Source organism: Streptomyces sp. NPDC032721, assembly GCF_055579625.1.
In genome coordinates this window covers 38979-95578 of record NZ_JBVIMX010000015.1, presented here as the reverse complement: position 1 = coordinate 95578, position 56600 = coordinate 38979, and the positions used below count along the sequence as shown (strand labels likewise).

49 protein-coding genes and 1 tRNA gene (1 of these 50 only partly in view) are annotated in these 56600 nt (G+C 71.8%); 37 read left to right on the top strand and 13 right to left on the bottom strand.

Features of this window, described 5'->3' with window-relative positions; all coding sequences use genetic code 11:
• Window positions 1-719: the 3' portion of a polysaccharide deacetylase family protein gene (locus ACZ5PB_RS28925; protein ID WP_468695056.1), read on the top strand. It extends 580 nt beyond the left edge of the window; only the last 719 of its 1299 coding nucleotides appear in the window; its start codon lies off the left edge, out of view; its stop codon occupies window positions 717-719.
• Here ACZ5PB_RS28925 and ACZ5PB_RS28920 read toward each other — a convergent pair.
• Entirely contained in the window at window positions 703-1689 is a 987-nt protein-coding gene (locus ACZ5PB_RS28920) for an ATP-binding protein (protein WP_468695054.1), read from the bottom strand. The two genes, ACZ5PB_RS28925 and ACZ5PB_RS28920, sit on opposite strands and share 17 nt — an antisense overlap.
• Window positions 1690-1801: 112 nt before the next feature.
• Between ACZ5PB_RS28920 and ACZ5PB_RS28915 the strand changes: the two genes are divergently transcribed.
• Window positions 1802-2629, top strand: coding sequence for a Fic family protein (locus tag ACZ5PB_RS28915; RefSeq protein ID WP_468695052.1), 828 nt, complete (start codon window positions 1802-1804; stop codon window positions 2627-2629).
• Window positions 2630-2985: 356 nt separating this feature from the next.
• On the opposite strand, the gene ACZ5PB_RS28910 is transcribed toward ACZ5PB_RS28915, so the two are convergent.
• Entirely contained in the window at window positions 2986-3864 is an 879-nt protein-coding gene (locus ACZ5PB_RS28910) for an HAD family hydrolase (RefSeq protein WP_468695050.1), read from the bottom strand.
• A gap of 475 nt (window positions 3865-4339) precedes the next feature.
• Between ACZ5PB_RS28910 and ssd the strand changes: the two genes are divergently transcribed.
• The 7 genes from ssd (at window position 4340) to ACZ5PB_RS28875 (ending at window position 9290) form a co-directional block, all read left to right on the top strand.
• A complete protein-coding gene (ssd, locus tag ACZ5PB_RS28905) occupies window positions 4340-5431 on the top strand; it encodes a septum site-determining protein Ssd (protein ID WP_468695308.1) in 1092 nt (363 codons plus the stop codon).
• A complete protein-coding gene (locus ACZ5PB_RS28900) occupies window positions 5428-6579 on the top strand; it encodes a TadA family conjugal transfer-associated ATPase (protein ID WP_468695049.1) in 1152 nt (383 codons plus the stop codon). The genes ssd and ACZ5PB_RS28900 overlap by 4 nt, the downstream gene beginning before the upstream one ends.
• Before the next feature lie 29 nt (window positions 6580-6608).
• Window positions 6609-7439: a type II secretion system F family protein gene (locus ACZ5PB_RS28895; protein ID WP_468695307.1), complete on the top strand. Its 831-nt coding sequence runs from the start codon at window positions 6609-6611 to the stop codon at window positions 7437-7439.
• A complete protein-coding gene (locus ACZ5PB_RS28890; RefSeq protein ID WP_468695048.1) occupies window positions 7436-8227 on the top strand; it encodes a type II secretion system F family protein in 792 nt (263 codons plus the stop codon). The genes ACZ5PB_RS28895 and ACZ5PB_RS28890 overlap by 4 nt, the downstream gene beginning before the upstream one ends.
• Window positions 8228-8297: 70 nt before the next feature.
• Window positions 8298-8522: a DUF4244 domain-containing protein gene (locus tag ACZ5PB_RS28885; RefSeq protein ID WP_468695047.1), complete on the top strand. Its 225-nt coding sequence runs from the start codon at window positions 8298-8300 to the stop codon at window positions 8520-8522.
• 34 nt (window positions 8523-8556) lie between these two features.
• Complete coding sequence (locus tag ACZ5PB_RS28880) at window positions 8557-8946, top strand: TadE family type IV pilus minor pilin (protein ID WP_468695306.1); 390 nt, start codon at window positions 8557-8559, stop codon at window positions 8944-8946.
• 5 nt (window positions 8947-8951) lie between these two features.
• Window positions 8952-9290, top strand: coding sequence for an Rv3654c family TadE-like protein (locus ACZ5PB_RS28875; protein ID WP_468695304.1), 339 nt, complete (start codon window positions 8952-8954; stop codon window positions 9288-9290).
• A 41-nt stretch (window positions 9291-9331) separates the two neighbouring features.
• Here ACZ5PB_RS28875 and ACZ5PB_RS28870 read toward each other — a convergent pair whose 3' ends face one another.
• On the bottom strand, window positions 9332-11833 hold the full coding sequence (locus ACZ5PB_RS28870) for a DEAD/DEAH box helicase (RefSeq protein WP_468695046.1): 2502 nt from the start codon (window positions 11831-11833) through the stop codon (window positions 9332-9334).
• 40 nt (window positions 11834-11873) lie between these two features.
• Between ACZ5PB_RS28870 and ACZ5PB_RS28865 the strand changes: the two genes are divergently transcribed.
• From ACZ5PB_RS28865 to ACZ5PB_RS28810, 12 genes are all read left to right on the top strand, one after another.
• Complete coding sequence (locus ACZ5PB_RS28865) at window positions 11874-12227, top strand: STAS domain-containing protein (protein ID WP_003967428.1); 354 nt, start codon at window positions 11874-11876, stop codon at window positions 12225-12227.
• A 128-nt stretch (window positions 12228-12355) separates the two neighbouring features.
• A complete protein-coding gene (locus ACZ5PB_RS28860; protein ID WP_468695044.1) occupies window positions 12356-12805 on the top strand; it encodes an ATP-binding protein in 450 nt (149 codons plus the stop codon).
• A 169-nt stretch (window positions 12806-12974) separates the two neighbouring features.
• Window positions 12975-15407, top strand: a complete 2433-nt coding sequence (locus ACZ5PB_RS28855) for a sodium-translocating pyrophosphatase (RefSeq protein ID WP_468695043.1) — start codon at window positions 12975-12977, stop codon at window positions 15405-15407.
• Between the two features lie 248 nt (window positions 15408-15655).
• Window positions 15656-16177 carry a small secreted protein gene (locus tag ACZ5PB_RS28850; protein ID WP_468695041.1) on the top strand — a complete coding sequence of 174 codons (522 nt, stop codon included), beginning with the start codon at window positions 15656-15658 and terminating at the stop codon, window positions 16175-16177.
• A gap of 155 nt (window positions 16178-16332) precedes the next feature.
• Window positions 16333-17892 (top strand): DUF7059 domain-containing protein, encoded by a 1560-nt coding sequence (locus ACZ5PB_RS28845; RefSeq protein WP_468695039.1) that lies wholly within the window; start codon window positions 16333-16335, stop codon window positions 17890-17892.
• A 139-nt stretch (window positions 17893-18031) separates the two neighbouring features.
• Entirely contained in the window at window positions 18032-20206 is a 2175-nt protein-coding gene (locus ACZ5PB_RS28840; protein WP_468695038.1) for a protein kinase domain-containing protein, read from the top strand.
• A 297-nt stretch (window positions 20207-20503) separates the two neighbouring features.
• Complete coding sequence (gene topA, locus ACZ5PB_RS28835; protein ID WP_468695036.1) at window positions 20504-23347, top strand: type I DNA topoisomerase; 2844 nt, start codon at window positions 20504-20506, stop codon at window positions 23345-23347.
• A 389-nt stretch (window positions 23348-23736) separates the two neighbouring features.
• A complete protein-coding gene (gene tmk / locus ACZ5PB_RS28830; RefSeq protein WP_468695035.1) occupies window positions 23737-26892 on the top strand; it encodes a dTMP kinase in 3156 nt (1051 codons plus the stop codon).
• A gap of 207 nt (window positions 26893-27099) precedes the next feature.
• A complete protein-coding gene (locus tag ACZ5PB_RS28825) occupies window positions 27100-28305 on the top strand; it encodes a DNA polymerase III subunit delta' (RefSeq protein ID WP_468695034.1) in 1206 nt (401 codons plus the stop codon).
• A 122-nt stretch (window positions 28306-28427) separates the two neighbouring features.
• The gene (locus ACZ5PB_RS28820; protein WP_468695032.1) at window positions 28428-30020 is read left to right on the top strand and encodes an alpha/beta hydrolase; all 1593 of its coding nucleotides are present in this window, start codon (window positions 28428-28430) and stop codon (window positions 30018-30020) included.
• A 122-nt stretch (window positions 30021-30142) separates the two neighbouring features.
• Window positions 30143-30216 (top strand) — tRNA-Thr (locus tag ACZ5PB_RS28815).
• A gap of 86 nt (window positions 30217-30302) precedes the next feature.
• Window positions 30303-30968 carry a histone deacetylase gene (locus tag ACZ5PB_RS28810; RefSeq protein WP_468695030.1) on the top strand — a complete coding sequence of 222 codons (666 nt, stop codon included), beginning with the start codon at window positions 30303-30305 and terminating at the stop codon, window positions 30966-30968.
• A gap of 74 nt (window positions 30969-31042) precedes the next feature.
• Here ACZ5PB_RS28810 and ACZ5PB_RS28805 read toward each other — a convergent pair whose 3' ends face one another.
• The 3 genes from ACZ5PB_RS28805 to ACZ5PB_RS28795 form a co-directional block, all read right to left on the bottom strand.
• Entirely contained in the window at window positions 31043-31444 is a 402-nt protein-coding gene (locus ACZ5PB_RS28805) for a VOC family protein (RefSeq protein WP_468695029.1), read from the bottom strand.
• Window positions 31445-31500: 56 nt separating this feature from the next.
• Entirely contained in the window at window positions 31501-32106 is a 606-nt protein-coding gene (locus ACZ5PB_RS28800; RefSeq protein WP_468695027.1) for a GNAT family N-acetyltransferase, read from the bottom strand.
• Between the two features lie 62 nt (window positions 32107-32168).
• Window positions 32169-32837: a DsbA family protein gene (locus ACZ5PB_RS28795; protein WP_468695025.1), complete on the bottom strand. Its 669-nt coding sequence runs from the start codon at window positions 32835-32837 to the stop codon at window positions 32169-32171.
• Window positions 32838-32965: 128 nt separating this feature from the next.
• Here ACZ5PB_RS28795 and ACZ5PB_RS28790 point away from each other — a divergent pair, with 128 nt between their 5' ends.
• A complete protein-coding gene (locus tag ACZ5PB_RS28790; protein WP_468695023.1) occupies window positions 32966-33478 on the top strand; it encodes a SigE family RNA polymerase sigma factor in 513 nt (170 codons plus the stop codon).
• An 81-nt stretch (window positions 33479-33559) separates the two neighbouring features.
• Window positions 33560-34390, top strand: coding sequence for a hypothetical protein (locus ACZ5PB_RS28785; RefSeq protein ID WP_468695022.1), 831 nt, complete (start codon window positions 33560-33562; stop codon window positions 34388-34390).
• 34 nt (window positions 34391-34424) lie between these two features.
• Here the strand turns inward: ACZ5PB_RS28785 and ACZ5PB_RS28780 are convergent, their stop codons facing one another.
• The gene (locus ACZ5PB_RS28780) at window positions 34425-36122 is read right to left on the bottom strand and encodes a bifunctional 3'-5' exonuclease/DNA polymerase (RefSeq protein ID WP_468695020.1); all 1698 of its coding nucleotides are present in this window, start codon (window positions 36120-36122) and stop codon (window positions 34425-34427) included.
• A 184-nt stretch (window positions 36123-36306) separates the two neighbouring features.
• On the opposite strand from ACZ5PB_RS28780, the gene ACZ5PB_RS28775 reads away from it, so the two are divergent.
• From ACZ5PB_RS28775 to ACZ5PB_RS28765, 3 genes are all read left to right on the top strand, one after another.
• Complete coding sequence (locus ACZ5PB_RS28775) at window positions 36307-37269, top strand: hypothetical protein (protein ID WP_468695018.1); 963 nt, start codon at window positions 36307-36309, stop codon at window positions 37267-37269.
• A 242-nt stretch (window positions 37270-37511) separates the two neighbouring features.
• On the top strand, window positions 37512-38351 hold the full coding sequence (locus ACZ5PB_RS28770; RefSeq protein ID WP_468695016.1) for a nitrilase-related carbon-nitrogen hydrolase: 840 nt from the start codon (window positions 37512-37514) through the stop codon (window positions 38349-38351).
• A gap of 86 nt (window positions 38352-38437) precedes the next feature.
• On the top strand, window positions 38438-39664 hold the full coding sequence (locus ACZ5PB_RS28765) for a DUF2786 domain-containing protein (RefSeq protein ID WP_468695015.1): 1227 nt from the start codon (window positions 38438-38440) through the stop codon (window positions 39662-39664).
• A gap of 43 nt (window positions 39665-39707) precedes the next feature.
• Here the strand turns inward: ACZ5PB_RS28765 and ACZ5PB_RS28760 are convergent, their stop codons facing one another.
• From ACZ5PB_RS28760 to ACZ5PB_RS28750, 3 genes are read right to left on the bottom strand one after another with little or no spacing between them, the layout of a single operon-like run.
• Window positions 39708-40265: a GerMN domain-containing protein gene (locus ACZ5PB_RS28760; protein WP_468695013.1), complete on the bottom strand. Its 558-nt coding sequence runs from the start codon at window positions 40263-40265 to the stop codon at window positions 39708-39710.
• The gene (locus ACZ5PB_RS28755) at window positions 40262-41749 is read right to left on the bottom strand and encodes an ATP-binding protein (protein ID WP_468695012.1); all 1488 of its coding nucleotides are present in this window, start codon (window positions 41747-41749) and stop codon (window positions 40262-40264) included. Before ACZ5PB_RS28755 ends, ACZ5PB_RS28760 begins: the two co-directional genes overlap by 4 nt.
• Before the next feature lie 5 nt (window positions 41750-41754).
• Window positions 41755-42471 carry a response regulator transcription factor gene (locus ACZ5PB_RS28750; RefSeq protein WP_468695010.1) on the bottom strand — a complete coding sequence of 239 codons (717 nt, stop codon included), beginning with the start codon at window positions 42469-42471 and terminating at the stop codon, window positions 41755-41757.
• Between the two features lie 133 nt (window positions 42472-42604).
• Between ACZ5PB_RS28750 and ACZ5PB_RS28745 the strand changes: the two genes are divergently transcribed.
• The 5 genes from ACZ5PB_RS28745 to ACZ5PB_RS28725 all read left to right on the top strand — a co-directional run bounded on the left by ACZ5PB_RS28745 (window position 42605) and on the right by ACZ5PB_RS28725 (window position 48678).
• A complete protein-coding gene (locus tag ACZ5PB_RS28745) occupies window positions 42605-43267 on the top strand; it encodes a hypothetical protein (protein ID WP_468695008.1) in 663 nt (220 codons plus the stop codon).
• Window positions 43268-44368, top strand: a complete 1101-nt coding sequence (locus tag ACZ5PB_RS28740) for a peptidoglycan-binding protein (RefSeq protein WP_468695007.1) — start codon at window positions 43268-43270, stop codon at window positions 44366-44368.
• Entirely contained in the window at window positions 44365-45111 is a 747-nt protein-coding gene (locus ACZ5PB_RS28735) for an ABC transporter ATP-binding protein (RefSeq protein WP_468695006.1), read from the top strand. Before ACZ5PB_RS28740 ends, ACZ5PB_RS28735 begins: the two co-directional genes overlap by 4 nt.
• Window positions 45112-45143: 32 nt before the next feature.
• Complete coding sequence (locus ACZ5PB_RS28730) at window positions 45144-46352, top strand: ABC transporter permease (protein WP_468695303.1); 1209 nt, start codon at window positions 45144-45146, stop codon at window positions 46350-46352.
• 100 nt (window positions 46353-46452) lie between these two features.
• Window positions 46453-48678, top strand: coding sequence for an FUSC family protein (locus ACZ5PB_RS28725; RefSeq protein ID WP_468695004.1), 2226 nt, complete (start codon window positions 46453-46455; stop codon window positions 48676-48678).
• A gap of 1 nt (window position 48679) precedes the next feature.
• Here the strand turns inward: ACZ5PB_RS28725 and ACZ5PB_RS28720 are convergent, their stop codons facing one another.
• Window positions 48680-49219, bottom strand: coding sequence for a hypothetical protein (locus ACZ5PB_RS28720; protein ID WP_468695003.1), 540 nt, complete (start codon window positions 49217-49219; stop codon window positions 48680-48682).
• 319 nt (window positions 49220-49538) lie between these two features.
• Here ACZ5PB_RS28720 and ACZ5PB_RS28715 point away from each other — a divergent pair, with 319 nt between their 5' ends.
• Window positions 49539-49781 (top strand): DUF397 domain-containing protein, encoded by a 243-nt coding sequence (locus ACZ5PB_RS28715; RefSeq protein WP_468695002.1) that lies wholly within the window; start codon window positions 49539-49541, stop codon window positions 49779-49781.
• Window positions 49782-49814: 33 nt separating this feature from the next.
• Here the strand turns inward: ACZ5PB_RS28715 and ACZ5PB_RS28710 are convergent, their stop codons facing one another.
• Complete coding sequence (locus ACZ5PB_RS28710) at window positions 49815-50294, bottom strand: ATP-binding protein (protein WP_468695000.1); 480 nt, start codon at window positions 50292-50294, stop codon at window positions 49815-49817.
• A gap of 307 nt (window positions 50295-50601) precedes the next feature.
• Between ACZ5PB_RS28710 and ACZ5PB_RS28705 the strand changes: the two genes are divergently transcribed.
• The 3 genes from ACZ5PB_RS28705 (at window position 50602) to ACZ5PB_RS28695 (ending at window position 53680) form a co-directional block, all read left to right on the top strand.
• Window positions 50602-51465 (top strand): helix-turn-helix domain-containing protein, encoded by an 864-nt coding sequence (locus tag ACZ5PB_RS28705; RefSeq protein WP_468694999.1) that lies wholly within the window; start codon window positions 50602-50604, stop codon window positions 51463-51465.
• A gap of 121 nt (window positions 51466-51586) precedes the next feature.
• Window positions 51587-53044, top strand: coding sequence for an aldehyde dehydrogenase family protein (locus ACZ5PB_RS28700; RefSeq protein WP_468694997.1), 1458 nt, complete (start codon window positions 51587-51589; stop codon window positions 53042-53044).
• Window positions 53045-53155: 111 nt separating this feature from the next.
• Window positions 53156-53680, top strand: a complete 525-nt coding sequence (locus ACZ5PB_RS28695; protein ID WP_468694996.1) for a DinB family protein — start codon at window positions 53156-53158, stop codon at window positions 53678-53680.
• Window positions 53681-53707: 27 nt separating this feature from the next.
• On the opposite strand, the gene ACZ5PB_RS28690 is transcribed toward ACZ5PB_RS28695, so the two are convergent.
• Window positions 53708-54424, bottom strand: a complete 717-nt coding sequence (locus ACZ5PB_RS28690) for a bleomycin resistance protein (RefSeq protein WP_468694994.1) — start codon at window positions 54422-54424, stop codon at window positions 53708-53710.
• Window positions 54425-54547: 123 nt separating this feature from the next.
• Here ACZ5PB_RS28690 and ACZ5PB_RS28685 point away from each other — a divergent pair, with 123 nt between their 5' ends.
• Window positions 54548-55306 (top strand): MerR family transcriptional regulator, encoded by a 759-nt coding sequence (locus ACZ5PB_RS28685; RefSeq protein WP_468694992.1) that lies wholly within the window; start codon window positions 54548-54550, stop codon window positions 55304-55306.
• 146 nt (window positions 55307-55452) lie between these two features.
• Entirely contained in the window at window positions 55453-56448 is a 996-nt protein-coding gene (locus ACZ5PB_RS28680; protein WP_468694990.1) for a DedA family protein, read from the top strand.
• Window positions 56449-56600 lie beyond the last annotated feature (152 nt).

The window sequence follows — 56600 nt, the reverse complement described above, 5'->3', positions numbered from 1 at the left end:
AGTGGAAGAGCGAGATCCGGCAGGCCAAGTCCTTCGTCAAGAACTGGAAGACCAACGCCGCCCTCAAGAACCTGAAGCCGCTGCCCTTCGACTACGAGAAGGAACTCGTCGGCGCCCGCACCCCCTGCCTGGAGGGGCGCAAGAACTTCATGCGCGCCGCCTCCGAGATGGGCTTCCGCTACGACACCAGCGGCGTCAACGACCAGATCTGGCCCGAGAAGGAGGGCAGGCTCTGGGACCTTTCGATGCAGCTGGTGCCCGTCCCCGGCCGCGCCTTCCAGACCCTGTCCATGGACTACAACTTCTACATGAACCAGTCGGGCGCGACGCGGGGCGACGAGAGCCGGCACCGGTACTGGGGCGACCAGATGCGCGACGGCCTGGTCCAGGCGTTCGGCCGCTCGTACAGGGGCAACCGCGCCCCGCTGATCATCGGCAACCACTTCGAGTCCTGGAACGGCGGCACGTACATGCGCGCCATCGAGGACACCATCAAGACCGTCTGCACCCAGCGCGAGGTCAGGTGCGTGTCGTTCCGTCAGCTCGCCGACTGGCTGGACGCGCAGGACCCGAAGGTGCTGGCCAAGCTCCGCACGCTGAAGGTCGGCCAGGCGCCGAAGACGGACTGGGCGACCTTCCTGAACCCGGCCGCCCAGCCCGCGCCTCACGCGCCCGCGGCCCACGCTCCCGCGGCGCCGGGGACTAAGCCGGCGCACTGACCGCCAGCTGCTCGTCCAGTACGAAGGCGGGGTCGACCTGGGCAGCCAGGTCGGCACCCGTCTTCGCGTTTCCCCAGCTCTCCGCGTTCTTCAGGTGGAAGTGCACCATCTGACGGGTGTAGCGCTCCCAGTCGCGGTGCGCGTAGCTGTCCTCGGCGGCGTCTTGCAAGGTCTGGAGGGCGAGGCGGTTGTCCGCCTCCAGGAGCTCGAAGCGGGCCGGCCGGCCCTTCTCCATGGCGCGCACCCAGTCCGAGTGGCCCATGGTGACCAGCAGGTCGTCGCCGACCTCCGCGCGCAGGAAGTCCAGGTCGTCCTGGCCCTGCACCTTGTTGCCGACGACCTTGAGCGCGATGCCGTAGTCCCGGGCGTACTCCTTGTACTGGCGGTAGACGGACACCCCCTTGCGGGTCGGCTCGGCCACCAGGAACGTCATGTCGAAGCGGGTGAACATGCCCGACGCGAAGGAGTCCGAGCCTGCCGTCATGTCGACCACGACGAACTCCTCCGGGCCGTCGACCAGGTGGTTCAGGCACATCTCGACCGCGCCGACCTTGGAGTGGTAGCAGGCCACCCCGAGGTCGGACTCGGTGAACGGGCCCGTCGCCATCAGCCTGACCTCGCCGTCGTCGAGCGCGACGGGGCGCGCGCAGGCGTCGTACACCGGGTTGTCCCCGCGGACCCGCAGCAGCCGGGAGCCCTCGCCGGGCGGGGTCGTCTTGATCATCGTCTCGGCGGAGGCGATGCGGGGGTTGGTGCCGCGGAGGTAGTCCTTGATGAGGGGGAGGTGCGCGCCCATCGCGGGCATCGCGGCCGACTCCTCGTCGCTGAGACCGAGGGCCGCGCCCAGGTGCTGGTTGATGTCGGCGTCGACGGCGACGACCGGGGCCTCGTTGGCGGTGAGGTGGCGGATGAACAGCGAGGACAGCGTGGTCTTGCCACTGCCGCCCTTCCCGACGAAAGCGATCTTCATGTTCACCAAGGGTAATCGCATGAATGCATTGGGTGTGCACGATGAGTGAAGAAGACCACTCCAAGGAGGGGAAGGGAGGGGTGTGAGGGATCGGTGCGTACGCTCCTTACTTATGAGTACGAACGCTGATCCGCTCGCGGCGCTGGGTGCGCTGACCGGCGTGCCCGAGGCCGTGGATTCCGTGCGCAAGGCCGTGGACAGGGTCTACGGGCACCGCGTCATGCGGCGCCGCAGCAACGAGATCACCGCGGAGGCCGCACTGCGCGGAGCGCGCGGTTCGGCGGCGCTCTCGGGCGCGGACTGGGCACTGGAGGAGGTGCGGCGGCGTACCGACTTCAGCGTGGACGACGAATCGCGGGTGGTCGGCGGGGCGCTGCGGTTGACGGCCGAGGCCGGTCAGCTCCTGTCCATCTGGCGGCAGTCACCGCTGCGGGTGCTGGCGCGGCTGCACCTGGTCGCGGCCGGCGGTGCGGGGATCGCCGACGAACTGGTGGGCCGGCCGAGGCTGGTGGGCGAGCCGGTGGACGAGCCGCTGATCGAGCTGCCGCTGCCCGGTGCGGACGAGGTGGCGGCACGCCTGGAAGGGCTGTCCCAGCTGATCATCGCGGGTGGTGCGGCTGCTCCCGCGCTGGTCATGGGGGCGGTGGTGCACGGTGAGCTGATGGCGCTGCGCCCCTTCGGCTCGCACAACGGCCTCGTCGCGCGCACCGCCGAGCGCATCGTGCTGATCAACAGCGGCCTCGACCCGAAGTCGGTCTGCCCGCCCGAGGTGGGCCACGCGGAACTGGGGCGGGCGGCCTACGCCGGAGCCCTGGAGGGATACGTGTCCGGTACGCCGGAAGGCGTCGCGCGCTGGATCGCGCACTGCGGGCGTGCGGCCGAGCTGGGGGCGCGGGAGTCGACCGCGGTCTGCGAAGCGCTCCAGCGCGGCGCGGCCTGAGGGTCGTACGGGGCCTCAACCGGCCCTGAAACGCCGGGAATCGCGGCGGAGGCGTGGCGGAAAAGAAGATGCGGCGGTACCGGAATCGGTACCGCCGCTGGCATGTCCGCCGGGTTACCAAGCGTCCTCGAAAGTTTGCCCATCAGGTCGGGATCTTCGCCCGTGGCCTGGTGCGGCTGGCCCGTAATCGACGGGTCGACGTCGCGTGGGTGCTCGGCTTTCATGCGCGGTCCGTGGGGCCGTACTGCGTAGAAGGTGATCCTCTCGGATGTCCCTGGTCTCGCGGGCCGTTGAATCCTTTGTACTCCCCTTGCCGGGGAAGCGGAACCCCTGGCAGCACTTCTTTACTTTTACTCTCAAATACGGGCAAACCGTCCGGCTGTGGTGTCCCTGGTGAGTGCGCTGCGCCGACGGCTGGCGTACCAGACGAGACCAGCGGTCGCCGCGGCCGCACCGACCGCCGCTGCCGCCATCAGTGCGGGGCGGGGCGGCATGGACAGGGAGGGCAGCCGCTGCTTGAGCCGGACGGGGCGGCTGAAGACGAGAACCGGCCACTCCCTGGCGGTCGCCTCGCGGCGCAGCGCACGGTCCGGGTTGACCGCGTAGGGGTGCCCGACCGACTCCAGCATCGGTACGTCGGTGGCCGAATCGCTGTACGCGAAGCAGCGCGCCAGGTCGTACCCCTCCGAGGCGGCGAGCTCCTTGACGGCCTCGGCCTTGGTCGGGCCGTAGGCGTAGTACTCCACCTCGCCGGTGAAGCAGCCGTCGTCGCCGACCACCATCCGGGTCGCCACCACCCGGTCCGCACCGAGCAGCTCACCGATCGGCTCGACCACCTCGGCACCGGACGTCGAGACGATCACCACGTCCCGGCCGGCCGCGTGGTGCTCCTCGATGAGGGAGGCGGCCTCGTCGTAGATGATCGGGTCGATCAGGTCGTGCAGGGTCTCGGCGACGATCTCCCGCACCTGCTGGACGTTCCATCCCTTGCAGAGCGCGGAGAGGTATTCGCGCATGCCCTCCATCTGATCGTGGTCCGCGCCGCCCGCCAGGAAGACGAACTGTGCGTAGGCCGTTCGAAGAACGGCCCGGCGGTTGATCAGCCCGCCTTGGTAGAAGGACTTGCTGAAGGTCAGCGTGCTCGACTTCGCAATGACGGTCTTGTCCAGATCGAAGAAGGCAGCGGTGCGGGGCAGCGAGTGGTTTTCCACGAGGCGAGCATAGGCGCCCACCATTCGGCGTACGCTGGGGCGCGTGGGTTTGCCTGAGAAGGCTCTCGGGTACACCATGGAAGTCACGGATCGTTCGCGACCGTGCTACCCCGGTTCGGCTCCTCCCCCCCCGAGTCGAACCGTGGCAGACGACCCCCGCTCTCCCCCCCGGCGGGGGTCGTCGCATGTCCGGATGCTTTTTCGGGCTCCGGGCCGACCCCTCGAACGCGCTCATCGCATGACCCTCCCGCTGTCGTCCGGCTTCCGGCGATGCCTTCATGACTTCCGAACTCGTCACGCTCCGTAGTCGTTCCGTTTCCCTTGGAAGTCACTGGTAAGGGTGAGCGGAATATGCACAAGCGCGGAGTTGTCCACAGTTCTTGAGCAAGATCCACATGATTTTCCTGATCGCTGCACGGTGATTCCAGTCCGCGAACTCAGCGGATGTCCAAATCGCTTGAGATCGCAGTGAGAGGGGGCGGGGATCGTGAGTGGATCGATGACACCCGACCGGTTGTCGGCCGCCGAAGGGCGGCGGGGCGGACCGCTGATCGTCACCGAGGACGTGGAACTGCTCGACGATCTGCTGCGGCTGTGCGCCGCGGCGGGGGTGGAGCCGGAAGTCCACCACGGGGTGCCGGAGCGGCGCGGCAGCTGGGAATCGGCGCCGCTGGTGCTCGTCGGGGACGACGCGGCGGTCCGGGTGCGGGGGGCCGTGCGCAGACGTGGCGTCCTGCTCGTCGGGCACGACCAGGACGACCCGACGGTCTGGCAGCGGGCCGTCGAGATCGGCGCGGATCACGTACTGCGGCTGCCGGACGCCGAGAACTGGCTGGTGAACCAGATCGCCGACGCGACGGAGGGCGTCGGCCGTCAGGCACTCACCGTCGGCGTGATGGGCGGACGTGGCGGGGCGGGGGCCTCCACCCTGGCCTGCGCGCTGGCCGTGACCGCGGCCCGGGCGGGCCGGCGGACGATGCTCGTCGACGGTGATCCGCTCGGCGGCGGGCTCGACGTCCTGCTCGGCGGGGAGAACGCGGAAGGCATGCGGTGGCCGGAATTCGCCGCTTCGCGCGGCCGGGTGGCCAGTGCCGCGCTGGAGGAGTCACTGCCCCGGCTGCACGACCTGAGGGTGCTGAGCTGGGACCGCAGTGACGCGGTGGTGATCCCGCCGGAATCGATGCGTGCCGTGCTGGCGGCGGCCCGGCGGGCGGGCGGAGTGGTCGTCGTGGACCTGCCGCGCCGGGTCGACGAGAGCGTGGCGGAGGCCCTCGCGCAGCTCGACGTGGGGCTCCTGGTGGTGCCCGGGGAGCTGCGGGCGGTGGCCGCCGCGCAGCGGGTCGCCGCTGCGGCGGGCATGGTCCTGGCGGACCTGCGGACCGTCGTACGGGGGCCGTACTCGGCAGGGCTGGACGAGGAATGGGTGGCCAGGACCCTGAATCTGCCGCTGGTGGGCGAACTGCCGTCCGATCCGGGGCTGTTGGCGGCCCTCGCGGACGGGGAACCGCCGGGGGGCAGTGCGCGCGGGCCGCTGGCCCGGTTCTGCACGGCCTTCTGGGAGCGGGCACTGGTCGGGGGTGCGGCCCGATGAGCGCGACCGTACTCCTCAATGCCGTACGGCAGCGGCTCGCGGAGAGCGGGGCCGAGCCGACCCCGGCAAGGGTCGCCGCGGCGCTGCGCGCCCAGGGGCGGCTGCTCGGGGACGCGGAAGTGCTGGGTGCCGCGGCTGAGTTGAGGTCCGAGCTGGTGGGCACCGGGCCGCTGGAGCCGCTGCTCGCCGATCCGTCGGTGAGCGATGTGCTGGTGTCGGCGCCGGACCGGGTGTGGGTGGACCGGGGTGCGGGACTGGAGCTCGCCGGGGTGTCCTTCCCGGACGCGGCGGCGGTACGCAGGCTGGCACAGCGGCTCGCGGCGGTCGCCGGACGGCGGCTGGACGACGCCCGGCCGTGGGTGGACGCACGGCTGCCGGACGGGACGCGGATGCATGCAGTGCTGCCGCCGGTGGCCGTCGGGTCGACGTGCCTGTCGCTGCGGGTGGTGCGGCCGAAGGCCTTTGGGCCGGAGGAGCTGGTGGCGGCGGGGACGGTGCCGCCGGGCGGTGACGTACTGCTGCGGGCACTGGTCGAGGCCCGGCTGTCGTTCCTGATCAGCGGCGGTACGGGGGCGGGCAAGACCACGCTGCTCTCGGCGCTGCTCGGGCTGGTCGGGGAGCGCGAACGGATCGTGCTGGCCGAGGACTCGGCCGAATTGCGGCCCGACCATCCGCATGTGGTGCGGCTGGAGTCGAGGCCGCCCAACCAGGAGGGTGCGGGGCGGGTCACCCTGCGGGACCTGGTCCGCCAGGCGCTGCGGATGCGGCCGGACCGGCTGGTGGTCGGTGAGGTGCGCGGGGCGGAGGTGACCGAGCTGCTGGCGGCTCTCAACACGGGCCACGAGGGCGGCTGCGGCACGCTGCACGCCAATGCGGCGGCGCATGTTCCGGCCCGGCTGGAGGCGTTGGGGACGGCTGCGGGGCTCGACCGGGCGGCGCTGCACAGCCAGTTGGGGGCCGCGCTGTCGGTCGTGCTGCATCTCGTACGGGACCGGGACGGGCGGCGTCGGCTCGCCGAGATGCACGTGCTGGAGCGGGACGCGGCCGGGCTCGTGGTGACGGTGCCCGCGTTGCGGTGGGGCGCCGAGGGATTCGTGCGGGAGCGGGGCTGGCCGAAGCTGCGTGAGCTGATCGGGGGTGCGTGGTGAGGGAGTTGGGCGCCGCCGGGTACGCGGCGATGCTGTGCGCGGGGCTGGCGGCCTGGCTGCTGGTCGGCTGGGAGCACGAGGTGCGGCGGGCCCGGCTGGTGCTGGCCGGGGGCGTGGCGCAAGGGCGTGGGGCGCCCGCGTGGGAGGCGTGGTGGCGGATCGCGCGGGAGCGGGTGCGGCCGCAGTGGCTGTGTCTGCCGGTGGCGGGTGTGGTCGCCGTACTGGGGGAGTCGGTGATTCCGCTGGTGCTGGGGGCGGTGGCGGTGCCGGTGGTGGGACGGCGGTTGCGGGCACGGGAGTTGGCGAGGGCGCGAGGGCGGCGGAGCGATCAGGTGATCGCCCTGTGCGGGGCGGTGAGCGGAGAACTGAGGGCCGGGAGCCAGCCGGGGCAGGCGCTGTACGCGGCGGCCGTGGATACCGGAGGGCTGGGGGACGCGGAGGCGGAGGCCTTGGCAGCCGCCCGGTTCGGGGGCGATGTGCCGGTGGCGCTGCACCGGGCGGCGGAGGAGCCCGGGGCCCGGGGGCTGGTCGGTCTCGCGGTCTGCTGGCAGGTGTCGGTGGGCAGCGGGGCGGGGCTGGCGGCGGGGCTCGACCGGCTGGAGGCGGCGCTGCGGGACGAGCGGGACCGCCGTGAGCAGTTGCGGGCCCGGCTGTCCGGGGCCTGGTCGACGGTGGGGCTGCTCGCGCTGCTGCCCGTGGTCGGGCTGGCGATCGGCAGTGCGATGGGCGCGGACCCGCTCGGGGTGCTGCTGCACACACCGCTGGGGCTCGGCTGCCTGGCGGTGGGCGGACTGCTGGAGGCCGGGGGACTGGTGTGGGCCCGGCGGATCGTACGGAGCGGAGAGGGGGAGGGCGCGTGAACGGGGAAGTTGTCCACAGGCTGGGGGTAGTGGTGTCGGCCACCGCCGCGGTGGGATGTCTGGCCTTCGCGGTGGCCGGCCGTCGGCGGGAGCGGGAGGCAAAACGGCGGCTCGCCACACTGCTGGCGGTCGAGGCGGCGGTGTACGCGGAGCGGCGGCGCAGAGGGCTCGGCGGCGGGACCGCCTGGGCTCGGGACTGGGGCGGGGCGGCGGGAGCGGTGGTCGCCGGGTACGTGCTGGTGGGCGGGGTGTGGGGGTGCCTGCTCGGGGCGGTGGCGGCGATCGGCGTACGGCGGTGGCAGCGAGGGCGGCAGCCCAGGAGCCGGGCGGCGGCCGAGGAGGCTGCGGCGGGGCGGCAACTCCCTCTGGCAGCCGACCTGCTGGCGGCCTGTGTGGCGGCGGGGGCGGGGCCTAGAGAGGCGGCCGAGGCGGTGGGGGCTTCGCTCGGCGGGCCGGTCGGGGAGCGGCTGTCACGGGTGGCGGCCGAGTTGCGGCTCGGGGGCGAACCGGGCGAGGCGTGGGGGCGGTTGGGGGCGATACCCGGCGCGGAAGGGCTGGCCAGGTGCCTGGAGCGGGCCGGGTCCAGTGGGGCGCCGGCGGCGGGGCCGGTGGCGCGGGTGGCGGACCGGCTCAGGGCGGAGCGCGCGCGCAGGGCCGAGGCCGGGGCGAACAGGGCCGCCGTGCTGATCGTCGTACCGCTGACGCTGTGCTTTCTGCCGGCGTTCCTGGTGATGGGTGTCGCGCCGGTGGTGATCGGGCTGGGGGAGGAGCTTTTGGGGGCCGGGTGAGGTGGGGCCGGGCGAGACGGGACCGGCGAGATGAGGACGGCGAACTGTGCGGGACATCAGGGAGGTTGAGATGTGGAAGTGGATGCGGGGACAGGTGGTGCGGGGCGGGAACCGGTGGTGGGCGCTGGTACGGGCGCGGGCGGGCGCCGATCTGGGGATGACCACGTCCGAGTACGCGGTGGGAACGATCGCGGCGTGTGCCTTCGCGGCGGTGCTCTACAAGGTCGTCAACAGTGACGCGGTGTCGGCGGCGTTGCAGGCGGCGGTGGGGAGGGCGCTCGATGTGCAGTTCTGAGCGGCCGGGGCCGGTCGTTCCGGGCGGGTCGGTTGTGCCGGACGTGCCGGACGTGCCGGACGTGAGGTTCGCCTGGGGGAGGGACCGGGGGTTTGTGACCGCGGAGGCGGCGTTGGTGCTGCCGGTGCTGGTGGTGTTCGGGATGGCGCTGGTGTGGGCGCTGATGGCCGCTGCCGCACAGATCCAGTGTGTGGACGCGGCACGGGCCGGGGCGCGGGCAGCGGCCCGGCAGGAGCCACCGGCGGCGACCGAGGCGGCGGTGCGGCAGGCCGCGCCGGACGGAGCGGGTGTCGGGATCCGGCGGGAGGGCGACCTGGTGCGGGTGCTGGTGACGGCTCCCGCGCCGGGGCCCGGCGGGCTTGGGCTGACGTTGCGGGCGGAAGCGGTGGCGTTGGCGGAGGAGACGGTGGGGGTGGGGGCTTGAGGCGGGTGGGGAGGGGCACCGACCGGGGGTCGGCGACGGTGCGGGCGCTCGGGGTGATCGCGGTGCTGGGGGTGGTGTTCGCGGGCGTGCTGGCGATGGGACAGGCGGTGGTGGCCCGGCACCGGGCGGGCGGCGGCGCGGACCTGGCGGCGCTGGCGGCGGCCGGGGAGTGGATGCGGGGAGAGGGGGCGGCCTGCGGGAGGGCCTCGGAGGTGGCCCGGGCGCAGGGGGTGCGGGTGGTGGGGTGCGCGGTACGGGGGGAGGTGGCGGACGTGTCGGTGAAGGCGGGGGTCGGGCCGTACGAGGTGGTGGTGCGGGCTCGGGCGGGGCCGGGAGCGGGGTGACCCCCGCCTTCACCGTGGCGGCGGGGCCGGTCCCGGGGGGATCAGGCATCGGGTGTCGGGGCGGCGTTCAGGAGGGTGGTGAGGAGGCGGAGGGCGCCTCGTTTGTGGAGGGGGTCGTTGCCGCTGCCGCACTTGGGGGACTGGATGCAGGACGGGCAGCCGGCGTCGCACTCGCAGGAGGCGATGGCCTCGCGGGTGGCGGTGAGCCAGGCGTGGGCGGTGTGGAAGCCGCGTTCGGCGAAGCCCGCGCCGCCCGGGTGGCCGTCGTAGACGAAGACCGTGGGCAGGAGCGTGTCGGGGTGGAGGGGGATGGCGACGCCGCCGATGTCCCAGCGGTCGCAGGTGGCGAAGAGGGGGAGCAGGCCGATGGCGGCGTGTTCGGCGGCGTGCAGGGCGCCGGGGAGGACCTCCGGGTTCAGGCGGGCCGTGTCGAGGTCGTCCTCGCTGAGGGTCCACCAGACGGCGCGGGTGCGCAGGGTGCGGGGCGGCAGGTCGAGTTTCGTCTCGCCGAGCACTTCGCCGGTGATGAGTTGGCGGCGGAGGAAGGAGACCACCTGGTGGGTGACCTCGACCGAGCCGTAGTGGAGCCGGGCCGTTCCCCAGGGGACGGACTCGTCGGTGCTGAGGATGGAGATGGCGGTGGTGTCGCGGGCGGTGGTGGAGTACGGCGGGTCGGCCTCCTCGACCAGGGCGGCGGAGTCGTCCAGGTCGAGGCGGCGGACCAGATAGGTGCGGCCCTGGTGGAGGTGGACGGCGCCCTCGTGGACGGAGGTGTGCGCGGCGGAGGCGTCGACCGTGCCCAGCAGGCGGCCGGTGGACTCCTCGACGATCTGGATCGGGGTGCCGCCCTCGCCCCGGATGTCAGCCAGGTCGGCGGCCCGTTCGCGGCGGGTCCAGTACCAGGACCGTGAGCGGCGGCGGAGCAGGTTCGCCGCTTCGAGGGAGGGCAGGAGGGGGGCGGAGGCCGGGCCGAAGAGGGTGAAGTCGGGTTCGGTGAGGGGGAGCTCGGCGGCGGCGGCGCACAGGTGGGGGGCCAGGACGTAGGGGTTGTCGGGGTCGAGGACGGTGGACTCGACGGGCTGGGCGAACAGGGCCTCGGGGTGGTGGGCCAGGTAGGTGTCCAGCGGGTCGTCGCGGGCGATCAGGATGGCGAGGGCGCCCTCGCCGGAGCGGCCCGCGCGGCCGGCCTGCTGCCAGAGGGAGGCCCGGGTGCCGGGGTAGCCCGCGATGAGGACGGCGTCCAGGCCCGAGACGTCGATGCCGAGTTCGAGGGCGGTGGTGGCGGCCAGTCCGAGGAGTTCGCCGGAGTGCAGGGAGGCCTCCAGGGCGCGGCGTTCCTCCGGGAGGTAGCCGCCCCGGTAGGCGGCGACCCGGGCCGGGAGGGCCCGGTCGATCCCGGCGAGACGTTCCTTGGTGATCAGGGAGATCAGCTCGGCGCCCCGGCGGGAGCGGACGAAGGCGACTGTGCGGGTCTTGTGCAGGATCAGGTCGGTGAGGAGGTCCGCGGTCTCGGCGGTGGCGGTGCGGCGGACCGGGGCGTTGTTCTCGCCGTGGAGCTCGGTGAGCGGGGGTTCCCAGAGGGCGAAGACGAGTTCGCCGCGCGGGGAGGCGTCGTCGGCCACCTCCTGCACCGGCAGGCCCGTCAGACGGCTCGCTGCGACCGCCGGATCGGCCGAGGTGGCCGATGCCAGCAGGAAGACGGGTTCGGCGCCGTAGCGGGCGCACAGGCGGCGCAGCCGGCGGATCACCTGGGCGACGTGCGAGCCGAAGACGCCCCGGTAGGTGTGGCACTCGTCGATGACGACGTACCGCAGGGCCTTCAGGAAGGAGGACCAGCGGGGGTGGGAGGGCAGTATGCCGCGGTGCAGCATGTCGGGGTTGGTCAGGACGAGGTTGGCGTACTGGCGGACCCACTCCCGCTCCTCGACCGGGGTGTCACCGTCGTAGACCGCAGGCCGGACCGCGTTGCCGAGCGGGGCCGCGAGGGATTTGACCGCGCGGCGCTGGTCGGCGGCCAGTGCCTTCGTCGGGGCCAGGTAGAGGGCGGTCGCGCCCCGGCCGTTGGGTGCCTCGGAGCCGTCCAGCAGGGCCGTGAGAACCGGGGCCAGGTACGCGAGCGACTTGCCCGAGGCGGTTCCTGTGGCGATCACCACTGAATCGCCGTCGAGGGCGTGCTCCGCGGCCCGTGCCTGGTGGGTCCAGGGGTGGTCGATCCCGGATTTCTGGATCGCCGCGATCACTTCGCTGCGGATGCGGTCGGGCCAGACTGCATGGCTGCCCTCTCGCGGGGGCAAGTGCTCCGTATGAGTGATGCGAGCGGCCCGGCTCTCCCCTGCGGTGAGACGGGCGAGGACCTCGCCTGGAGACGGGGCTTCGGCCCTGCTCTGGGGAGGTCGTCCGGGACGGGGATTCTTGGCCACAACCGCCGAGTCTGTCACTGGCGTGACGGACAATGACCCCAAGGCGTCGTGCTCGCCTGCTGGTAAGTGATTGAATGCGTTTCGCGGCTGGCGTTCCGTCCTCTGGCTCCGCCGGGGAGACATCAGGGGGACGGCCGCTCGATAGCAAGGTGCTGGAGGATCCGTGGACCTGTCCCTGTCGACTCGCAATGTGTCCGGACCTGGTGGCGACCGTACGGTCGTCGAGGTCGGTGGCGAGATTGATGTGTATACCGCGCCCAAGCTGCGCGAGCAGTTGGTCGAGTTGGTGAACGACGGCAGCTATCACCTGGTTGTCGACATGGAGGGCGTGGACTTCCTCGACTCCACCGGCCTCGGCGTGCTCGTGGGCGGACTGAAGCGTGTGCGTGCCCATGAGGGCTCGCTGCGCCTGGTCTGCAACCAGGAGCGCATTCTCAAGATCTTCCGGATCACCGGTCTGACCAAGGTGTTCCCGATTCACACCACGGTCGACGAGGCCGTCGCCGCCACAGACTGACGGCCGACGGCTTCCGGTGCTCCGGAAGCAAGCAGGATCAAGAGCAGAACAAGCAGTACGACGTGGGGTGCCGGGCTTTGCCGCCCGGCCCCTGCGAACGCACGCCCGTACGTCCGAGGGGGAGCGCAATGGCCACCGTGGAACTCCGTTTCAGCGCCCAGCCCGAGCACGTCAGGACGGCCCGCCTCGTGGCGGCCGCCGTGGCGCGCCGGGCCGGGGTCGACGAGGCGGTGCTGGACGAGGTCCGGCTCGCGGTGGGCGAGGCGTGCTCCCGGGCCGTCGGCCTGCATCGTACGAACAACAGCCCGAATCCGGTCCGGGTCGCGCTGACCGAGGAGGAGAAGACCTTCTCCATCGAGGTCGGCGACGAGCTTCCCGGTCCTGCCGGGGCGGTCCCCGGGGCGCGAGTGGCGTCCGGGGCGGCACCGGGGTCGGTGGATCTCGACTCCGACGGCGAGGACGACATGGGCCTCGCCGTGATCAGTGGACTCGTCGACGACCTTCAGGTCATCGACGGGGAAAACGGCGGAGTCATCCGGATGAGCTGGCCCACCGCTTCCGCGGTGGTAATGCCCTGAAGGTATTTCCGGGAATGATTTTCGAAAGGCCCTGCTGAGCAGGGCCTTTCGTTATTTCTCGATCATTTCCGCCGGTGTTTCGTGTGATCCAGTAAACGGCACTCTGTTGAGATCAGCTTCCGCTACCTACAATCCGTCCACATCTTGAGCTCTGCATCAAGGAGGACGAATGGCGGGACTTCTCAACTCCCCACAGTCCGAACACTTCTCGAATCTCGCGGTCTCACTCACCGACAACAACCGGCTCATCGTGATCGTCATCGCGGCCGTCGCGGTCGCCGCACTGATCGTCGCCCAGCTGCTGGTACGTCAGGTGCTGGCGGCCGACGAGGGCACCGACTCCATGAAGGAGATCGCCGCCGCCGTGCAGGAGGGCGCGAATGCGTATCTCATGCGGCAGTTGCGCACTCTCGGGATCTTCGCGGTGGTCGTGGTCTTTCTGCTCCTGCTGCTTCCGGCGGACAACGCCTCGCAGCGGATAGGCCGTTCACTGTTCTTCCTCGTCGGCGCGCTGTTCTCGGCGGCGACCGGGTACATCGGTATGCGGCTCGCCGTACGAAGCAATGTGCGTGTTGCGGCGGCTGCGCGGGAAGCGACCCCTGTGGAGGGGGAGACGGAAAAGGGTCTGGCGGTAAAGGATCTGACGACCGTTTCGCACAAAGCAATGAAGATCGCATTTCGCACGGGCGGCGTCGTCGGCATGATCACGGTGGGCCTCGGCCTGCTGGGTGCGGCCGTCGTCGTCCTCGTGTACGCCGAAAACGCGCCGAAGGTCCTGGAGGGCTTCGGTCTCGGCGCTGCCCTCATCGCGATGTTCATGAGGGTCGGCGGCGGCATCTTCACCAAGGCCGCCGACGTCGGCGCCGACCTGGTCGGCAAGGTGGAGCAGGGCATTCCGGAGGACGATCCGCGCAATGCCGCGACCATCGCCGACAACGTGGGCGACAACGTCGGCGACTGCGCGGGCATGGCGGCCGACCTCTTCGAGTCGTACGCCGTGACCCTGGTCGCCGCACTGATCCTCGGCATGGCGGCCTTCGGCGACGCCGGACTCGCGTTCCCGCTGATCGTGCCCGCGATCGGTGTGATCACCGCCATGATCGGGATCTTCGCCGTCGCACCGCGGCGCAGCGACCGCAGTGGCATGTCCGCGATCAACCGGGGGTTCTTCATCTCCGCGGTGATCTCGCTGGTGCTGGTGGCCGTGGCCGTCTTCACGCACCTGCCCTCGTCGTACGCCGAACTGGAGGGCGTCGCGGACAAGGAGATCCTCGGGCACGGCGGTGACCCGCGCATGCTGGCGCTGGTCGCGGTCGCCATCGGGATCGCGCTGGCCGCCCTCATCCAGCAGCTGACCGGGTACTTCACCGAGACCACCCGGCGGCCGGTCCGCGACATCGGCAAGTCGTCGCTGACCGGGCCCGCGACGGTGGTGCTGGCCGGCATCTCCATCGGGCTCGAATCCGCCGTCTACACCGCGCTGCTCATCGGGCTCGGCGTGTACGGGGCCTTCCTGCTCGGCGGTACGTCGATCATGCTCGCCCTCTTCGCGGTCGCGCTGGCCGGGACCGGGCTGCTCACCACCGTCGGGGTCATCGTCGCCATGGACACCTTCGGCCCGGTATCCGACAACGCGCAGGGCATCGCCGAGATGTCCGGCGACGTGACCGGAGCCGGCGCCCAGGTCCTGACCGACCTGGACGCGGTGGGCAACACGACGAAGGCCATCACCAAGGGCATCGCGATCGCCACCGCCGTACTCGCGGCGGCCGCGCTCTTCGGCTCGTACCGGGACGCGATCCTCCGGGCGGCGAAGGAGGCGGGAATCGTGAGGACCAGCGGCGAGGGAGCGCCGGTCAACCTCGTCATGGACATCTCGCAGCCCAACAACCTCGTCGGGCTGATGCTCGGCGCCGCAGTCGTCTTCCTCTTCTCCGGGCTGGCGATCAACGCGGTGTCGCGGTCGGCGGGGGCCGTGGTCCACGAGGTGCGGCGGCAGTTCCGCGAGCACCCCGGGATCATGGACTACACCGAGAAACCGGAGTACGGGCGGGTCGTCGACATCTGTACGAAGGACGCGCTGCGGGAGCTCGCGACGCCCGGACTGCTGGCCGTCATGGCGCCGATCGCGGTCGGCTTCACCTTCGGGGTCGGCGCGCTCGGCTCGTACCTCGCGGGCGCGATCGGGGCGGGGACGCTGATGGCCGTCTTCCTCGCGAACTCGGGCGGCGCCTGGGACAACGCCAAGAAGCTCGTCGAGGACGGGCACCACGGCGGCAAGGGCAGCGAGGCGCACGCGGCGACCGTGATCGGGGACACCGTCGGTGACCCGTTCAAGGACACCGCGGGCCCCGCGATCAACCCGCTGCTGAAGGTGATGAACCTGGTGGCACTGCTGATCGCACCCGCCGTGGTGCAGTTCAGCTTCGGCGTCGACGCGAACCCGTGGGTGCGCGCCGTGATCGCCGTGATCGCCTTCGGGGTCATCGTCGGCGCGGTGTACGTGTCCAAACGGCGCGGCATCGTGATGGGTGACGAAGGCAACTCGACAGGTGTGCCCGAGCAGTCGAAGCCGCCCGTGCCGACGAAGGCGGTGTCGTAGGGCAGGACCCCCGGGGACGGGTACGAAGCAGGTCAAACGGTGGGCGGTCGGCGCGGGTTGAGGCGCCGGCCGCCTGCTGTGCGCCGGGGTGTGAAAGGGGTGCGACGGGGGCACGGGAGGGTTCCGTGAGCTGTCTCTCTCTTGGTGCAAATGGCTTCAATGCCGGGTAAACCGGATGGCCGACACGTGGGGAGCGGTCACTGGACGTGTATGTTCCGGGGCCGAGAACCTTGGAAGGGACCAATCCGGTGAACAAGAAGCTTGCAGCCGCACTGTCCGGCGGTGCGGTACTGGTGATGATGACCACGCTGACCGGCTGCGGGGACAGCCCCGAGGAGAAGGCCAAGAAGGAAGCGGAGGCGTGGTTCAGCTCCTACTGCCCCAAGGAGAAGGCCTCCCTCGAAAAGGGGAAGAAGGCGGACCAGACGATGGCCGCCGTGACGGACGACGGCAAGCCCGAGGACATCAAGAAGGCCGACTCCGCGTCCCTCCAGCAGATGGTGGACGCCGACAAGGAGCTGGTCACGGTCCTGCGCCAGGCCGGTGCACCGCCGATCAAGGGCGGCGAGGACAGGTACAAGAAGATGATCGCGGACCTGGAGAAGCGGGCCACCTCCTTCACCGAGCTGAAGAAGCAGGCCGACGCGCTGGACACCAAGAACCAGGGTGAGTTCGCCAAGGGCCTCGACAAGCTGGGCAAGGACATGGGCAAGGTCGCCGGCCAGCCGATCCTGTGCGCGGCGAACGAGAAGTACGGCAAGACGCAGTAAGACAGCGGCTGTGCGGGAGCGGCCGCGGGCTGCGGCCGCCGCACGGCAGGCGGCCGAGCGGTACGGCGAGCGCACGGGCCCAGCGGTACGGCGATCGCATCGCGGCGGGGCCGAGTGGTACGGCGATTGTCAGTGGCAGCGGTGACAATGGCCGAGTGAGTCAGACCAGCCTTTCCGCGCCCCTGCCCGAGTCCCTGCCCGCCCCCGAGACCGCGCCCCGGCTGCGCGAGGCCCTGCTCGCCGCGGCCTTCACCGCCGACGGGCTGCTCGATCTGCTCGGCGCGCCCGCCTACAGCGCGCTGGCCCGGGGCGAGACCGTGCCCGCACTGCGGGCCACCCGGGGCGGAGGCCCCCTCGCCACGCTGGTGCGGCTCTTCCTGCTCCAGGAGTCCGTGCCCGCCGCCCGCGCCGCCGAGGTGCTGCCCGTCGAGCGCTGCCTGGCCGACGGCTGGCTGGCCGCCGACGCGGACTCCGGCGAGCTGCGCGCGCGTGTCGACGTACGGCCGTACGGCGGGGACGAGGGCCAGGACTGGTTCATCGTGTCCGACCTGGGGCGCGCGGTCGGCGGCGCAGGCGGTGCGGGCACCCGCGAGGAGGGCGTCGTGCTCGGCGTCGGCGGGGCGTCCACCACGCTCGCCGGGATCACCGTACGTACGCCCGTCGGCTCGGCACTCGACCTCGGCACCGGGTCCGGCATCCAGGCCCTGCACGCGGCGCAGCACGCGGTGCGGGTCACCGCCACCGACCTCAACCCGCGTGCGCTGGCCTTCACCCGCCTCACCCTCGCGCTGTCCGGGGCGCCGGCGGCCGAGCTGCTGGAGGGCTCGCTGTTCGAGCCGGTCGGAGAGGCCACGTACGACCTGATCGTCTCCAACCCGCCCTTCGTCATCTCGCCCGGCGCCCGGCTCACCTACCGGGACGGCGGGATGGGCGGCGACGACCTCTGCCGCATGCTCGTCTCCGGGGCCGGGGAGCGGCTCAACGAGGGCGGCTACGCCCAGTTCCTGGCCAACTGGCAGCACGTGGACGGCGAGGACTGGAAGGACCGGCTCCGCTCCTGGGTGCCGCAGGGCTGCGACGCCTGGATCGTCCAGCGCGAGGTGCAGGACATCACGCAGTACGCCGAGCTGTGGCTGCGCGACGGCGGCGACCACCGCACCGACCCGGCCGAGTACGCGGCGCGGTACGAGGCGTGGCTGGACGAGTTCGAGGAGCGCAAGACCACCGGGGTCGGCTTCGGCTGGATCACCCTGCGCAGGCGCCCGGCAGGGGCGGTGGGCGAGCCCTCGGTGACCGTCGAGGAGTGGCCGCACCCCGTCGAGCAGCCGCTCGGACCGGTGATCCGGGCCCACTTCGAGCGCCAGGACTATCTGCGCGGGCACGACGACGCGGCGCTGCTCGCCGACCGGTTCGTACTGGCCGACGAGGTCGTGCAGGAGCAGATCGGGGTGCCCGGCGACGAGGACCCGGAGTACGTGGTGCTGCGCCAGAACCGGGGGATGCGGCGGGCGACGAAGGCCGACACGGTCGGCGCGGGCTTCGCGGGAGTCTGCGACGGGACGCTGACGGCCGGACAGATCCTGGACGCCATCGCCCAACTGATGGACGAGGACCCGGTGTTGCTGCGGGACCGGACGCCGGAAGCCATCCGGGCCATGGTGGAGCAGGGGTTCCTGGTGCCCCTGGAGGACGAAGGGGCGGTGGGGCCCGAGTAACGGCTTTTGCCCGGCACGGGCCTGCGTGCTGCCCCCGGTGCGCGGCTACCTTCGAAGAGGGTGCGGGGAGTGTGTCCCGCACGCGCAGGAAGCCGTTCCGGGGGCGCGCTCCCGGGAGAGTGGTTCCGGGGGAGGCGCCATGGCGGGAAGCACACCGGATCGGGGCGGAAGCGGGGGGCGGCGGGTCGTCGCGGGGCGCTACCGGCTGGTGCGGAAGCTGGGTTCGGGCGGCATGGGGAGGGTGTGGCTGGCCTACGACCAGGATCTGGCCACCGAGGTCTCCATCAAGGAGATCACCATGCCGCAGGGGGAGGGCGAGGGGCCCGTCGGTGAGCGCGAGCGGGACGAGCGGATCGCCCGCGCGCGCAGCGAGGCGCGCAACGCCGCCCGGCTGCGCGGCCATCCGCATGTGGTGACGGTGCACGACGTGGTGGCGCACGACGGACTCCCGTGGATCGTCATGGAGTTCGTGCCGGACGCGCTCGATCTCCAGGCGGTGGTACGGAGTTCGGGCCCGCTGTCGCCCGAGGAGACCGCCCGGATCGGGCTCGCGGTCCTCGACGCGCTCACTTTCGGCCACCGGATCGGCATCCTGCACCGGGATGTGAAACCGGCCAACATCCTTCTCGCCCCGGACGGTTCGGGCCCGTACGGGCGGGTGCTGCTGACCGACTACGGGATCGCGCTTCAGCCGGGTTCGAACGAGCCCCGGCTGACCGCCACCGCCGGAATCCTGGGTACGCCCGGCTACTTGGCGCCGGAGCGGGCGCATGGCGACCCGCCGACACCGGCCGCCGACCTCTTCTCGCTCGGTGCCACGCTGTACTCGGCCGTCGAGGGCCGGGGCGCGTTCGACCGGGACGACGACTACGCCATGCTCACCGCCCTGCTGACGGAACCTCCGGCTCCGCCGAGGCTGGCCGGGGAACTCCTGGGGCCGGTGCTGCTGGGCCTGCTGACGAAGAATCCGGTACGGCGGTCCTCCCCGGAGGCCGTGGCGCGGGGGCTGGAACGGGTGCGGCGGGGGCCGGCGGCGGGCTTCGGGCCGATGCTGCCGTACGGGGCCGGGGCCGGGGGTGGGGGTGGCGGAGGGGCCGGTTCCGGTGGGGTTCCGGGTGGCGGAACCGTGTCGTTGGGGGGCGGGGGGTCGTACGCGCCGTACCAGCCCAATCCGTATCCGTACGAACAGAATCCGTATGCGGCGGGGGGCGGCGGGACGCCGGGTACGCCGGGTGGCCCGGGGACTCCTGGCAGCCCGGGTACCCCTGGTACGCCGGGCGGGTTCGGCGGGAGGACGCCGTCGACCCCCGGAACCCCTGGAACCCCTGGAACGCCCGGGTCGCGGAGTGCGCCTGGGGCGCCGGGGGCATCCGGGGCCGACTCAGGCTCGGACCCCGAGCGGCGGAAAAAGCGCCGCGCCGTGGTGCTCGGTGTCGTGGTGGCCGTACTGCTCGCCGCAGGTGGTGGCACCTGGGCGGTGCTCGCCGCCAAGGGAGGGGAGAAGAGCAACGCCGGAGCCCCCGGAACCGCGTCCTCCGCTCCCGGTACGCCGTCGTCCTCGCCGGGCGAATCCACGGCGGGCCCGGGTCAGCTCTTCCCGTACGGCACGGAGATCGGTCTGACCCAGTCCCTGTCGGTGGGCGACTGCGTCAACGCGGTGTGGACCAGCAAACCGTTCTCCGGGCAGCCCAACATCGGGGTCGTGGACTGCGCGAGCGACTCGCCGGACGGGCAGGCGATGGCGGTCGAGAAGTTCGCCACGGCGGAGGCGGCGCGCAAGGAGGGCGCCGCCAAGTGCAACAGCGAGACCCTCTCGGTGGTCGAGGCGCTGCCCGACGCGGCGTCGTATCCGCTGATCCCGACGGCGCAGGGGTTCGACCTGGCGGGCGGGGAGGTGGTCTGCCTGGTGATCGGGCGGCACACGGCGATCGGCAGCGAGGTGGGCAAGTTCCGGGACGCGGGGCTGGACCTGCCGGTGCCGGCGATGGCCATCGGCGACTGCTGGGTCTACAAGGACCGGAAAACGACGTTCGAGGCACTGCTGACGGACTGCGCGGAGTCGCACACGGACCAGGTGGTCGGGTCGGTGTGGGCGCCGGCCGGGATGACGTACAAACGCGCGCTGGACAACGGCCACAAGCTCTGCGGCAACAAGTTCGAGGCCACCTGGGCACCCGGCGCGACACTCACCACGCTCGGCAGGCTGGCCGGCGAGAGCGAGTGGGGCACCGGCTTCACGAAGGTCGTCTGCACGGTGGCACGCGCGGACGGAAAACCGGAAAAGGGGAAGATCACGCCGTCGGGCGGAGGGTGAAGCGGTGGGTGGGGAGGGGTCTGGGCGGGCCGGGTGGGGACGGGCGTGGGGGCGGGATTCGGGGGGATGTGGTGGGCAGGCCCTGAAGGGGTGGTGTGGCGGTCCGGGCGGCAGGAATGGCGATTGTCGGGTTACCGTCTCCGGAGTGGCCGTTGCGGGCTTTCGGGCTTTTGCCGTTTGACACGGGGGCGGGTTGTACCGTCACACTCCGCAGCGTTGCGCGTCGGCACGACCCGTGCCTGACGTGTACAAGACCACCGCTTGTGACCAGAGTGTCGACCGGAGAGAAGAGCCAAGTTGTCCCCGACCAGCGAGACCGCACAGGGCGGCCGCCGACTCGTCATCGTCGAGTCTCCTGCCAAGGCGAAGACGATCAAGGGCTACCTCGGCCCCGGATACGTAGTCGAGGCGAGCGTCGGGCACATCCGCGACCTCCCCAACGGCGCCGCGGAGGTGCCGGACAAGTACACCGGCGAGGTGCGCCGCCTCGGGGTCGACGTCGAGAACGACTTCCAGCCCATCTACGTCGTGAACTCCGACAAGAAGGCGCAGGTCAAGAAGCTCAAGGAGCTGCTGGCCGAGTCGGACGAACTCTTCCTCGCCACCGATGAGGACCGCGAGGGCGAGGCCATCGCGTGGCATCTGCAGGAAGTTCTGAAGCCCAAGGTTCCGGTCCACCGGATGGTCTTCCACGAGATCACCAAGGACGCGATCCGCGAGGCCGTCGCCAACCCGCGCGAGCTGAACAAGACGATGGTCGACGCGCAGGAGACCCGCCGCATCCTCGACCGGCTGTACGGCTACGAGGTCTCGCCGGTCCTGTGGAAGAAGGTCATGCCGAAGCTGTCGGCGGGCCGCGTGCAGTCCGTCGCCACCCGTCTGGTCGTCGCCCGGGAACGCGAGCGCATCGCTTTTCGTTCTGCCGAGTACTGGGACCTCACCGGTACGTTCTCCACCGGACGCACCGGCGATGCCTCCGACCCGTCCACCCTGGTCGCCCGCCTGGCCACGGTCGACGGCCGGCGCATCGCCCAGGGCCGTGACTTCAACGCGGCCGGACAGCTGAAGAGCGACGTCCAGCACCTCGACGAGGCGAACGCCCGCGCCCTGGCCGCAGCCCTCGCCGACTCCTCCTTCGCCGTGCGCTCGGTCGAGTCCAAGCCCTACCGCCGCTCGCCGTACGCTCCCTTCCGTACGACGACCCTCCAGCAGGAGGCGTCCCGCAAGCTGGGATTCGGCGCGAAGTCCACGATGCAGGTGGCCCAGAAGCTGTACGAGAACGGCTTCATCACCTACATGCGTACGGACTCCACGACGCTCTCGGACACCGCGGTCCAGGCCGCGCGCGCCCAGGTGACGCAGCTCTACGGCGCCAGCTATCTGCCGGACAAGCCGCGCACGTACGCCGGCAAGGTCAAGAACGCGCAGGAGGCGCACGAGGCGATCCGCCCCTCGGGTGATCGTTTCCGCACCCCGGCCGAGACCGGTCTTACCGGCGACCAGTTCCGCCTCTACGAGCTGATCTGGAAGCGGACCGTCGCCTCCCAGATGAAGGACGCGGTCGGCAACTCGGTCACCGTGAAGATCGCGGGCACCTCGTCCGACGGCCGGGTCGCCGAGTTCTCCGCCTCCGGCAAGACGATCACCTTCCACGGCTTCATGAAGGCGTACGTCGAAGGCGCCGACGACCCGAACGCGGAGCTGGACGACCGCGAGCGCCGCCTCCCGCAGGTCGCGGAGGGCGACGCGCTGGGCGCCGAGGAGATCACGGTCGACGGCCACGCCACCAAGCCGCCGGCCCGCTACACCGAGGCCTCGCTGGTCAAGGAGCTGGAAGAGCGCGAGATCGGGCGTCCTTCGACGTACGCCTCGATCATCGGCACGATCCTGGACCGCGGGTATGTGTTCAAGAAGGGGACGGCGCTCGTTCCGTCGTTCCTGTCGTTCGCCGTGGTGAATCTCCTGGAGAAGCACTTCGGGCGGCTCGTCGACTACGACTTCACCGCCAGGATGGAGGACGACCTCGACCGCATCGCGCGGGGCGAGGCGCAGTCCGTGCCGTGGCTGAAGCGGTTCTACTTCGGCGAGGGAGAGGCCACCGGCGTGGCCTCGGACGCCGGGAACGGGGACGGCGATCACCTCGGTGGTCTCAAGGAGCTGGTGACCGACCTCGGCGCGATCGACGCGCGGGAGATCTCGTCGTTCCCGGTGGGCGACGGCATCGTGCTGCGGGTCGGCCGTTACGGTCCCTACGTCGAGCGCGGCGAGAAGGACGCGGAGAACCACCAGCGGGCCGACGTACCGGACGACATAGCTCCGGACGAGCTCACGGTGGAGTACGCGGAGGAGCTGCTCGCCAAGCCGAGCGGGGACTTCGAGCTGGGCGCCGACCCGGAGACGGGGCGGCAGATCGTCGCGAAGGACGGCCGCTACGGGCCCTACGTGACGGAGATCCTCCCCGAGGGCACGCCGAAGACGGGCAAGAACGCGGTGAAGCCGCGGACCGCCTCGCTCTTCAAGTCGATGTCCCTGGACACGGTGACGCTGGCGGACGCGCTGAAGCTGATGTCGCTGCCGCGCGTGGTGGGCACCGACGCCGAGGGCGTCGAGATCACCGCACAGAACGGCAGGTACGGGCCGTACCTGAAGAAGGGCACGGACTCGCGGTCGCTGGAGACCGAGGACCAGCTCTTCTCGATCACGGTCGAGGAGGCCCTCGCCATCTACGCCCAACCCAAGCAGCGGGGCCGGGCCGCCGCCAAGCCGCCGCTGAAGGAACTGGGCACGGACCCGGTCAGCGAGCGCCCCGTGGTGGTCAAGGACGGGCGCTTCGGTGCCTATGTGACCGACGGCGAGACCAACGCGACGCTGCGGTCCGGCGACAGCGTGGAGGAGATCACTCCCGAGCGCGGGTACGAGCTGCTGGCGGAGAAGCGGGCCAAGGGCCCGGCGAAGAAGACCGCCAAGAAGGCGGCCAAGAAGGCGCCGGCCAAGAAGGCACCGGCCAAGAAGGCAGCCGCGAAGAAGACGGCGGCCAAGAAGACTGTGGCCGCGAAGAAGACGGTCGCCAAGAAGGCCGTGGCGAAGAAGGCTCCGGCCAAGAAGACGGCGGCTTCTTCGGCGGACGCCGGAGGAGAGTAGCCGGGGGAGCGGGTGTGGGCGTCGGGGTGGGCGTGGGTGCGCGCCTGAGCTGGTGCGGCCTCTTCCCTGGCTGAGCGGCTCGGGCGGCGCCGGCCCGTGGGGAGGTGCCGCGCCTGCGGCGGGCCTCCCCCCACCCCGCCCCTTCCCGAAACCGCTCCGCGGGGCTGGGTCGGATGTGCGGGTTCGATGTGGCTGGCCGCTCAGTTCCCCGCGCCCCCAGGGCGCCTGGGGGCGCGGGGAACTGCGCGAGCAACCACCCGCCGACCCGGGCAGACAGAAGCCCCTCAGCACCGCAGCCAGCGGGGCGCCCGCCGCAGGCGCAAGGGGGATCCGTCCATGTGTTCGGACACCCCCCGCATGCCTTCCGTCTGGCCGGATAGGCTGGCGGGATGACGCGAGCCGAGCAGCCAACGGTCGTGAGCCCCACCTCCGACGCACTAGCCGCAGACTCACGCGAGCGAGCCGTCCGGGCTCTTCTGCGCCACCAGCCGCTCCGGCGGCTGTGGAGCGCACAGCTCGTCGGCGGTATCGGGGACGCTCTCGCCCTTCTTGTCCTTATTCTGCTGACGCGGGAGGCCGCCGGGCCCCAGGGGGTCTTCGGCGGTGACTACCGTGCCGACGCCTTCGTCGTCGCCGCGGTGTTCGGCGCACGCCTCCTCGCCACGCTCCTCTTCGGCGCCGTACTGCTCGGGCCGATGTCCGCGCTCGTCGCGCCCGGGGGGCCGCTGGACCGCCGGTGGGCGATGCTCGCGGCCGACGGGGTACGGGTCGCACTGCTGGTCGTCGCGCCCCTGTGGGTGGTCTGGCTGCCGGCCAAGGCGACCGCGATGCTGCTGGTCACCGTGTTCCTCATGGGAGTGGCCGAGCGGTTCTGGACGGTGGCGCGGGAGAGCGCCGCACCGGCGCTGCTGCCCGCGCCGCCCATAGAGGGTGCCGCGGTACGGCCGCTGCCCGACCACCTCGAAGCGCTGCGGAAGCTGTCCCTCCGTACCGGCTTCGCGGCGATCCCCCTCGCTGCCGCCACCCTGCTCGTGGCCACCCTCCTCGGGCGGCTGATCGGGGTCGGGCTCGACTGGTTCACGCAGCACCCCGCGGCGCTCGGGTCCTATGTGGCCGCCGGGCTCTTCGCGGCTTCCGTTTCCACGGTGGTGCTGCTGGAACTGCCGGACGCGCACACGCCCCGTCCGCGTTCGCCGCTGGAGGGGCTGCGCCGGCCCAGTACCGGGAACGGGCCCGACAAGGGACGTACCGGGGCCATTCCGCTTCTGGTCTTCGCCTGTGCCGCCGTGACCGGCGCGATCGCCGCCGCCGGAGCCGTGTCCGTCCTGCACGCGAGCGACCTCGGGCACGGTGCCGCCGTCTTCGCACTGCTGGTGCTCGGCCTCTCCGCGGGCACCGGGATCGGCATCCGGAGCGCGGGCAAGGTCCTGCCCGTCCTGTCCCGCCGCCGGCTGCTGGCCCTCGCGATCACCGTCACCGGGGTCGCGCTGCTCGCCATGGGGCTGGTGCCCGACACCACGACCGTGCTGCTGCTCGCCCTCCTGGCGGGCGTCGCCGCGGGCGTCGCCGCCAACACCGGGCACACCCTGCTCGACCTGGAGACCGAGGACTACCGGCGGGCCCGCACCACGGAGCACCTCCAGGCCGTCGTACGGCTGACCGCCGCGGTCGGCGTCCTGGCCGGGCCGCTGCTGACCGCCGCGATCGGCTTCCACCGGCTGCAGAGCGGAACCTTCGTCTTCGTACAGGGCGGCGGCGCCGGATACACGCTGATGCTGGTCGGAGCCCTGCTGCTGCCCGTCGCCGCGCTCGTACTCGCGAAGGCGGACGACCGGCAGGGGGTGCCGCTGCGGCGTGACCTGCGGGAGGCGATCCGTGGCGGCGAGCCCGAGCAGGCCCCGTCCGCGACCGGTTTCTTCATCGCCCTGGAGGGCGGCGACGGCGCCGGGAAGTCCACCCAGGCCAAGGCCATCGCCGACTGGATAAGGGCGAAGGGCCACGAGGTCGTGGTGACCCGCGAGCCGGGTGCGACGCCGATCGGGAAGCGGCTGCGGTCGATCCTGCTCGACGTGTCGAGCGCCGGACTGTCGAACCGGGCCGAGGCACTGCTGTACGCCGCGGACCGCGCCGAGCACGTCGATTCGGTCGTACGGCCCGCCCTGGAGCGCGGCGCCGTGGTCATCACCGACCGGTACATCGACTCGTCGGTGGCCTACCAGGGGGCCGGGCGCGATCTGGCCCCGACCGAGATCGCGCGGATGTCGCGGTGGGCGACCCACGGTCTCGTACCGCATCTGACCGTGCTCCTGGACGTGTCGCCGGAGACCGCGCGGGAGCGGTTCACGGAGGCGCCGGACCGGCTGGAATCGGAGCCTCCGGAGTTCCACGCGCGCGTGCGGGCCGGATTCCTGACGCTGGCGGCCTCGGACGCGAGCCGGTACCTGGTCGTCGACGCAGGTCAGGAGCCCGAGGCGGTCACGACCGTCGTACGGCACCGGCTCGACCAGATGCTGCCGATGTCCGAGCAGGAGATCGCCGCGCAGGAAGCCGCCCGCAAGGCCGCCGAGGAGGAGGCGCGACGCCTCGCCGAGGAGGAGGCCGCGCGCAAGGCCGAGGAGGAGCGCATCGAGCGCGAGCGGCAGGAACAGCTCGCCCGGCTGCGCGCCGAGGAGGAGGAGCGCAAGCGCCGCGAGATCGAGGAGGCGCGCCAGCGCGAGGCGGAGCGGCAGGCCGAGGAGGCCAGGCAGCGCGCCGAGGAGGCACGCAGGCTCGCCGAGGAGGAGCGGGTGCGCCGCGAGGCCGAGGCCAAGGCGCGGGCCGTCGAGGAGGAGCGGCTGCGCAAGCAGGCCGAGGAGGAGATGCGGCTGCGCGCCGAGGCCGACGAACGCCGCCGCGAGAAGCAGCGCAAGGCGGAGGAGGCGCTGCTCCGGGCGGAGGAGGCGCGGCGGGCGGCGGAGGCGGCCAGTGCCGCTTCGGCGTCGGCTTCGGCGGCTGCCGCCTCTGCGGCGGCGACGGGTTCCGCGAAGGCTGCCGCGCAGAAGGCGGAGTCGGACAGTGAGGTGACGGTGCCGACTCCGGTCGTACGGCTGGACATGACGAAGGACGCCGCGGAGCCGGCCGGGCCTGCTGCTTCCGGGGCTTCCGGGGCTTCCGGTGCTCCCGCCGACATGGAGGAGACGACGGTGCTGCCGCAGACGCCGGTGGCTCCTCACGGTGCGGCGGACGAGACGGCGGTGCTTCCTCCGGTACGTGACGGGGGGCCGGCGGACCGGGTTCCGCCGGGCTACTTCCGCGACGAGGCCGCCGGTGAGAGCGGCCCCCGGCCGGGCACCGGCGACGGGAACGACCGGACCCGCGAGCTCCCGCAGTTCGACCCGGACAACCCCGAGGGCGCCGGGCAGGAGCAGGCAGAACGGCCGCGTCGGCGGTCGGACTGGGCGGAGGAGACCCCGCTGGACGACCTGCCGTCCCTGGCGGACGAGCTGCTGGGCGGGCCGGACGATCCGGACGACGGGCGCGGGCGCCGGGGCGGACGCAGGTCCTGAGCGCGGGTCAGTGAAGCGGAGGGGGTGCTGCCGGATACGGCGGCACCCCCTCCGCGCATTGCTCCGCCCCCTGCTCCGCGGCCTTGTCCCCGCACGCCTCCCCGCCCGGCATTTCTCCGTTGTCAGTGGGCTCGCACACAATGGAGGTCACGGTCCCCGCAGGGCGCCGTGGAGGAGCCGCGCGAGCGAGAGGGAGGGCAGGACCGGATGACCGTATGGGACGACCTCGTCGGACAGGGCCGGGTCCAGGAGCAGCTGGCTGCCGCCGCCAGGGATGCCGACACCCAGGTCACCCTCCAGACCACGGGTGCGGCCAGCCCCGACGCCTCCCGGATGACGCACGCCTGGCTGTTCACCGGACCGCCGGGATCCGGCCGTTCCACTGCAGCGCGCGCCTTCGCCGCCGCCCTCCAGTGCGTCAGCCCCGACCGTGCGCTGGGCGGTGTCCCCGGCTGCGGTCACTGCGACGGCTGCCACACCACCCTCGTCGGGTCGCATGCCGATGTGGAGATCGTCCGTACCGATCTGCTCTCCATCGGTGTGAAGGAGACCCGCGACCTGGTCCGGCGCGCCCAGCTCTCCCCGGCCGTCGGCCGCTGGCAGGTCATCGTCCTGGAGGACGCCGACCGCCTCACCGAGGGCGCGGGGAACGTGCTGCTCAAGGCCGTCGAGGAGCCCGCTCCCCGGACGGTCTGGCTGCTCTGCGCCCCCTCGCTCGAAGACGTACTGCCGACGATCCGCTCCCGCTGCCGCCACCTCACCCTGAACACGCCCTCGGTGGACGCCGTCGCCGATGTGCTCGTACGGCGCGACGGCATCGAGCCCGAGGCAGCCATGACCGCCGCCCGCGCCACCCAGGGCCACATCGGCCGCGCCCGCCGCCTCGCCACCGACGAGCGTGCCCGCAACCGTCGCGCCACCGTGCTGCGCCTGCCCCTGCGGGTGGACGACATCGGCGGCTGCCTCAAGGCGGCCCAGGAGCTGGTCGACGCGGCGGGCGAGGACGCCAAGCAGGTCGCGGAGGAGGTCGACGAGAAGGAGACCGAGGACCTGAAGGCGGCGCTCGGCGCGGCCGCGGGCGGCCGGATGCCGCGCGGTACGGCGGGGGCGATGAAGGAGCTGGCCGACCGTCAGAAGCGCCGCTCCACCCGTACGCAGCGCGACAGCCTCGACCTCGCCCTCACCGACCTGACGGGTTTCTACCGCGACGTGCTCGCCCTCCAGCTCGGCTCCTCCGTCGCCCTCGCGAACGAGGACGTACGCGAGTCCCTGGACCGCATCGCCCGCGACTCCACCCCCGAACGCACCCTGCGCCGCATCGAGTCGATCATCGCCTGCCGCCAGGCCCTCGACCGGAACGTGGCACCGCTGCTGGCGGTCGAGGCCATGGCGGTGTCCCTCCGGGCCGGCTGACGGAAGGCCGCCGCCGAGCGGATACGCGGCCCGGGCGAGCGGCGGGTTGACCGTCTCACTCGTACGGGCAACCGCACCCATCCGGCATGCACCGCGCGTCATCTCCCCACTACGCTCCGGGCATGACTACCAGGCGCCCGCTCCGTACATCCGCCACTCTCCTCGCCGCGACCGGCCTGCTGGTCGCCGGTTCCTCCGGCTGCTCCTCGGGTACGTCGGCGGAGCCGAGCGGGAGCGTGTCGTCGGCGGCGCACGGCCGGAGCCAGGGCGCCGGGCCGGTCGCGGACCGCGCGGCCCTCGCCCCGTACTACTCCCAGAAGCTGACCTGGCGGGAGTGCGGCGTCCCCGGGTTCGAATGCGCGAGCATGAAGGCGCCGCTCGACTACGCGAAGCCGGGCACGGGGGACGGCGGCAGCGGCGACATCAAACTGGCGGTCGCCCGTAAGAAGGCCACAGGCCCCGGCGCCCGCATCGGATCGTTGCAGGTCAACCCGGGCGGACCGGGCGGCTCCGCGATCGGCTACCTCCAGGCGTTCGCCGCCCTCGGCTACCCGGCCCCGGTCCGGGCCCGCTACGACATGGTCGCCGTCGACCCGCGCGGAGTCGCCCGCAGCGAGCCCGTCGAATGCCTCACGGGACCGGAGATGGACGCCCACACCCAGGTCGACCAGACCCCCGACGACGCGGCGGAGGTGAGCAGGCTCTCCGCCGCGTACGAGAAGTTCGCGGCCGGCTGCGAGAAGCGCTCGGCGCGCATCCTTCCGCACGTCTCCACCGTCGAGGCGGCCCGCGACATGGACCTGCTCCGCGAGATCCTCGGCGACAAGAAGCTGCACTACGTCGGCGCCTCGTACGGCACCTTCCTCGGCGCCACGTACGCCGAACTCTTCCCCGAGCGCACCGGCCGCCTCGTCCTCGACGGCGCGATGGACCCCTCGCTCCCCGCCCGCGACATGAACCGCGACCAGACCGCCGGTTTCGAGACCGCCTTCCAGTCCTTCGCCGCCGACTGCGTCAAGCAGAAGGACTGCCCGCTCGGCACCGGCACCCCCGCCCAGGCCGGCACCCGCCTCAAGGCCCTCTTCGCCGCCCTCGACGCCAAACCCGCCCCCACCAAGGACAAGAACCGCCCCCTCGGCGAGGCCCTCGCCACCACCGGCGCGATCGCCGCGATGTACGACGAGGCCGCCTGGCCCCAGCTCCGCACCGGCATCAAGGCCGCCGCTGCCGGTGACGGCGCCCCCCTCCTCGCCCTCGCCGACACCTACTACGAGCGCGAGCCGAACGGCACGTACGCCAACCTCATGTACGCCAACACCGCCGTGAACTGCCTCGACCTCCCCCCGGCCTTCGCCGCCCCGGACGACGTCCGCGCCGCGCTCCCCTCCTTCGAGAAGGCGTCCCCCGTCTTCGGCCGGGGCCTCGCCTGGGCCTCCCTGAACTGCGGCTCCTGGCCGCTCCCCGCCACCGGCAGGCCCCACCGCATCGAGGCCGAGGGCGCCGCCCCGATCGTCGTCGTCGGCACCACCCGCGACCCGGCCACCCCGTACAAGTGGGCCAGGTCCCTCGCCGCCCAGCTCGCCACCGGCACCCTCCTGACCTACGACGGCGACGGCCACACCGCGTACGGCCGAGGCAGCGACTGCATCGACACCGCGATCAACACCTACCTCCTGGAAGGCACCCCTCCGAAGGACGGCAAGCAGTGCTCCTGACCTCCACCGCCTCCCCTCTGACCTGCACGGAAGCCCTCAACCCGGGGATGTGCGGAGCACCCCGGGAAACTGTGTAGACTTGTCCACGCTGCTGATCGCACCATGGTGTGAACGGCAGCGGCGCCGCCTTAGCTCAGTTGGCCAGAGCAACGCACTCGTAATGCGTAGGTCTCGGGTTCGAATCCCGAAGGCGGCTCGGATTAACCCCAGGACTCACTCGCCGTGACCTGGGGTTTTTTCATGTCTCCCTGCGTACGCGCCCCTCAGAAGCACGCAAGAGTGATGTCCCCGCGACGAATCGATCCGGAGCTTCCCCGTGACCCGCACCCCGTGCGGGTCTGGTACACGTCCTACGGCTCGAACATGCATCTGGAGCGGCTGGCCGCCTACATTCGAGGTGGCAGGCCTCCGGGGGCCGTCAGGTCGTATCCGGGGTGTCGTGACCGGAGCATGCCGACGCGGTCCGTCCCTGTGGAGCTGGCAGGGGCGATGTACTTCGCGACGGAGTCACTCGTGTGGGGCGGCGGCAGGGCCTTCTACGATCCGGGAGTCCGGGGGACGGTGCTCGCCAGGGCGCATCTGGTGTCCGTCCAGCAGTTCGCGGACGTCGCGGCTCAGGAGATGTACCGGGAGCCCGGCGCGGATCTCGATCTGACCGACGTTCTGGCGTACGGGCGTGCTGTGTTGGGGGAGGGGCGGTACGAGACGCTCGTGTGCGTGGGGCAGGTCGAGGAGTTGCCCGTGCTGACTTTCACGGCACCGTGGGGCATGAACGACGTACCGGGGGTCGCGCCCTCGCCGGAATACGTTCGCGTCATTGCGTCGGGCCTGCTGGCCAGCGGTGCGTGGGGTGTTGAGGCTGTTGCCGCGTACGTCGCGGCCAGTCCTGGGGCGGTCGGCCACTGGTCGGAGCAGGCCGTCGCCGACCTTGTCCGTGAGTACGCCTGAGTCGAGTACGCCTGAGTTCTTTTCGCGAGGGCCGAAGGGGCCGCCCCGCTTGCCAGGGCGGCCCCAGCGGGGGTTCAGGACGTGACGTCCTGCGGGTACCAGCGCAGTTCGACCGTGTTGCCGTCCGGGTCCTGTACGTAGAGGGACTGGGCGTCTCCGCGGGCGCCGAAGCGCGGGACCGGGCCCTCCAGGACCGTGAAGACGCCCGAGTCGATGACCTGTTGCCAGTCCAGGGGGTCGACGGTCAGACAGATGTGGTCGACGTTCGACTCACCCCGGGGGCGGCTGAAGAGGTCGATGATGGTGTCGGGGGTGATACGGACCGAGGGGAAGGGGACCTTGCCGGCCCGCCACTCCTCCACCCGGACGGGTTCGAGGCCGAGGGGGCCGGTGTAGAAGGCGAGGGAGCGCTCGACGTCGGTGACGTTGAGGACCAGGTGGTCGAAGGCCTTGATGCGAAGCGTGCGGAGCGTCATGGGGCGATTTTTTGGTCCGTCTCCCGCCCTGTCAATGCGTTTCCGTGCCGCTGCCGTCAGTGGTTCTCCAGGGTGGCCGAGGGGAGCCACTGGCTCCATACCTCCAGCTCGGGGCGGTCGTTGGCGGGCGGGAGGGTGTCGTCGTGACTCCAGGACCAGGCCGCGTACGCCGCCTTCGCCGCCGTGTTGGACGACTCGATGAGTGTGGTGACGCGGTCGGCGTCGACGCGGACGAGCAGTCGTTCCTGGAGGCGGGCCGCGATGTTCTGCCGGCGGTGGGCCGGGTCCACCATCAGTTCGGCGATGGTGAACAGCTTGCCGGAGTCGGGGAGTTGGCCCAGTTCGCGCGGGGCGATGTCATGGCGTCCGTACCACCAGCTGCCCCGCCGGTCCGGCAGGTAGCCGTAGACGCAGCCCACCAGTGAGGTGACCTTGGTGGCGATCAGCATGTCGAACCCGGGGCGCTGTACGTCCTCGCCGAAGCGGGTGAGGAAGGCGCTTCGGTCGTGGAAGGACGGGTCGTACGAGTTGCTCGCCCGGGACGTGGTTTTCTCGCCGCTGTCCCGGTACGTCGCCTCGTAGAGATCGGCGATGGACTCGCGCTGCTGGTCGGCCTGCCACCTGCTCAGCCGACGGAAGAACACCTCTGCCACTGCTGCCATGCCCACAGCGTGACAGTGCGCGGCGGGATGCGGAACAGGAACGGGGGCCCACCCGTGCGGGTTTACGTTTTCCCGGGGTTGCCGAGTGCCGTTCCCGCGAGCGCCGTCTCTATCTGGGTGGCGAGGTCCGGTGCGCGCAGGGGGCGGCCCGCGCGGTCGAAGCCGTGCAGCGAGACCTCGCCGAGGCGGAGCGTCGGGGTGCCGCGTACGCCGCTGCGGCCGAAGGCCTCCGCCACGGCCGTGGCCCACGGGGTGTACGTCGAGGCGTCCACCGCCTCGCGGAAGGCGGGCGCCGTCAGGCCGACGGACTCCGCGACGCGGAGCAGGACCGAGGTGTTGCCGTACGAGTCGACGCTCTCGTCGGGCTGCTGCGCGTACAGGGCCTCGTGCAGGGTCTTGAACTCGCGCTGCCCCTGGTTGACGGCGGCGCCCGCCGCGCTGAGCGCGGTCAGGGAGCCCTTGCCGCCGAGCATCCCGTCCAGGAACGCGGCGAAGTGGTACTCCAGGCGCAGTCGGCCCTCGTCGGCGAAGCCGCGGATCGTGGCGCCCGAGGCCTGTTCCAGCGCCGCGCAGTACGGGCAGCGGAAGTCCTCGTACAGAGCCAGCACCGGCAGCGGACCCGCCTCGCCGTACGGGACGACGAGCCCCGAGGTGCCCGTGGTGTGGGCGGGCACGGGTATCGGACCGGGGGACTGCTGCGCTGCCTGTGACTCCTGAGAGGACTGGGTCATGGGTGTGGGCTCCTTGGTCGTCCCTCCCAGGTAGCCACAGGGGGGCGGGGCGCGCATCTTCTGAAACATTTCGCGGGGGTCATCGCGTCACAGAGGTACGGGCAGCGGCGGCGGGTGACGGGGGAGACATGCCAAGAGGCGGGCGCGACGAGGCCTATCTGGAGTTCGCCACCGCGCGCAGCGGTCAGCTCTTCCGGTCGGCGTGCCTGCTGACCGGCGGGGACACCCATCTCGCGGAGGACCTGGCGCAGGAGACGCTGGGCCGGATGTACGCGCTGTGGGGCCGGGTCGCGCGGATAGACAACCCGGCGGCGTACGCGCAGACCGTACTCGTCCGGATCTTCCTCACCCAGCGGCGCCGCCGCTCGGCGGCGGAGCGGCCGGTCGGGGAACTCCCGGAAGGTGCCGGAGCCCCGGGTTCCGACGCCGAACTGCGCGTGACGCTGCTCCAGGCACTGGGCCGGCTCGCGCCGAAGGACCGTGCGGTGCTCGTGCTGCGCTACTGGGAGGACCGCAGCATCGAGGAGACGGCGGCGGTGATGCGGGTGAGCTCGGCCGCCGTACGGACCCGGTCGGCGCGGGCGCTGGCGAAGCTGCGGGACCAACTGGGCGGCGATCTGGTCGAGTTCGCCGCCGGCTGATCCGGTGGAGCGTCCATGTCCGGTTCTTCGGGTCCTTGGGTCCCCGATTTTCTTGATCTATGAGCTAGGGGTGGGTTTCACATGCCTTTCGAAGACGAGCTCGGCCCGGCGCTGCGGCGTACGGGCGACGCTTTCCACACCGATCAGCAGCGGCTGGCCACGGCCGGGCTCGTCCGGGGCCGCCGGACTCTGCACCGCAGGAGGGCCGCACTCACCGGCGGCGTGGCCGCCGTCGTGCTGGTGGGGGTGGGCGGCGCCTGGGCGGGCGGACTGCTGGGCGGCGCGGGGCAGGTGGCGGGGAGGGCTTTGGTGTCGCCCGGGAGCCCCGCCCCCAGGAGCGGGCACGAGCCCTCGTTCGACGAGGGCTGGATGACGGGCACGCTCAAGCGGCTGCTTCCGGAGGGGAGCGGGGCCGCCGAATTCGGGGGGCGCGGCGCGGAGCCGGACGGGGGGCGGTACGAGGACCCCTATGCCGTGGCCACTCTCGACGACGGCGAGGGCAGGGCGACGCTCGGGATCTACATCCGGCGGGTGGCTCCTCCGGGCCTGGAGGCCCGCAAGCTGGTCACCTGCCCGGACAAGGCGCAGGCCGCCTTCGACGCGTGCAGGGTCGAGAAGCTCCCGGACGGCAGTACGCGCATGACCCTTGAGGGGTACCACGCGAAGTCGTGGGTCACGCCGAAGGAGTTCAAGGAGTGGCATGCGGTGCTGCTCACGCCTCAGGGACTCGTCGTCGACGCGACCGCGAGGAACACGTACCTGGAGAAGACGGGCAAGCCCGCCCGCTCCACTCCCTCGCTCCCCGTCGACCGGTTGCAGGCGCTGGCGACGGATCAGGTGTGGCGGCAGCTCACCGACGAGGTCATCGGGCCTTTCGCGCAGAACAAGGACAGCGGAGCGGCAAAGCCTTGAACGCCGGGGCCTCCTGGGCCCTTCGGCCGCCGGCTCACTTGGCGTCGGCGTAGCACTCCACCGTCGCCACCGTGAACGGGAAGCGCGTCGGGGTTTCGCCGAAGGCGATTCGGCCGGCCAGTTCGCCTGCTGCGCGGATTGCTTCCGCGACGGCTTCCGACTCCTCCGCAGGGCAGTGCACGATCACCTCGTCGTGCTGGAAGAAGACCAGTTCGGCCTTCATGCCGGCGGTGTGGAGCGACTGCCGGAGCGCCGCCAGCATCAGCAGGGCCCAGTCCGCCGCGCTGCCCTGCACGACGAAGTTACGGGTGAAACGGCCTCGGGCGCGCAGGTCGCGCGAGGCGTAGCCGGGGGTGAACTCGCCGTCGGAGGAGGTGGGTTCGGTGGTTTCCTCCTGCGGGATGCCCGCTTCTCCGTCGTCGTCGCCGGACCGGGGTGCGGGCGGGCAGGTGCGGCCCAGCCAGGTCCGTACGAGACGGCCCTCCTCGCCCGCGCGTGCCGCGTCGTCGACGTACGCCACGGCACGCGGGAATCTTCGGCGCATGGCGGCCAGGTTCTTCAGGCCGTCGCCGGAGGTCTGGCCGTATATCGCGCCGAGGATCGCGATCTTGGCGGCGTCCCGGTCGCCGGAGAAGGCGCGGTCGGAGACGGATTTGTAGAGGTCGCCGGGCTGTCCTGCCACCTCCATCAGGCCCGGATCGCGGGAGATCGCGGCCAGTACGCGCGGCTCCATCTGGTCGGCGTCGGCCACCACCAGCCGCCAGCCCGGGTCGGCGATCACCGCCCGGCGGATGACCTTGGGGATCTGGAGAGCGCCGCCGCCGTTGGTCACCCAGCGGCCGGTGACCGTGCCGCCCGGCAGGTACTCGGGGCGGAAGCGGCCGTCGCGCACCCAGTCCTGGAGCCAGCCCCAGCCGTGCGCCGTCTGGATCCGGTAGAGCTTCTTGTAGGCGATGAGGGGTTCGACGGCGGGGTGGTCGATCTCCGCCAGCTCCCACCGGCGGGTCGACTTCACCTTGATACCGGCCTGGGCGAACGCCTTGATGACATCGGCGGGCAGCTCGGGTCTGACCCGGCGGCCGAACGCCTCCGACACCCGGTCCGCCAGCTCCGCCATCCGGCGTGGGTCGCCGCCGCCCGCGTACCGCTCGCCGAGGAGTTCGTCGAGAACGGAGCGGTGGACGTCGGCCCGCCAGGGCAGTCCCGACAGGTTCATCTCGGCGGCGACGAGCATCCCGGCCGACTCGGCGGCGGTCAACAGGCGTATCCGGCCCGGGAGTTCGGCCGTGTCGTGCCGCGCGACCTGGTCCTCGTACACCTGGAGGAGGGCGTCGAAGGGGACGTGGACGGGCTGCGGTTCGAAGAGGGAGGACTGCGAGCCGGGCTCGGCGGCGCGCTGCGGGGGATCGGGCGGCACGGGGAGGTGGCGGAGACGGGCGTACGCGGCCGCCGCCGAGCGGGGTTCGCCCCAGCGGCCCGCGTGGCCCAGGAGGAGGAGCTCGGCGTCCTCGATGTCGTAACAGCGGTCGACGCGGACACCGGCGGCGAGCAGGCGCGGGTAGATCTCGGCGGTGGAGCGCCAGACCCAGCGGCCGACCTCGGGGCGGGAGCGGACGGCTTCCGCGAGGTCCGGTTCGTGGCGCGTCTCACTGGCGGGGCGGCCGTCCCGGGTGAGGGGGACCAGGGCTGCTCCGCCGCCTTCCGTAGAGGCGATGGCCCACCGGTCGTTCATGAGTGTGAGTGTGGCAGGGGGGTCTGACAACGGCGCTTCGGTCCGCCGGGCGGGGCGGATGGGTGGGGCCGCTGGTGTGGGTTCACGTGATCGGCACACTTTCCGCCGCTCGTGGCGCACAACCACTCCCGTACCCCACAGGTCACATTGGGGTGAGCCCGCTGTACCGGAAGAGGAGCCCCCCATGAACCTCCGTCATGTCCTGGCTGCCGCGACCGCGACGGTCGCGCTGTCCGCCCTCGCGGTTCCCGCCGCGCACGCCGCCGGTGACCTGCCCTCGTGCTACGACGTTTCCACCGGGGGCGGCGGGTACGAGCAGAAGCTGATCAAGACGTTCGTGTCGGACATCGAAGGGCCTGTCGTGGGCGGCGGTGCCTGGCAGCCCTTCGAGGTCTCGGTCTCCAGCACGGCGGCCACCGAGCTGACGGGCGTCACCTGGAACCTGTCGCTGTTCCGTCAGACGGAGAATGGCGAGGACCAGCCCGGGCCCTACCTCAACCTGGAGTACAAGTCGCGGGCGACCGGCAAGTGGGTCGCCATGGCAGGCCGTGGCGGTGAACTGGAGGCTCTGGGTCCGCTGAAGCCGAAGGAGACGGTCAAGCTGGACATGCGGCTGCGCGTCACGGCGGACGTGCCCGAGGTGATCGACAACGCGGACGCGGCGATTTCCGCGTACGTCGATGACGTCTACACCAACCCGCACACCGGCGAGACGACTCCTTGCAGGGGGAACGCGGGGTGGATGGACGGATTCGGGATCCAGCAGGCCGGGGCCAAGCCGGAGCCGGAGCCGGAGCCGTCGGGGAAGCCGACCGGGAAGCCCACGGGGAAGCCGTCCGGCAAGCCGACCGGGCGGCCGACCGGAGGGCCGAAGCCGACTGCCACTGCCAAAGCCACCGCCACCGACCGGCCCGGTAAGCCGGGGCCGACGGGGACGGCTGCCCCGTCGAGCGCCGCGCCTTCGCCCTCCGGGGCGCCGGACGCGCAACTGGGCGGGGCGAACGACGCCGGGGGCGGGGCCGCCACCGGGAACCTCGCGTCCACCGGGACGTCCGGTGCGCTGCCGGTCGTGGGGATCGTGGGCGGTGCGGCGGTGCTCGTGGGTGCGGCGGCAGTGGTGGTGGTGCGGCGCAAGGGCCGCGTGTAGCGGTCGCGCCTGGCGCGCGGGCGCGTGTGCGGGACGCGCTGGCGGGAGTCGTGCTCCGGCGCGGGCGCGTGTGGGGGAGTGGTGACTGGCGCGGGCGCGTGCACGCGTGTGCGGGACGCGCATGCCGGAGTCAGCACTCGCCAGGCGCGTGCGGGAGTCGCTTACGTGCACGCGCGTGGCAGGAGGCGTGCCGGGCCTCGCTCCGGATGCCGACCCGTGCTCCCCCTGGCAGGCTCGGTCGCATGCGAGTGGCACTGGCACAGACCGACTGCGTTCTCGGCGACGTCGAGGCGAATCTGCAAGAGGCCCGGGATCAGATCCGGCAGGCCGTTGCCCAGGGGGCCGACCTCGTCGTCTTTCCCGAGCTCAGCGTGCACGGGTACCACCTGGGTGCCCTCCGTCAGGACACCTCCGTCGAGGCGCGCGATCCCCGGCTCATGGAGCTGGGCACGCTCGGTGCGGACGTGGTCGTGGGCTTCCACGAGTACACCAGCATGCGGGCGTACAACACCTCCGCCTACTACTCGGCCGGTGCCCTCGTGCACGCCCACCGCAAGCTCTACCTCCCCAACTACCTCGCCTGGGAGGAGCGCAAGCACGTCAGTCCCGGGCAGTCGCTGCGCGCCTACGACCTGCCGGGCGGGCGCGGGCGGGCCGCCACGCTGGTCTGCAACGACGCCTGGCAGCCCGTGCTGCCGTGGATCGCCGTCCAGGACGGGGCGGAGGTCGTCGTCGTACCCGCGAACAGTGCCGCCTCCCTCGACCCCGAGTCCATGGACACCGGGCTCTACTGGGACAGCCTCCTGTCGTACACCGCGCGCATGCTCCAGTGCTGGGTCGTCTTCGTCAATCGGGTCGGCAGCGAGAACGGGGCCTCCTTCTGGGGCGGCTCCCGCGTCGTCGACCCGCGCGGGATGGTCGTCGCCCAGGCACCCAAGTGGGAGTCCGCGCTCGTCACCGCCGACCTCGACGTGAGCGAGGCCAGGCGGCAGCGCCGTGCCGTGCCGCTGGTGGCGGAGGCCAGGCTCGGGCTGGTGGCCCGCGAGGTGGGACGGCTGATCGACGAGGGCGGGGACAGCTGACCGACGTGCCCGCCGCGGGTGCCGCGCGTGCTGCGACCATTTGAAGGTTGAGGTTCAAGTACGCGCGGAACGAGGAGTGCACCCCCGTGGGACAGTCGCCAGTGGCCGAGCAGGTCGAGAAGGCCGTCGCCGCGGCCGTGTACGCACAGGGCGACGCCGGGCTCGACCTCGGCGCCTCGCTCCTCGCCGCCGCCCCCTGGGACGAAGCCGGGCGCGAGCTGCTGCGGCGCGGCGAGGAGCTGGTGCGGCGGGGCTGGGAGCGGGGCTGGCAGCCGGCCGACGTGGTCCGGCTGGTGCGCAGGGACCTGGCGGAGCGGCACCTCGGCCTCGGGCTGCTCGTCGATCTGATCGCCGCCGAGAACCGGCGCTACGCGCGCGTGCCCGACCGCTGGGCGGCGCAGCTGCGCGAGCTCGGGGTGGCCGGGCCCGTGCCGTGGGGGAGCGACGAGAAGTACGGCGACTGGCTCGTGCGGCGGGAGCGGACCGACCGGTTCGCGCTCGCCACCGCCGTACTGGAGCTGTTCCGGCTGCTGGTGCGGCTGCCGGGGATCGAGCCGGTGGGGCCCGCGCCCGGGGACTCCGTACCGCTGCGGCAGCAGGTCGTGACGCACGACGAGCCGCGCGTACTGACGCGGATCCGGGGGCTGCTGGCGAAGGCCGAGGCGACCGAGTACCCGCAGGAGGCCGAGGCGCTCACCGAGAAGGCGCAGGAGCTGATGGCCCGGCACAGCATCGACGAGGCCGTGCTCGCCGCGCAGGGGGCGCACCCGGACGCGCCGGGGGCCTGCCGGATCGGGGTCGACGCCCCGTACGAGACGGCCAAGGCGATCCTGCTGGACGCCGTCGCCACCGCCAACCGGTGCCGGGCGGTCTGGAACAGCGCCTTCGGGTTCTCCACCGTGGTCGGATTCGAGGGGGACCTGCGGGCCGTCGAGCTGCTCTACACCTCCCTGCTGGTGCAGGGGACCGCCGCCATGACCCGTGCCGAGGCGCAGCAGCGGGCCGGCGGCAGGAAGCGGACCAAGTCCTTCCGGCAGTCGTTCCTGACGGCGTACGCGAGCAGGCTCGGCACCCGGCTGGTCGAGGCCACCGAGCACGTCGCGGACGGGGCGGAGGGGGCCGACGGGTCGCTGCTGCCGGTGCTCGCCGCGAGGGACGTCGCGGTGACCGACCGGGCCGAGCGGATGTTCCCCGAGACCACGGCCACGCGCGTGCGCGGAGTGACCGACCTGGCGGGGTGGGAGCACGGGACGGCGGCGGCGGACAGCGCGAGCATGCCGAAGGCGCGCAAGCCGCTTCGTCCCGGCGAGTGACCCGGCGAGTGGCCCGGCGAGTGACGGAGGCCGCCGAGGGTGTTCACAGGGGTCCGGCGCTCATGAAGGACGAGCAGAGGTAGGGGCCGAGCGGTGCCTCGTCCGCCCCGTCGAGGGTGACCTGCACGTCGTCCGGGCGTACGGAGGGGTCGAGTGCGGCCTGCGCGCGGGCCAGGGTGCACACCCACTGCCCGTTCGACAGCTGGGCGCGGGCGCCGGAGAAGGTGGCGACGGGGGAGGAGAGCGTGAGGCGGGTGCCGGAGCCGGTCACCTCGAACCGTTCCTGCGGCACCAGGGTGGTGAGTCCGCGCCCCTGCTCGGTGGCCGGAGGGCCGGCCATCAGCAACTTCATGACCTCCTGGAACCCCTTCTCCACCTTGACGTCGGGGCGGGTGACGCCCTCCAGGCGGCCGTCCCGCACGTAGTAGATACGGAGGGACTTGGTGAGGCCGGTCGCGGGTTCGCCGCCCTCTATGACGCCGGTGGGCCGGACGCCGCAGCCGGTCGCGAGGGCGAGGACGGCCAGAGCGGCGAGGGCGGCGAGGGCGGTGAGGGCCGTCCCACCGCCCCTGAGTGCGGACTTCCGTACTCCTGTGGTCACTTCTCGTCCTCCGTCGGCAGCGACCGGTACGGCAGCCGCAGCGTGAACACGGCGCCCCCCTCCGGGCGGTTGGCGGCGGTGATCGTGCCGCCGTGCAGTCGGGCGTTCTCCAGCGCGATGGCGGTGCCGAGGCCGCTGCCCTCGGAGCGGGTGCGGGCGCTGTCGGCCTTGTAGAAGCGGTCGAAGACGTGCCCGATGACCTCGGGCGGCAGCCCGGGGCCGTGGTCGGCGACCTCCACCGTGACCCCCTCGAAGTCCTGGGACAGTACGACGGTGACGGGCGGGGCGCCGTGCCGCAGGGCGTTGCCGGCCAGGTTGGCGACCATTACGTCCAGGCGCCGCCGGTCGGCCACCAGTCGTACTCCTTCGGGCAGTTGGGTCCGTACCCGCCCGGCGAAGCCGCGCATCGAGAGGGTGGCGCGGATCGCCTCCCCGAGGTCGAACTCGGTGAGAGTGAGGGCGGCGGCGCCCGAGTCGAAGCGGGACATCTCCATCAGGTCCTCGACCAGCCGGGCCAGCCGGGCCGTCTCGGCGCTCACGCTGCGGGCCGCGCGGGCGGCGTCCGGGGGCAGTTGGTCGGCGTCCTCGTCGAGCACGGTCGCCATCATGGTCATCGCGGCGAGCGGGGTGCGCAGCTCGTGCGACACGTCCGCGACGAACCGGCGGGCCCGCTCCTCCTGCGCGCGCAGCTCCCCGACGGAGGTCTGGAGGGCGTCGGCGGTGGTGTTGAAGTCCTGCGCCAGCTCGGCGAGTTCGTCGCGCCCGCGCACCTCGACGCGGGTGCTCAGCTCCCCGGTGGCCAGCGACCGGGTGGCCCGGCCCAGCTCCCGTACGGGACGCAGTACGGTACGGGCGGCCAGCAGCGCCAGTACGGCGGCGAGGCCCACCACCGGGAGGATGCCGTCGCGCACCGCGTCCAGCAGGGCGGTGGTGTCCTCCTGCTCGGGGAGCAGGCTGGTGACGGCGAAGACCTCCAGGCCGGAGGTGCGCCCGTCGTCGAAGGTGACGGGGGTGCCGACGACCAGATAGGGCCTGTTGTCGTACGTGACGCGCTGGAAGCGCAGCGTCTCGCCGCCGCGCACGGCGGCGCGCAGCTCGGGGGTGACGCGGCTCTCGTCGGCCGTGGTGTCGGAGACGGCCTTGAGGTCCCGGTAACGGGTGATGACCAGGGGCGCACCGCCCAGCCCGTCGCTGACGGAGCCGGCGAGCCGGGCGAGCGAGCGGGTGTCGGGCGGCATGTCGAAGTCGGGCGCGACCCGGCCGACCCGCTCGCGGAAGTCGGTGACGAAGGAGTCCTGCGCGCGCTTGAGCACGGCGGTACGGGACTCCCGGTAGGCGAGGGCGGTCGCCGTCACCGCACTGACGAGCGCGACGAGCACGAACACGACGAGCAGCCGGGTCCGGAGCCCTCCGAGGACCCACAGCCGCCGCCGGGCGGTCGCACGCGCGCGTGCACGAGGGCTGGGCTCCGTTGCCTCCTGCACCCCCGTCACACCGGTCCGAAGCGGTAGCCGAAGCCGCGCACCGTCTGGACGAAGCGGGGTTTGGCGGGGACGTCCTCCAGCTTGGCGCGCAGCCGGCCGACCGCCGCGTCCACCAGCCGGGAGTCGCCCAGGAAGCTGTGGTCCCAGACGGATTCGAGGAGTTGCTCGCGGCTGAGGACCCGGCCGGGCGAGGCCGACAGCTCCAGCAGCAGGCGCAGTTCGGTGGGCGGCAGCGCGACCGGGGTGCCGTGCTTGGTGACGGTCAGCCCGGCGCGGTCGATCACCAGCCCGGCCAGGCCCGCGGCACCGGCTCCGGGGCCCTGCCCGGGATCCGCCGCCGCCATGGAGGGTTCCGCGCGCCGCAGCGCCGCCCTGATCCGCGCCTCCAGTACGGGCGCGGTGACCGGCTTGACCACGTAGTCGTCGGCGCCCGCCCCCAGCCCGTCCACGATGTCCTGGTCGTCGCCCCGGGCGGTCAGCATGATCACCGGCAGGGCGGTGGTCCGCGCCCGGATGCGGCGGCACACCTCGAAGCCGTCCATGCCCGGCAGCATCAGGTCCAGCACGGCCAGTTCGACCCTGTCGCCGCCGGGGCCCGCCAGGAGGGCGAGGGCCTCCTCGCCGGTGGCGGCCGTGTCGACGCCGTACCCGTGCCGGCGCAGCACGAGCTCCATTCCGTCCCGTACGGACGCGTCGTCCTCGATGAGAAGTACATGCGGCATGCGGTCGATTATGTGCGGCCGGTGGGCCGCTCGGGCGTCTCCACGATCGGCGAACTCGCAGGCCGGGGGCATTGTTACGTTCTCATCATGTGGCCATGGAAGGCTCATCATGTGGCGCTTCGACAGTGCTGCCATGATCACTTCGAACATCTCCCGCATGCGACTGGCCGCCTTCGTGGCCGCGCCGGTGCTCGCGCTCACCGTCGCCTGCGGCGGGGGCGCCGACGCCCCCGGGAAGAACGACGTCGCCTCCGTGCCCGAGGCCCCGGCCGACACCGCGTCGAAGGGCGGCGCGGACGGTGCGGACAGCGGCCCGGAGAAGAGCGGGCAGAAGAGCGGGCAGCCCGCCGCCGGGAAGAGCGCCTTCTTCGACGCCCAGCTGAAGTACGTCCAGTGCATGCGCACCAAGGGAGGCGTCAAGGACTTCCCGGACCCCAAGCTGAGCGGGTATCTCGACTGGCCGAAGATCGACGCGATCACCGACCCGAACGGCAAGGGCGAGGAGCAGAAGGGCGGCAAGAACGGCGCCTGCGGCCCCGAGATGTCCGAGGCCATGAAGCAGGAGCCCCGGCGCGACGCGCAGAAGGACTACGAGTCGATGCTCGCGCACGCCAAGTGCATGCGGGAGAACGGCGTATCGAAGTTCACCAACCCGGTCATGTCCGGCGGCAACGTGATGCCCGGCGGCGACCCCAACCCGACGAATCCGTCCTTCGACCGCAAGTCCCCGGCGTACAAGCAGGCCCGCGAGGCGTGCACGACCAAGCTCCTCGACGGCCTGGACGGGATGCAGTAGATGAAGCGTCGCACCGTCTTCGTCACGCTCGGCGCGGTCGCAGTCCTCGCCGCCGCGGGAGCCGCCCTCCCGCTCCTGAACGGCGGCGGTGACACCGGCGCGGACAGCGGGAGCAGCCTGCCGTCCGCCACCGCGCCCCTCACCCGCACCGACCTCGTGCAGTCCAAGACCGTCGACGGCAAGCTGGACTTCGCGCAGCGCCGCGCGGTCAGGGCGGCCGTCGAGGGAACGGTCACCGTCGCCGCCGTCGAGGGGAGGACGGTCACCGCGGGCCAGGCGCTGTACGAGCTGAACGACAAGCCCGTCACGCTGCTCTACGGGCCGGTGCCGATGTTCCGCGAGATGAAGGCGGGCGACCGGGGCAGTGACGTGCTCCAGCTGGAGCGCAATCTGCGGGCGCTCGGGTACGGCGCGAAGCTGTACGTCGACGTGCGCTACGACAAGGCCACCGAGGCCGCCGTCAAGCAGTGGCAGAAGTCCCTCAACCGGGAGACCACGGGCCGGGTCGGCAGGGGCGACGTGGTCTTCCAGCCGGGCCGGGTCAAGGTCGTCTCGGCGGACGCCGCACTGGCCGACCAGGTCGGCGCGGACAAGACCGTCCTGACCGTCGCCTCCACCAAGCCGGTCGTACGGGCGCAGCTCGACCAGGGCGACACCGCGCTCACCACCAAGGACACCAAGGTCGAGGTCACGCTGCCCAGCGGCAGGACAGTCAAGGGCAGGGTCGCCGGTACGGTGCGTCCCGAGGACTCCGGCGCGGAGGCGGCGGGCGGTGGGGGCGCCAATGGTTCTGGCGGCGGCCAGAACGGCATCACCGTCGAGGTCGTCCTGGACGGCGGTGCCTCGGCCGCGTCCGGCGAGGACGCCAGGGCGTCGGCCAGCGTGAAGTTCGTCAGCGAGAGCCGCAAGGGCGTGCTGGCGGTCCCGGTCGAGGCGATCGTCGCCCTGCGCGGCGAGAGCGGCGGCTACGGACTCCAGTTGGTCCAGGGCGGTACGTCGAGGATGGTGCGCGTCGAGACCGGCATGACCGCCGACGGGCGGATCGAGGTCAGCGGCCCGGACCTGCGCGAGGGCCTGAAGGTGGGAGTGGCGAAGCAATGAGCGCCGCAGACCCCGCACACTCCGCCCCCGCTCCCCCCGTCGTCGAACTCCGCGCCGCCACCAAGTCCTACCCCGGCGGGGTCCACGCCCTGCGCGGCGTGGACCTGACGGTCCGCCGGGGCGAACTGGTCGCCGTCGTCGGCCCCTCCGGCTCCGGCAAGTCGACCGTGCTGAACGTCATCGGCACCCTGGACAAGCCCACCACCGGCACCGTCCGCGTCGCCGGGTACGACGTCAACGACCTGACCGACGCCCAGCTGTCCGCACTGCGCGTCCGCCACATCGGCTTCGTCTTCCAGCACTTCCACCTGGCGGCCGGCCGCGACGCCGTCGACAACGTCGCCGACGGCCTCCTCTACGCGGGCGTACCCCTCAGGGAACGCCGGGCACGCGCGCGCGTGGCCCTGGAGCGGGTCCGCCTCGGCCACCGCCTGGACCACACCCCTGGCGAACTCTCCGGCGGCGAGAAGCAGCGCGTGGCCATCGCCCGCGCCCTGGTCGGCGACCCCACCCTGCTCCTCGCGGACGAACCCACCGGCGCCCTCGACACGGCGTCCGGCGAGATCGTCATGGACCTGATCCACGAGCTGAACGCGGCGGGCACCACCATCTGCGTCATCACCCACGACAACGAGATCGCCGACTCGCTGCCGCGCCGCATCCGCTTCCGCGACGGCGAGGTCGTCGCGGACTCCCGTACGCCCGCCGTCCCCCGTACACATCCCGAAGAGGTACGTCGATGAACGGCGAGCGCATGACGCCGAAGGGCGAGCGCATGACGCCGAACGGCGCGCGCATGACGCTGAAGCCCGCCCGCCTCGGCCCCCGCGACGTCCTGCGCGTCGGCGCGGTCGGTCTGCGCGCCCGGCGCGCCCGCGTCGTCCTGTCCGCGCTGGGCATCGCGATCGGCATCGCCACGATGGTCGCCGTCGTCGGCCTCTCGGAGTCGAGCCGCGCCGACCTGATGGCCCAGCTCGACCGGCTCGGCACCAACCTCCTGACCGCCGAGAGCGGCAAGGACGCCCTCGGCCAGGACATCAAGCTGCCGAAGACGGCGGTCGCGATGGTCGAGCGCATCGGCCCCGTCGAACACGCCACCGCCACCGCCGACGTCGACGCCCGTATCCGCCGCAGCGACGTCGTCCCCGAGGAGCGGACCGCGGGCGTCACCACCCAGGCGGCCCGCCCCGACCTCCTCGAAGCGCTCAACGCGCGCGTGGCCAAGGGCGTCTGGCTCAACACCGCCAGCGAAGACCTGCCGGTCACCGTGCTGGGCGCGGTCGCCGCCGAACGCCTCGGCATCACCGAGCCCGGCGAAAAGATCATGATGAACGACGAGTACGTGGTCGTCGTCGGCATCCTCGGGCCCATCGAACTGGTCCCCAACCTGGACCGGGTGGCGATGGTCGGCTTCCCGGCGGCCGAGAAGTACTTCCACTTCGACGGCCACCCCAGCACGGTCTTCGAGCGCTCCACGGACGCCTCGGTGGAGGACGTACGGGCGGTGCTCGCCCGCACCGTGAACCCGGGCAACGAGGCCGGCGTCAAGGTCTCCCGCCCCTCCGACGCCCTCGCCGCCAAGGCCGCCACCGACAAGGGCCTGACCACCCTGATGCTCGGCCTGGGCGCGGTCGCCCTGCTGGTCGGCGGGGTGGGCGTCGCCAACACCATGGTCATCTCCGTACTGGAACGCCGCCAGGAGATCGGCCTGCGCCGGGCGCTGGGCGCGACCAAGGGCGCTGTCCGGCTCCAGTTCCTCACCGAGTCGCTGCTGCTCTCCGCCCTCGGCGGGGCGGCGGGCGCGGTACTGGGAACTGCCGCGACCCACGCCTTCGCGTACGCCCAGGGCTGGATCGCGGTGGTCCCGCCGTGGTCCCTGGCGGGCGGTCTCGGTGCCACCCTCCTCATCGGCGTGGCCGCGGGCCTGTACCCGGCGGTCCGGGCGGCCCGGCTGCACCCGACGGTGGCACTGAACGCGACGTAGCCCCGGGCGTGACCCCGGGTGGCTCCCGGCGTGACCCCGGGGAGATCCGCCCCATTGATCCACTTGATCCACTTTGAGCTCACGGCGATACCCTCGACCCATGAGCTGGCTGAAGGCCCTGAAGCACACCGCCCGCTCGGGCCTGACCGTCGAGCGCAAGCGCCTCGAACCCCTCATCGCCGCCCGGGCGGCCCTCGGTCTTGCGCTCATCGTCGGCGTCAGCCTCCAGCTCTTCGGGCCCGCCGTCGCGGTCAGCTCCGCGTTCGGCGCGTTCCAGGCCGCCATCGCCACCTTCCAGCGCAGCTGGCGCACCCGGCCCGTGCTGGCACTGGCCTCCGGGGCCAGCCTCGCGGTCTCCACCTTCATCGGCTACCTCACCGGCGCCCACCTGGCCCTGTTCATCTGCCTCCTCGCGCTCTGGACCTTCCTCGCGGGGATGGCCTGGGCCGTGGGCCCCACCGTCGGGCTGATCGCGGGCTCCAACGTGGCGATCATGCTGATCACCGTCACCCTCCCGACCTCCGTCCCGGCCGCCGCGGGCCACGCCGCGATGATCATGTTCGGCGGGATCGTCCAGGCGGCGCTGATCGTGCTGCTGCCCGTCCGCCGCTGGGGCGCCCAGCGGGACGCACTGGCCGACGCCCTGGCCGCCGAGGCCGACTACGCGCGCCGGCTGCGGCACGACCCCGTCGCCCCGTTCGACCCCGAGCCCCTGATGAACGCCCGCGCCGCCGCCGCCATCACGCCCCGCCAGGCCCGCCGCCGCCCCGCCGAGCTGCACGGCACCCGGGGCCTCGCCGAGCGCATCCGCCCGGTGCTCGCCTCGCTCGCCGACCCGGCCCTCGGGGTCCCGGCGGAGGGCGAGGAGCGCGCCCGGGTGCACGAGCTGCTGGCCGCCGCCGCGTCCACGCTGGACGCCGCCGCCCGCGCCGTCCGGCACGGCGAGCCGGTGACCATGTCCCCGGCCGCCACCGCCGTGCTCGCCGTACCCAAGGAGGGCGCCGTCCTGACCGGGCCCGCCCGCCGCGCGGAGGCCCGCCTGATCACCCTGCTGCGCGACGTCGTCGAGACCGCCAGGGGCGCCGGCAGCACCAACAGCCGGCGCCGCGCCCCGGAGTCGGACAGCCCCGAGCACCGCACCGCCGTCCGGGCCGCCCAGAGCGCCGCCCGGCAGGCCGCCCGCAAGGTCGCCCACCCGTTCTCCCGGCACCCCGGCCACCGCGACACCCCCGACGACCACCTGCACCGCCCGACCGTCCTCGAACTGGTCCCGGTGGCCGTGCGTGCGATGCGCGGCGAACTGCGCGGCGGCTCCCCGGTGCTGCGGCATGCCCTGCGGGTGTCCGTGGTCTGCGCCACCAGCTACCTCGTCGGTACGTGGCTGCCGCTCGGCCACGGCTACTGGGCGCCGATGGCCGCCGTGATGATCATGCGGCCCGACTTCTCGCAGACGTACTCCCGTGCCGTCGCCCGCTTCGGCGGCACCCTCCTGGGCGTCACCCTCGCCTCGGTCCTGGTCCAGCTCGCCCACCCGGGCGTCGAGCTGTCCGCCGCGCTCGCCGTCTGCTGCGGGTTCCTGATGTTCCTGCTGATGCGCACCGGGTACGCGGTCAGCCAGGTCTGCGTCGCCGCGTACGTGGTGTTCCTGCTCGGCATGGGCGGCCTCCAGTGGACCCAGACCGTCCCGGAGCGCATCGTGCTCACCCTGGCAGGCGGCCTCCTCGCGATGCTGGCGTACGCCGTCTACCCGGCCTGGGAGACCCCACGGCTGCGCACCCGTCTCGCCGACTGGCTGGTGGCCGACGGGCGGTACGCCTCCGCCGTCCTGCAGCGGTACGCCGATCCGGCCGGCGCTCCCGGCGATGCCGTACGGGAGGCCCTCCTCGGCACCCGGGAGGCCCGCGTCGCCTGGCAGAACGCCGTGGAACGGGCCGCCAACGAGCCCGTCAGGCACCGCGGCCTGTCCCGCTCCGCCGCCGCCGACGCCCCCGACGCGCTGGCCCAGCTCGCCCGCGTGGCCATGCTCCTTGAGGCCCATCTGCCCGCCCGCGACACCAGCCCGGTGCCCGCGGCGGCCACCCTCGCCGAAGCACTCCGCAGCGACGTCGACACGGCGGCCCGCGCCGTGCGCGAGCGGCGCGCACCCCGGTGGGACGCCTTCCGGGCCGCACTGGAGGGCTGGGACTCCGAGGACACCACCAGCGGCGCCAAGGTCGTCCGCAAGGGCGCCGGGCTCCTCCTCGAAGCGCTGGGCGAACTCACCGACGCCCTCGACGCGGAAGGGCCGCGCCCCAAGGGGAGCGCGGCCCGCAGAACCACCGTATGAGCTAGGAACCCGGCAGCTTCGGCGGCGTCGGCAGCCCCGACGGGAAGTCCGTCGGCACGCCCTCGGGCAGGCCGCCGCCCGCCGCCTTGGTGAACTTGTCCTCGATGCCGCTGCCCTCCCACTTCACCGTGAGGGTCTTGCCGTCACCGCTCGCCGTCACCGCGCCCTTGGCCCGGTCGGTGTTGCCGTTGGGGCACTTGAGGTCCAGCGTGACCGCACCCTGGCGGGCCACCCGGCCCGTGCACAGGCTCTCGCCCGCGATGCCCGCCATGTCGCCCTGGATGGTCAGCACGACCAGCTTGCCCTTCGAGGTGGCGGTCCAGGAGCCGGAGACGTCCCCGGCCCCGGCGTCCCCGGCGGGCGGCGCGCTGGGATCGCCCGAACCCTGGCCGGAACCGGCACTCGCACCGGCCCCGGCGCTCGCCGCGCCGTCCGTGGGCTTGGCCTTGTCGTCCTTGCCGCCGTCGCTGCTGCACCCGGTCAGCAGCAGTGCCGCCGCGAGCGCGGCCGTCCCGGCGACGGTACGTATGTGCTGATGCACTCCAGACTCCCCATGTTGGTCGGACCGTTGGTCTGTGGAAGGAACGCGTCAAGCTACCAGGGCGTCTAGACGAAGAAGTGAGGACGTGAAGCAGGTCCGGAGCAGCACGTCGGCACGCTGCCCTTACGGCCAACCGATTCTGTAGTCAAGAGGCCACCCCGCGTGCACGTGCATCTGCCCATGCATCGGCAGATGAACGCAGCTATGATCCGGGTCAGTTGACAGTTCGACAGCCAATGACAGCAACAGCGGTGAACGCGAACGGTGAACACCAGCAGTTGACGCCAGCAGTTGACACCAGTACTTCCGGGAGCGACCTGTGCACCACGCATACAACGGCATGGCGGCCACAGAGCTTCACGGGGTGGTCTGGCAGAAGAGCAGGCACAGCAACTCGCAGGGATCCTGCGTGGAGTTCGCGAAGCTCCCCGGCGGGAATGTGGCGGTGCGCAACTCGCGACATCCCGAGGGTCCTGCCCTCGTCTACACGCCGGCGGAGATAGAGGCGATGCTGCTCGGCATCAAGGACGGCGAGTTCGACCACCTGACGGCGGGCAACTAGCCGCTCAAAGGAGGCTGTTCAGCAGGGGGCTGTTCACTCGCCGCCGAGGCGGAACAGCGCCCACACGACCTTTCCGTTGAGCGTTCCGGCCAGGGGGTGCCACCCCCAGCTGTCGCTGAACGAGTCCACCAGGAAGAGCCCCCGCCCGGATTCGGCCGAGAAGTCGTCGCTGTCCCGCACGGTGGGGCCCGCCAGGCTGGGGTCGCGCACCGCGCACACCAGCCGTGAGTCCCAGTGCATCAGGTGCAGCCGCACCGGCGGATCGCTCTCGCGGGCCGGGGAGGCGTGCCGCAGCGCGTTGGTGACGAGTTCCGAGACCACCAGCGCGACATCGTCGAAACGGTTCTCCAGCCGCCACTGACAGAGCGTGGACCTGGTGAACTTCCGTGCCCCGCCCACCGCTTCGTATCTCGCGGGCAGCGCACAGGACGCCGATCCCGACACCGACGAGGGGTCGATGGGAGGCAGGCCCTGCCGTAACGGCACGAGCATGGTCGATCCATTCGTCCCCATGCGAGGCACTCCCGGGTGTCGCGGTCGCGGCGAGAAACAGCGGTGGACATGCGTGGGTGGTCATACGTGCGCGCGGACCATGGTTCCGAATGCGCACAGCAGATGCAAGGGCAGATGCACGTGCACGCGCCGGACTTGAACAACAGAGTGCCGTTTCTTGCTCATTTCTTCCTCGAACCACTTTCACACCCCTGCCATTTCCGTAACCGAATGAGTACGGGGAGAAGCGTTTTGATGGCAGACTTCGGCCCTCGGGACCCTGGGGGAGGGCCTCGCGCACAGATGACCGAGAGGGAGGGCCGGAGAAGTGACCGCAGGCGAGTCGAGCGGATCCGTGGTGCGGCGCATCCTGCTGGGCTCTCAGCTCAGGCGCCTGCGCGAATCGCGCGGCATCACCCGCGAGGCGGCCGGCTACTCGATCCGTGCATCCGAATCGAAGATCAGCCGCATGGAGTTGGGACGGGTGAGCTTCAAGGCCAGGGACGTGGAGGACCTCCTCACGCTCTACGGGGTGACCGACGGAGCGGAGCGCGACGCACTGCTCGCGCTGGCGAGGGAGGCGAACCTCGCGGGGTGGTGGCACAGCTTCGGCGACGTACTGCCCGGCTGGTTCCAGACGTACGTGGGACTGGAGGGCGCGGCCTCGCTCATCCGGATCTACGAAGTCCAGTTCGTCCACGGCCTGTTGCAGACCGAGTCGTACGCGCACGCCGTCGTCTCGCGGGGCATCCCGCACGCCACCGCCGCCGAGGTGGACCGCCGCGTCGCCCTGCGCCTGGAGCGGCAGAAGGCACTCGTCTCCGAGCGGGCCCCGCACTTCCACGCCGTGCTCGACGAGGCCGCGCTGCGCCGTCCGTACGGTGACCGGGAGGTCATGCGGGGGCAGTTGCAGCACCTGATCGACATCTCCGAGCGGGACAACGTCACGCTCCAGGTGATGCCCTTCAACTTCGGCGGCCACGCGGGCGAGAGCGGCGCGTTCACGCTGCTGCGCTTCCCGGAGTCCGACCTCTCCGACCTGGTCTACCTGGAACAGCTGACCAGCGCGCTCTACCTCGACAAGCGCGAGGAGGTCACCCAGTACGAACGGGTGATGAACCGCCTCCAGGAGGACTGCCCCAGCCCCTCCGCCACCCGGGACGTCCTTCGCGGACTCCTCCAACTGACCTGATCCACATGAACATTGACGGAACCTCAGCCTCCCCGCGAACATCAGACGTCACAGAGACTCACACGGAGGCTCACGCGGGGACGCATACGGGGATACGGCAGTGGTAGACCAAAGGGATCGCATGTCCTTCTTCACCGACCTGGCCCACCAGTACATCGACGGCGAGTGGCGGACCGGCAGCGGCTCGTGGGACATCATCGACTTCAACCCGTACAACGGGGAGAAGCTGGCCGCGATCACCGTCGCCTCCACCACGGAGGTGGACGACGCCTACCGCGCCGCCGAGCGCGCCCAGCGGGAGTGGGCGGCCGTCAACGCGTACGCCCGCCGCGACGTCGTGGAGAAGGTGCTGCGCCTGGTCGAGGCGCGCGAGGACGCCATCGTCGCCGCGATCACCGAAGAGGTCGGCGGCACGGTCGTGAAGGCGACCTACGAGGTCCGGCTCGCGATGGAATTCCTGCGCGAGGCAACGCAGTTGGCCACCCTGCCCGAGGGCCGCATACTCGCCTCGCCGGTGCCCGGCAAGGAGAACCGGGTGCACCGGCTGCCGGTCGGCGTCATCGGCGTCATCAGCCCCTTCAACTTCCCCTTCCTCACCGGCATCAAGGCCGCCGCCCCCGCCCTCGCCCTCGGCAACGCGGTCGTCATCAAGCCCAACCAGAACACCCCGGTGGTCGGCGGCGGCCTGATCGCCCGCCTCTTCGAGGACGCGGGCCTGCCTGCAGGCCTCCTCAACGTCCTGATCACGGACATAGCCGAGATCGGCGACGCGCTCCTGGAGCACCCCGTCCCCAAGGTCATCGCCTTCACCGGCTCGGACCGCACCGGACGCCACGTCGCCGCCGTCGCCGGCGCCCGCTTCAAGCGCGCGGTCCTCTCCCTCAGCGGCAACAGCGCCCTGGCCGTCCTCGACGACGCCGACGTCGACTACGCGGTCGACGCGGCCGTCTTCAGCCGCTTCGTCTCCCAGGGCCAGGTCTGCATGGCCGCCAACCGGATCCTGGTCGACCGCGCCGTCGAGGCCGAGTTCACCGAGAAGTTCGTCGCCAAGGTCCGCACCCTGCGCACCGGCGACCCGGCCGACCCCGCCACCCAGCTCGGCCCCGTCATCAACACCTTCCACGCGGACGCCCTCACCGGCCTGGTCGACACGGCCCTCGCCGAGGGCGCGACCGCTCTCGTACGGGGTGCTACGCGCGGCAACCTCGTGGAACCGACGGTGCTGACCGGCCTGCCCGAGGGCTCGCCCATCCTGGAGCAGGAGATCTTCGGCCCCGTCGCCCTCCTGCTGCCCTTCGAGGGCGACGACGAAGCGGTACGGATCGCCAACGACAGCCCGTACGGCCTGTCCGGCGCCGTCCACACCGGCAACGTCGAACGCGGTGTCCGCTTCGCCCAGCGGGTGGACACCGGAATGATGCACATCAACGACTCGACCATCCAGGACGACCCGCTGGTCGCCTTCGGCGGCGAGAAGGCGTCGGGCATCGGCCGGATGAACGGCGAATCCACGGTGGAGGTCTTCACCACCCACAAGTGGATCTCCATCCAGCACGGCCGCTCGGAATTCCCCTTCTGAAGTTCCCCTGCCGGCCGCGCATTGCGGACAGCAGTTGTCCGCAAGCCGCCCTAACGTAGTCCTTGTTCCCACCGTTTCCACCGAGGATCCGTTCACCGAAGGGCGGCCGTCATGGTCCTGCACGTCAGCGCCGAGAACTGCACCGACGAGGTCTCCACCCTCCTGGCCTTCCTGGAGGAGCAGCGCGCCGGTCTGCGCAACGCACTGCGCGGACTGAGCGACGAGCAGGCGGCCACCAAGCCCAGCGCCAGCGAGCTCTCCCTCTCCGGCCTGCTCAAGCACCTCACCGAGGTGGAGCAGAACTGGTTCAACCTGGCCGGCTGCGACATCGCCCCGCTCCAGCGCACCGAGGCGGACTGGGACGAGAGCTTCCGGCTCGTCCCCGAGAAGGGCGAGACGGTCGCCGGTCAGCTCGCCGCGTGGGCCGAAGTGGCGCGCCAGGGCGAGGAGTTCGCCCGCGCCACCGATCTGGACACCAGCTTCTCGCTGCCGGACGCCCCCTGGTTCCCCAAGGAGGACGTCACGCTGCGCTGGGTCCTGCTGCGCCTGATCACCGAGGTCGCCCGGCACGCGGGCCACGCGGACATCATCCGCGAGACCCTGGACGGCAAGAACTCCTACGAACTCGGCGAGTAACGCCAAGTCGGTTTCGGTCCCGGCCACTTACGGGCCGATGAGCGCCTCCCCGAGCTCCTCGGCCCGCCGCAGGTCGTCCCGTACGCCCTCCCGCTCGGCATCGGTGAGCACCACGCCCGCCGCCCGCGCCAGCAGCTCCCGGGCCCGCTGCGGCTCCTCCAGCCGCTGGGCGACGTCGGCCCGCAGCACCAGCAGCTGTACGAGCTGCCCGGCGGTCGGCGTCTCGTCCTCGACCGCCAGTGCGCGGTCGAGGACCTTGGCGGCCCCGGGGAGGTCCTCCTTGGAGTCGACGAACAGCGCCCCGATGTGCAGCGCCTTGGCGAAGGTCTCCCGGGGCGGCGGGCGGTGGCTCGGGTCCTCGCTGATCGGCTGCCCGATCCGGATCGAGTTGCCGCCGGGGTCGGTCATCAGGAACTGCCGCACCCCGTAGCTCATGTCCTTGAGCGGCCCGATGCGCGGGAGGCCGCGCGCGGGGATCCTCCCGTAGAACTCCTTCAGCCCGGCCCTGAAGGCGGCGAACAGGCCCTCCACGTCGTCGGTGAGCACGTAGGCGCCGGAGAACGACCCGGCGGGGTCGTAGGCCTTCATCGCGAAGAACTGGAGCTCGATGTCGCCGCGCTCGACCACGGCGTACGGATAGGGGCTCTTCTGGAGGAACGTCGTCTCGAAGCCGAGCGCGGTGTAGAAGTCGACGACCGGCTGGATGGTCTGGCAGGGCAGCAGCGGAATTGTCTTGTCGGCCATGCCCACCACTCTAGTCAACTTTGACTAATGCTGCCCGTGAATCGGCCGGACTCTTCTGCTTGCACCTCACGCGACGTGAGGACACATGCTGAGGGACGTACCGAAGAGAGGGAGCCGACAGCCATGAGCCACGCCGTGGGACGGGTCGCCGAGGTCGCGGGAGTGACCGTACGGACCCTGCACCACTACGACGCGATCGGCCTGCTCTCGCCGAGCGGACGCAGCAGCGCGGGACACCGCCGCTACAGCGACGAGGACCTGGACAGGCTGCAGCAGATCCTGTTCTACCGGGAGCTCGGCTTCCCTCTGGACCAGGTGGCGGCCCTCCTGGACGACCCGGCAGCGGACCCGCGGGAACACCTGCGGCGCCAGCACCGGCTGCTGTCCGAGCGGATCAGCAGGCTCCAGGAGATGGCCGCCGCCGTAGAAACCGCGATGGAGGCAAGGAAGATGGGCATCAACCTCACGCCCGAGGAGAAGTTCGAGGTCTTCGGCGACTTCGACCCCGACCAGTACGCGCAGGAGGCCGAGCAGCGCTGGGGCGGCACCGAGCAGTGGCGCCAGTCGCAGCGCATCACCGTGAACTACACCAAGGAGGACTGGCAGCGGGTCACCGACCGCTTCAACGCCTCGCACCAGAAGATCGCCGCCCTGATGGCGGCCGGGGTCCCGGCGGACTCGGCCGAGGCGATGGACGCCGCCGAGGAGCACCGCCTCGTCATCGCCAGCGACCACTACGACTGCTCGCACGAGATGCACGCGAACCTCGGCGAGATGTACGTGGCCGATGAACGCTTCACCGCCACCTACGAGGCGATCCGTCCCGGTCTCGCCGTATACCTGCGCGACGCGATCCTGGCCAACGCCCTGCGCCACCTGTAACCGGGGAGCGAGAACAGGACAGGGCGCTTTGCGTTGGTCTGCGGGCAGGGCACCCTTGAGGGAACCGGGGGAACCCGTACCCCCTCACGCGCGTTGGTAGTTTTGGCCCGCCCACCGCAGACGATCAGACCTGGAGTCCGGAACTCGTGAATACGCTTGCGCTAGGACCGGCCTGGCTCGACCCGGACTATCTGCTGAACACGTTCGGCCTCTGGGGACTGCTGGCCATCGTCTTCGCCGAGTCCGGCCTGCTCATCGGGTTCTTCCTGCCCGGCGACTCCCTGCTCTTCACCGCCGGCCTGCTGGTCACCACCAACAAGCTGGACACCCCGCTGTGGCTGCTCTGCCTGCTGATCGTGCTGGCGGCGGTGATCGGTGACCAGGTCGGCTACCTCTTCGGCCGGAAGGTCGGCCCGGCGCTCTTCCGGCGCCCGGACTCCAAGATCTTCAAGCAGGAGAACGTCCAGAAGGCCCACGAGTTCTTCGAGAAGCACGGCCCGAAGGCACTGATTCTGGCCCGCTTCGTGCCGATCGTGCGCACCTTCACGCCGATCATCGTCGGCGTCAGCAAGATGAACTACCGCACGTTCATCACGTACAACATCATCGGCGGCGTCCTGTGGGGCGCCGGGGTGACCCTGCTGGGCGCGGCGCTCGGCAACGTGGAGTTCGTCCACAAGAACATCGAGTACATCCTGATCGCCATCGTGCTGATCTCGGTGATCCCGATCGTGATCGAGGTGCTGAAGGCCCGCAGCCAGTCCAAGAAGGCGGGCCCGAAGCCCACCGAGGACACCACCCAGGGCAGCCAACAGCACCCGCACGCCCCAAACCAACCGCACCAGCCCTACCCGGCGCCCCAGCCGCACCAGGCGAACCAGCCCTACCGGCCGGACTCGGCGCACCAGGCGAACCAGCCCTACCGGCCGGACTCGGCGCACCAGGCGGACCAGCCCTACCGGCCGGACTCGGCGCACCAGCCGCACCAGCCGCACCTGGCGCACCAGCCCAATTCGGCGGACCAGCCCTACCAGGCAGACCAGCCCTACCCGGCGGATCAGCCGTACCAGCCGAACCAGCCCCACCAGCCGAACCAGCAGCCCCCGGCCCCGCCGCAGCGCGGTCGTCACGCCAAGCGGTAACCGGCAGCACGAACGGCGCAGCACGTAGTACGCACGACGAAGGGGCGGGGGGGGAGAACAAGGCCCCCCCCCCCCCTCCCCCCCCACCAAAACCCCAAAAACCCCCCTCCGCTTCCCCTCCCCACCAGGGCCATCCCCCCCGGTGCCCAGAA

What these genes read in the sequence shown, in the direction of transcription:
- ACZ5PB_RS28920 (WP_468695054.1), bottom strand. Translation starts at nt 1,689, where the DNA reads ATGAAGATCGCTTTCGTCGGGAAGGGCGGCAGTGGCAAGACCACGCTG.
- ACZ5PB_RS28915 (WP_468695052.1), top strand. Translation starts at nt 1,802, where the DNA reads ATGAGTACGAACGCTGATCCGCTCGCGGCGCTGGGTGCGCTGACCGGC.
- ACZ5PB_RS28910 (WP_468695050.1), bottom strand. Translation starts at nt 3,864, where the DNA reads ATGGTGGGCGCCTATGCTCGCCTCGTGGAAAACCACTCGCTGCCCCGC.
- ssd (WP_468695308.1), top strand. Translation starts at nt 4,340, where the DNA reads ATGACACCCGACCGGTTGTCGGCCGCCGAAGGGCGGCGGGGCGGACCG.
- ACZ5PB_RS28900 (WP_468695049.1), top strand. Translation starts at nt 5,428, where the DNA reads ATGAGCGCGACCGTACTCCTCAATGCCGTACGGCAGCGGCTCGCGGAG.
- ACZ5PB_RS28895 (WP_468695307.1), top strand. Translation starts at nt 6,609, where the DNA reads ATGCTGTGCGCGGGGCTGGCGGCCTGGCTGCTGGTCGGCTGGGAGCAC.
- ACZ5PB_RS28885 (WP_468695047.1), top strand. Translation starts at nt 8,298, where the DNA reads ATGTGGAAGTGGATGCGGGGACAGGTGGTGCGGGGCGGGAACCGGTGG.
- ACZ5PB_RS28870 (WP_468695046.1), bottom strand. Translation starts at nt 11,833, where the DNA reads ATGTCTCCCCGGCGGAGCCAGAGGACGGAACGCCAGCCGCGAAACGCA.
- ACZ5PB_RS28860 (WP_468695044.1), top strand. Translation starts at nt 12,356, where the DNA reads ATGGCCACCGTGGAACTCCGTTTCAGCGCCCAGCCCGAGCACGTCAGG.
- ACZ5PB_RS28855 (WP_468695043.1), top strand. Translation starts at nt 12,975, where the DNA reads ATGGCGGGACTTCTCAACTCCCCACAGTCCGAACACTTCTCGAATCTC.
- ACZ5PB_RS28840 (WP_468695038.1), top strand. Translation starts at nt 18,032, where the DNA reads ATGGCGGGAAGCACACCGGATCGGGGCGGAAGCGGGGGGCGGCGGGTC.
- tmk (WP_468695035.1), top strand. Translation starts at nt 23,737, where the DNA reads ATGACGCGAGCCGAGCAGCCAACGGTCGTGAGCCCCACCTCCGACGCA.
- ACZ5PB_RS28825 (WP_468695034.1), top strand. Translation starts at nt 27,100, where the DNA reads ATGACCGTATGGGACGACCTCGTCGGACAGGGCCGGGTCCAGGAGCAG.
- ACZ5PB_RS28820 (WP_468695032.1), top strand. Translation starts at nt 28,428, where the DNA reads ATGACTACCAGGCGCCCGCTCCGTACATCCGCCACTCTCCTCGCCGCG.
- ACZ5PB_RS28810 (WP_468695030.1), top strand. Translation starts at nt 30,303, where the DNA reads ATGTCCCCGCGACGAATCGATCCGGAGCTTCCCCGTGACCCGCACCCC.
- ACZ5PB_RS28805 (WP_468695029.1), bottom strand. Translation starts at nt 31,444, where the DNA reads ATGACGCTCCGCACGCTTCGCATCAAGGCCTTCGACCACCTGGTCCTC.
- ACZ5PB_RS28800 (WP_468695027.1), bottom strand. Translation starts at nt 32,106, where the DNA reads ATGGCAGCAGTGGCAGAGGTGTTCTTCCGTCGGCTGAGCAGGTGGCAG.
- ACZ5PB_RS28795 (WP_468695025.1), bottom strand. Translation starts at nt 32,837, where the DNA reads ATGACCCAGTCCTCTCAGGAGTCACAGGCAGCGCAGCAGTCCCCCGGT.
- ACZ5PB_RS28790 (WP_468695023.1), top strand. Translation starts at nt 32,966, where the DNA reads ATGCCAAGAGGCGGGCGCGACGAGGCCTATCTGGAGTTCGCCACCGCG.
- ACZ5PB_RS28785 (WP_468695022.1), top strand. Translation starts at nt 33,560, where the DNA reads ATGCCTTTCGAAGACGAGCTCGGCCCGGCGCTGCGGCGTACGGGCGAC.
- ACZ5PB_RS28780 (WP_468695020.1), bottom strand. Translation starts at nt 36,122, where the DNA reads ATGAACGACCGGTGGGCCATCGCCTCTACGGAAGGCGGCGGAGCAGCC.
- ACZ5PB_RS28775 (WP_468695018.1), top strand. Translation starts at nt 36,307, where the DNA reads ATGAACCTCCGTCATGTCCTGGCTGCCGCGACCGCGACGGTCGCGCTG.
- ACZ5PB_RS28770 (WP_468695016.1), top strand. Translation starts at nt 37,512, where the DNA reads ATGCGAGTGGCACTGGCACAGACCGACTGCGTTCTCGGCGACGTCGAG.
- ACZ5PB_RS28750 (WP_468695010.1), bottom strand. Translation starts at nt 42,471, where the DNA reads ATGCCGCATGTACTTCTCATCGAGGACGACGCGTCCGTACGGGACGGA.
- ACZ5PB_RS28745 (WP_468695008.1), top strand. Translation starts at nt 42,605, where the DNA reads ATGATCACTTCGAACATCTCCCGCATGCGACTGGCCGCCTTCGTGGCC.
- ACZ5PB_RS28740 (WP_468695007.1), top strand. Translation starts at nt 43,268, where the DNA reads ATGAAGCGTCGCACCGTCTTCGTCACGCTCGGCGCGGTCGCAGTCCTC.
- ACZ5PB_RS28735 (WP_468695006.1), top strand. Translation starts at nt 44,365, where the DNA reads ATGAGCGCCGCAGACCCCGCACACTCCGCCCCCGCTCCCCCCGTCGTC.
- ACZ5PB_RS28730 (WP_468695303.1), top strand. Translation starts at nt 45,144, where the DNA reads ATGACGCCGAACGGCGCGCGCATGACGCTGAAGCCCGCCCGCCTCGGC.
- ACZ5PB_RS28725 (WP_468695004.1), top strand. Translation starts at nt 46,453, where the DNA reads ATGAGCTGGCTGAAGGCCCTGAAGCACACCGCCCGCTCGGGCCTGACC.
- ACZ5PB_RS28710 (WP_468695000.1), bottom strand. Translation starts at nt 50,294, where the DNA reads ATGGGGACGAATGGATCGACCATGCTCGTGCCGTTACGGCAGGGCCTG.
- ACZ5PB_RS28700 (WP_468694997.1), top strand. Translation starts at nt 51,587, where the DNA reads ATGTCCTTCTTCACCGACCTGGCCCACCAGTACATCGACGGCGAGTGG.
- ACZ5PB_RS28695 (WP_468694996.1), top strand. Translation starts at nt 53,156, where the DNA reads ATGGTCCTGCACGTCAGCGCCGAGAACTGCACCGACGAGGTCTCCACC.
- ACZ5PB_RS28690 (WP_468694994.1), bottom strand. Translation starts at nt 54,424, where the DNA reads ATGGCCGACAAGACAATTCCGCTGCTGCCCTGCCAGACCATCCAGCCG.
- ACZ5PB_RS28685 (WP_468694992.1), top strand. Translation starts at nt 54,548, where the DNA reads ATGAGCCACGCCGTGGGACGGGTCGCCGAGGTCGCGGGAGTGACCGTA.